The organism is Pirellulales bacterium, assembly GCA_019636335.1.
Classification (GTDB): domain Bacteria; phylum Planctomycetota; class Planctomycetia; order Pirellulales; family JAEUIK01; genus JAHBXR01.
Genome location: JAHBXR010000002.1, coordinates 403,701 through 457,051, shown reverse-complemented (window position 1 = coordinate 457,051; position 53,351 = coordinate 403,701). Strand labels below are relative to the sequence as shown.

The 53,351-nt window shown below is 62.4% G+C and carries 46 protein-coding genes, 1 tRNA gene and 3 riboswitches (1 of these 50 only partly in view); of the genes, 18 read left to right on the top strand and 29 right to left on the bottom strand.

Annotated features, from left to right (window positions below; translation table 11 throughout):
* Positions 1-833 (bottom strand): hypothetical protein (locus KF708_04060; protein ID MBX3411868.1); only part of this gene is annotated, 833 nt, incomplete at its 3' end.
* Between the two features lie 310 nt (positions 834-1,143).
* Between KF708_04060 and KF708_04055 the strand changes: the two genes are divergently transcribed.
* Entirely contained in the window at positions 1,144-1,893 is a 750-nt protein-coding gene (locus KF708_04055) for a hypothetical protein (GenBank protein ID MBX3411867.1), read from the top strand.
* 428 nt (positions 1,894-2,321) lie between these two features.
* Here KF708_04055 and KF708_04050 read toward each other — a convergent pair whose 3' ends face one another.
* The 5 genes from KF708_04050 to KF708_04030 all read right to left on the bottom strand — a co-directional run bounded on the left by KF708_04050 (position 2,322) and on the right by KF708_04030 (position 7,595).
* Positions 2,322-2,531, bottom strand: coding sequence for a hypothetical protein (locus KF708_04050; GenBank protein ID MBX3411866.1), 210 nt, complete (start codon positions 2,529-2,531; stop codon positions 2,322-2,324).
* Between the two features lie 161 nt (positions 2,532-2,692).
* A complete protein-coding gene (locus KF708_04045) occupies positions 2,693-3,427 on the bottom strand; it encodes a hypothetical protein (protein MBX3411865.1) in 735 nt (244 codons plus the stop codon).
* A 201-nt stretch (positions 3,428-3,628) separates the two neighbouring features.
* Complete coding sequence (locus KF708_04040) at positions 3,629-3,949, bottom strand: hypothetical protein (GenBank protein ID MBX3411864.1); 321 nt, start codon at positions 3,947-3,949, stop codon at positions 3,629-3,631.
* 243 nt (positions 3,950-4,192) lie between these two features.
* Positions 4,193-6,790 carry a hypothetical protein gene (locus KF708_04035; GenBank protein ID MBX3411863.1) on the bottom strand — a complete coding sequence of 866 codons (2,598 nt, stop codon included), beginning with the start codon at positions 6,788-6,790 and terminating at the stop codon, positions 4,193-4,195.
* A 91-nt stretch (positions 6,791-6,881) separates the two neighbouring features.
* Entirely contained in the window at positions 6,882-7,595 is a 714-nt protein-coding gene (locus KF708_04030; protein ID MBX3411862.1) for a hypothetical protein, read from the bottom strand.
* Positions 7,596-7,622: 27 nt separating this feature from the next.
* Here KF708_04030 and KF708_04025 point away from each other — a divergent pair, with 27 nt between their 5' ends.
* The gene (locus tag KF708_04025) at positions 7,623-8,015 is read left to right on the top strand and encodes a hypothetical protein (protein ID MBX3411861.1); all 393 of its coding nucleotides are present in this window, start codon (positions 7,623-7,625) and stop codon (positions 8,013-8,015) included.
* 389 nt (positions 8,016-8,404) lie between these two features.
* On the top strand, positions 8,405-9,031 hold the full coding sequence (locus tag KF708_04020; GenBank protein ID MBX3411860.1) for a site-specific integrase: 627 nt from the start codon (positions 8,405-8,407) through the stop codon (positions 9,029-9,031).
* Positions 9,032-9,271: 240 nt separating this feature from the next.
* On the opposite strand, the gene KF708_04015 is transcribed toward KF708_04020, so the two are convergent.
* Complete coding sequence (locus KF708_04015; protein ID MBX3411859.1) at positions 9,272-10,201, bottom strand: hypothetical protein; 930 nt, start codon at positions 10,199-10,201, stop codon at positions 9,272-9,274.
* Positions 10,202-10,296: 95 nt separating this feature from the next.
* Between KF708_04015 and KF708_04010 the strand changes: the two genes are divergently transcribed.
* Positions 10,297-10,746, top strand: a complete 450-nt coding sequence (locus KF708_04010) for a helix-turn-helix domain-containing protein (GenBank protein MBX3411858.1) — start codon at positions 10,297-10,299, stop codon at positions 10,744-10,746.
* Here KF708_04010 and KF708_04005 read toward each other — a convergent pair.
* The 6 genes from KF708_04005 to KF708_03980 form a co-directional block, all read right to left on the bottom strand.
* The gene (locus KF708_04005) at positions 10,715-11,749 is read right to left on the bottom strand and encodes a tyrosine-type recombinase/integrase (protein MBX3411857.1); all 1,035 of its coding nucleotides are present in this window, start codon (positions 11,747-11,749) and stop codon (positions 10,715-10,717) included. The two genes, KF708_04010 and KF708_04005, sit on opposite strands and share 32 nt — an antisense overlap.
* Before the next feature lie 140 nt (positions 11,750-11,889).
* Positions 11,890-11,962 (bottom strand) — tRNA-Ala (locus KF708_04000).
* A 129-nt stretch (positions 11,963-12,091) separates the two neighbouring features.
* Positions 12,092-12,232 (bottom strand): hypothetical protein, encoded by a 141-nt coding sequence (locus KF708_03995; GenBank protein MBX3411856.1) that lies wholly within the window; start codon positions 12,230-12,232, stop codon positions 12,092-12,094.
* Positions 12,233-12,302: 70 nt separating this feature from the next.
* Complete coding sequence (cls, locus tag KF708_03990) at positions 12,303-13,742, bottom strand: cardiolipin synthase (GenBank protein ID MBX3411855.1); 1,440 nt, start codon at positions 13,740-13,742, stop codon at positions 12,303-12,305.
* A gap of 48 nt (positions 13,743-13,790) precedes the next feature.
* Positions 13,791-14,657: an SDR family oxidoreductase gene (locus tag KF708_03985; GenBank protein MBX3411854.1), complete on the bottom strand. Its 867-nt coding sequence runs from the start codon at positions 14,655-14,657 to the stop codon at positions 13,791-13,793.
* Positions 14,654-17,350 (bottom strand): glucosidase, encoded by a 2,697-nt coding sequence (locus KF708_03980; protein ID MBX3411853.1) that lies wholly within the window; start codon positions 17,348-17,350, stop codon positions 14,654-14,656. Before KF708_03980 ends, KF708_03985 begins: the two co-directional genes overlap by 4 nt.
* 350 nt (positions 17,351-17,700) lie before the next feature.
* Here KF708_03980 and KF708_03975 point away from each other — a divergent pair, with 350 nt between their 5' ends.
* Complete coding sequence (locus KF708_03975; protein MBX3411852.1) at positions 17,701-18,246, top strand: inorganic diphosphatase; 546 nt, start codon at positions 17,701-17,703, stop codon at positions 18,244-18,246.
* A 187-nt stretch (positions 18,247-18,433) separates the two neighbouring features.
* Positions 18,434-19,399, top strand: coding sequence for a Kdo hydroxylase family protein (locus KF708_03970; protein MBX3411851.1), 966 nt, complete (start codon positions 18,434-18,436; stop codon positions 19,397-19,399).
* A 51-nt stretch (positions 19,400-19,450) separates the two neighbouring features.
* On the opposite strand, the gene KF708_03965 is transcribed toward KF708_03970, so the two are convergent.
* The 11 genes from KF708_03965 to KF708_03915 form a co-directional block, all read right to left on the bottom strand.
* Complete coding sequence (locus KF708_03965; protein MBX3411850.1) at positions 19,451-20,011, bottom strand: DJ-1/PfpI family protein; 561 nt, start codon at positions 20,009-20,011, stop codon at positions 19,451-19,453.
* A 54-nt stretch (positions 20,012-20,065) separates the two neighbouring features.
* The gene (locus tag KF708_03960; protein MBX3411849.1) at positions 20,066-21,481 is read right to left on the bottom strand and encodes a hypothetical protein; all 1,416 of its coding nucleotides are present in this window, start codon (positions 21,479-21,481) and stop codon (positions 20,066-20,068) included.
* 18 nt (positions 21,482-21,499) lie between these two features.
* Positions 21,500-22,300: a class I SAM-dependent methyltransferase gene (locus KF708_03955; GenBank protein ID MBX3411848.1), complete on the bottom strand. Its 801-nt coding sequence runs from the start codon at positions 22,298-22,300 to the stop codon at positions 21,500-21,502.
* Positions 22,301-22,501: 201 nt separating this feature from the next.
* Positions 22,502-24,352: a PEP-CTERM sorting domain-containing protein gene (locus KF708_03950; protein ID MBX3411847.1), complete on the bottom strand. Its 1,851-nt coding sequence runs from the start codon at positions 24,350-24,352 to the stop codon at positions 22,502-22,504.
* Between the two features lie 138 nt (positions 24,353-24,490).
* A riboswitch (cobalamin riboswitch) is annotated at positions 24,491-24,703 on the bottom strand.
* A gap of 54 nt (positions 24,704-24,757) precedes the next feature.
* Positions 24,758-25,579: a DUF1559 domain-containing protein gene (locus KF708_03945; protein MBX3411846.1), complete on the bottom strand. Its 822-nt coding sequence runs from the start codon at positions 25,577-25,579 to the stop codon at positions 24,758-24,760.
* Positions 25,580-25,926: 347 nt separating this feature from the next.
* Positions 25,927-26,135: riboswitch (cobalamin riboswitch) on the bottom strand.
* Positions 26,136-26,193: 58 nt separating this feature from the next.
* Positions 26,194-28,374: a hypothetical protein gene (locus KF708_03940; protein ID MBX3411845.1), complete on the bottom strand. Its 2,181-nt coding sequence runs from the start codon at positions 28,372-28,374 to the stop codon at positions 26,194-26,196.
* 56 nt (positions 28,375-28,430) lie between these two features.
* Positions 28,431-28,904, bottom strand: a complete 474-nt coding sequence (gene msrA / locus KF708_03935) for a peptide-methionine (S)-S-oxide reductase MsrA (protein ID MBX3411844.1) — start codon at positions 28,902-28,904, stop codon at positions 28,431-28,433.
* Between the two features lie 149 nt (positions 28,905-29,053).
* A complete protein-coding gene (locus KF708_03930) occupies positions 29,054-30,256 on the bottom strand; it encodes a glycosyltransferase (GenBank protein ID MBX3411843.1) in 1,203 nt (400 codons plus the stop codon).
* Positions 30,240-32,471 (bottom strand): YfhO family protein, encoded by a 2,232-nt coding sequence (locus tag KF708_03925; protein ID MBX3411842.1) that lies wholly within the window; start codon positions 32,469-32,471, stop codon positions 30,240-30,242. Before KF708_03925 ends, KF708_03930 begins: the two co-directional genes overlap by 17 nt.
* A 131-nt stretch (positions 32,472-32,602) precedes the next feature.
* The gene (locus KF708_03920) at positions 32,603-33,685 is read right to left on the bottom strand and encodes a DUF362 domain-containing protein (GenBank protein MBX3411841.1); all 1,083 of its coding nucleotides are present in this window, start codon (positions 33,683-33,685) and stop codon (positions 32,603-32,605) included.
* Positions 33,682-34,563, bottom strand: a complete 882-nt coding sequence (locus KF708_03915) for a hypothetical protein (GenBank protein ID MBX3411840.1) — start codon at positions 34,561-34,563, stop codon at positions 33,682-33,684. Before KF708_03915 ends, KF708_03920 begins: the two co-directional genes overlap by 4 nt.
* Before the next feature lie 300 nt (positions 34,564-34,863).
* Here KF708_03915 and KF708_03910 point away from each other — a divergent pair, with 300 nt between their 5' ends.
* From KF708_03910 to KF708_03875, 8 genes are all read left to right on the top strand, one after another.
* The gene (locus tag KF708_03910; GenBank protein ID MBX3411839.1) at positions 34,864-36,552 is read left to right on the top strand and encodes a glycosyltransferase family 39 protein; all 1,689 of its coding nucleotides are present in this window, start codon (positions 34,864-34,866) and stop codon (positions 36,550-36,552) included.
* Positions 36,553-36,959: 407 nt separating this feature from the next.
* Positions 36,960-37,045, top strand: a riboswitch (cyclic di-GMP riboswitch).
* 261 nt (positions 37,046-37,306) lie between these two features.
* Entirely contained in the window at positions 37,307-37,492 is a 186-nt protein-coding gene (locus tag KF708_03905) for a Flp family type IVb pilin (GenBank protein MBX3411838.1), read from the top strand.
* 540 nt (positions 37,493-38,032) lie between these two features.
* Positions 38,033-38,599 (top strand): prepilin peptidase, encoded by a 567-nt coding sequence (locus KF708_03900; GenBank protein ID MBX3411837.1) that lies wholly within the window; start codon positions 38,033-38,035, stop codon positions 38,597-38,599.
* Between the two features lie 23 nt (positions 38,600-38,622).
* Complete coding sequence (locus KF708_03895) at positions 38,623-39,111, top strand: pilus assembly protein (GenBank protein MBX3411836.1); 489 nt, start codon at positions 38,623-38,625, stop codon at positions 39,109-39,111.
* A gap of 95 nt (positions 39,112-39,206) precedes the next feature.
* Positions 39,207-40,304, top strand: a complete 1,098-nt coding sequence (gene cpaB / locus KF708_03890; protein MBX3411835.1) for a Flp pilus assembly protein CpaB — start codon at positions 39,207-39,209, stop codon at positions 40,302-40,304.
* Positions 40,305-40,440: 136 nt separating this feature from the next.
* A complete protein-coding gene (locus KF708_03885) occupies positions 40,441-42,282 on the top strand; it encodes a pilus assembly protein N-terminal domain-containing protein (GenBank protein MBX3411834.1) in 1,842 nt (613 codons plus the stop codon).
* 146 nt (positions 42,283-42,428) lie between these two features.
* On the top strand, positions 42,429-43,667 hold the full coding sequence (locus KF708_03880) for a MinD/ParA family protein (protein ID MBX3411833.1): 1,239 nt from the start codon (positions 42,429-42,431) through the stop codon (positions 43,665-43,667).
* Between the two features lie 105 nt (positions 43,668-43,772).
* Positions 43,773-44,456 carry an HAD-IA family hydrolase gene (locus tag KF708_03875; GenBank protein MBX3411832.1) on the top strand — a complete coding sequence of 228 codons (684 nt, stop codon included), beginning with the start codon at positions 43,773-43,775 and terminating at the stop codon, positions 44,454-44,456.
* Between the two features lie 25 nt (positions 44,457-44,481).
* On the opposite strand, the gene KF708_03870 is transcribed toward KF708_03875, so the two are convergent.
* Positions 44,482-45,423, bottom strand: coding sequence for a sugar nucleotide-binding protein (locus KF708_03870; GenBank protein ID MBX3411831.1), 942 nt, complete (start codon positions 45,421-45,423; stop codon positions 44,482-44,484).
* A 300-nt stretch (positions 45,424-45,723) separates the two neighbouring features.
* Between KF708_03870 and KF708_03865 the strand changes: the two genes are divergently transcribed.
* Positions 45,724-46,917 carry a hypothetical protein gene (locus KF708_03865; protein MBX3411830.1) on the top strand — a complete coding sequence of 398 codons (1,194 nt, stop codon included), beginning with the start codon at positions 45,724-45,726 and terminating at the stop codon, positions 46,915-46,917.
* A gap of 69 nt (positions 46,918-46,986) precedes the next feature.
* Here the strand turns inward: KF708_03865 and KF708_03860 are convergent, their stop codons facing one another.
* Positions 46,987-47,724, bottom strand: coding sequence for an endonuclease/exonuclease/phosphatase family protein (locus tag KF708_03860; GenBank protein MBX3411829.1), 738 nt, complete (start codon positions 47,722-47,724; stop codon positions 46,987-46,989).
* 134 nt (positions 47,725-47,858) lie between these two features.
* Here KF708_03860 and KF708_03855 point away from each other — a divergent pair, with 134 nt between their 5' ends.
* Together KF708_03855 and KF708_03850 are read left to right on the top strand one after the other, a co-directional pair.
* Positions 47,859-48,320, top strand: coding sequence for a hypothetical protein (locus tag KF708_03855; protein MBX3411828.1), 462 nt, complete (start codon positions 47,859-47,861; stop codon positions 48,318-48,320).
* A 146-nt stretch (positions 48,321-48,466) separates the two neighbouring features.
* Entirely contained in the window at positions 48,467-49,831 is a 1,365-nt protein-coding gene (locus KF708_03850; GenBank protein MBX3411827.1) for a PQQ-binding-like beta-propeller repeat protein, read from the top strand.
* Between the two features lie 151 nt (positions 49,832-49,982).
* On the opposite strand, the gene fhcD is transcribed toward KF708_03850, so the two are convergent.
* The 3 genes from fhcD to KF708_03835 are packed head-to-tail and all read right to left on the bottom strand — an operon-like array spanning position 49,983 to position 52,893.
* Positions 49,983-50,873: a formylmethanofuran--tetrahydromethanopterin N-formyltransferase gene (fhcD, locus tag KF708_03845; protein MBX3411826.1), complete on the bottom strand. Its 891-nt coding sequence runs from the start codon at positions 50,871-50,873 to the stop codon at positions 49,983-49,985.
* 41 nt (positions 50,874-50,914) lie between these two features.
* Positions 50,915-52,072: a hypothetical protein gene (locus KF708_03840; GenBank protein MBX3411825.1), complete on the bottom strand. Its 1,158-nt coding sequence runs from the start codon at positions 52,070-52,072 to the stop codon at positions 50,915-50,917.
* The gene (locus tag KF708_03835; protein MBX3411824.1) at positions 52,069-52,893 is read right to left on the bottom strand and encodes an ABC transporter ATP-binding protein; all 825 of its coding nucleotides are present in this window, start codon (positions 52,891-52,893) and stop codon (positions 52,069-52,071) included. Before KF708_03835 ends, KF708_03840 begins: the two co-directional genes overlap by 4 nt.
* Positions 52,894-53,099: 206 nt before the next feature.
* On the opposite strand from KF708_03835, the gene KF708_03830 reads away from it, so the two are divergent.
* On the top strand, positions 53,100-53,351 hold the beginning of the coding sequence (locus tag KF708_03830; protein ID MBX3411823.1) for a formylmethanofuran dehydrogenase subunit B. 1,494 nt of this gene lie beyond the right edge of the window; the window shows 252 of its 1,746 coding nt (coding positions 1-252); it begins with the start codon at positions 53,100-53,102; its stop codon lies beyond the right edge, outside the window.

The window sequence follows — 53,351 nt, the reverse complement described above, 5'->3', positions numbered from 1 at the left end:
CAATCAGTGGCGGTAACTGGCTCTTTTGGATCGCGGTGCGTTACTTGAAGGTAAAGGACCAGCTTCTCTCCCATTGAAGGCCGTTCTACCTCGATATCAAGCGAATAACCACCATTGAGAATACAGGCAGGTATCTGCCTGTAAGTAGGTCGGTACGTTTGATCGTGCTTATAGTGTTTGTCCACTGATTGCAGGAACGCTATAGCGTTTTGGATGCGGTAGGTGGTTCCAATCGAATAGGTAGCGGTTAAATCCCTGTAGGAGTCCGTGAATTCAGGAGTGTCAATCTCATAGAGCGGACCCACCGGCTCTGCGCCGCCGCCCATCCACCGCTTCCATATGTTCAAGCGAGCCTCTTGCGATGGATCATTGCTTAAGGCCGGATACTTGTCTTGCACAAGTGCGGCTTCGTGCGCGTCTATTGTTGCAAAACTGTCTAGATAATTCTTGCGACCGATCGTCGTGTGAACCCAACCCGCAAGTACAGAAGACCATCCGACCGTCAATACAAGCAAGGGTAGCAGAAACATATACCATCGCCGAAAACGATAAAGCGGTAGGCAGATGATGAGTGTGAATGCTGCGCTGAAGAATTGGCTGATGTTTGAAATAGCGCCCGAAGTAAAGAACTTCCAGATGCGCCGCACATCAGCACGTGCCGCTGCGGAATGAGGTGACCAGAGCCAAAATGCCTCGAACAACAAGAACCCACCGGTAATTGCCCATATGCCAAGCGGATCAAAGAGCGCGAGTACCGCAAACACAGTCGAGATTGCGCTAAGTATCTCGAATGCGGGATGGCTATATGACGCAACCTGCCGCTGCTCACCCATCGCAACTGCCCTTGGCGTGACAACCGACGCAAGGCCGACCAGAGGCTGCTAAGATAGGGGCCAGCTAAACAGATTGCAAGTGAATCAGCGTGATAACCCGTCGATTACGTCATGTCAGGAAGACACTCCAGGATCAATCGGGAGTCGAGAAGGTCAAAAAGTGGCCACAATCGCTCATAACGGAAGGCAAGAACGAAAAAGCCCCACGTCGCAACTGCACTTTGCAGCTTTGTGCGAGTGGGGCTTTGATCGTTGTGTGCTATGTTTTCAGGGATGGTTTCCAGGGTCGCAAGCAGAAAGGGGTTACGCCTTGTCCGATTTCAAACAATGGATCGACGAATCCAAGGCCGCGTGCGAAGCATCGGGGGTATTTGACCAGAGGCGTGGGATTGCAAGCGTGGCCTGCCGTGTCTTAGGTGACTTCGATCCTATTCCCGCGACGCGCCTGCTTGGCGAACTTGAATACATCGCCGAACAATTGGACAATGACGTGGTGCGAGTAAAAGGACACGATCCGCACATTTCCGAAGATTTGCGAGCATTGGAATGCCGGATCAACAACCCATTCGTCGCAGCATACTGGCGAGCGAGCATCGACGGTAAGGTCTACCATGCGTGCGACAACCGAATTGACTTGCCACCGGATGAACTACCGGGCAAGTACATCGATCGACAAATACCGCTGCTTTGGGCTCGCGATTGTATGTTGCACACTCGCAAGGTGGCACGCTTATTTGCTGGCGACAGGGCGCAATGCGAGATTGTCACTCGCTGGGCTGGGCTGCATAAGCGGACATTGATTGACCGTCAGACGCATTCCAATAATCTCGGCATCTCAAATCAGCATGTCGCAGAGTCGGAAGTCATAATCGTTTCGACGGAAGAAATCGCGGACGACATTTCAAGAGTTATTTGCGAACTGACTGCGAGCCTCTATGCGGCTTTCGGATGTCGGCTAAGCTACGACAACATCGCCTATTGGATTGGCGAGCGACCGACTGCTTCACCTATTCAATTGCCACGGCAAGCCCCGTCGAGCCAGGTAGACTTGCCCGGCTGAGCATGTTGATAGAGCCTACAGTAGCCCACGAGCCAACAAGTTAAGCGTGCCTTCGCACCGTGCGTCGTGCGGAATCCACGCTCAGCCAAGCTGTCTATGCTTATCGACCAAATGCCGGACCATCCGATGCGTCCAGCATCTTCCTAATATCGACCGATAGCCTGCCTTATTCGTCACATGTGCGCACTCAGCATACGTCATCCCCTCCGCGCGCATCTCAAGGACCGCCGGCAGTACAACAGTCTGTGCCAGATGCTCGCGCTCTCGTCGTTGCAGGGCTCGGCGCAGTCTCAGTATCGCGCGTGTGTCGTGCCAGACATTAGCGGGCTGCCCGAACCTATCCGTGCGAAACTTGCTGTATCGGTTGTAGTCGCTCGGCCGCAGGAATCTTGCGAGTTCTCGCGCTCGCTGCATATACACGTCATCCATCATGCTTTGTTCCTCGCGGCCTGCGCCCATCGGGCTTCGGCGGCCTCCGCGACATCCACAAGGCCATTGTCGGCCGGGTCGATGATGGCCAGCGCGGCCGAGAAGGGATTCCCGGCCGCGCTGAACTCGGTTATCGAATCAATGACTTCGCGAAGGCGTCCAGCATGACCGGACGCATCACCGATGAAATCAAGTACGTTTCTCTTCATTCGTGGTGCTCGCTGCGGTCAGCATGATACTTCCAGTGACAGCCGGCGGCGGGCCGCCGATGATTGCGATGGTCTGCGATTCCTCGCGGCCAGCGGCCTTGAGACTTTTCCATAGTTGATCGGCGCGTTTGTTTGCCGCGCGACGTGCGCGGTCGTATCTGTCACTGGGCATCGGTCGCGCCTCCGTGCTCGGCCTCTTTAGCGACGATGCTCTCGTGCTGGCGCATCTCGGCGAAGTGCGCTTCCAGCCGGGCGGCAGCCGCATCGACCTCGCGCTGACGCTCTTCGCGTTCGACACGCTTTGCCTCATTGGCCTTGGCGCGGACGGCACTGGCTTCGCGCCAGTAAAGGTCTACTTGCGCGGGATCGTCGATCCGATCCAGGATCGCAAGCGCGACTCGACCTTCAGTGTGGAACGCTTCTGGCAGCGAGCGTAAGAATTCGGCCGCATGTTGCCGCGCCTCCACGAAGCGAGGATCGGACTCACGCTCGCGCTGCTCGGCTTCGGCCGCCAATTGAGCATCGATTTGTTTGTCGATTTCCTTGGCCTTGGCTTCAAGCTCTTTTCGTCGCCGAGGACTCAGGCCGGAGCAACCCTCGTAAGCTTCCAGAGTTTTTTGTGCCCAGTTGAGCGGACCTTTCGGCTGCGCGGCTAGACGCTGCTCAACTTCATAATCAACAACCTGCTGCGCTTTCGCTTCAGCGGCTTCTAGGGCTTCGCGCTCGGCGCGCGGTCGAAGCGATCCATTCTTGTCAAAGTATCGATCATGGATTCGTTGGTCGGGCTGCGGCGGCGGATTCTGTTCGCGCCATTTTTGCTGGGCGCGCTCGACGCGATCCCGCCAGTTGTCGCCGAGCGCCAAGTATTCGCCGTGATTTCTAAAAAGTCTACTCATTGGTATCCTCGTCTTTCGCCGCTTCAAGCGCGGCCAGAAAAGAAGCTTTGTTTTTTTGATCGAATGCGAACATGGCCGTTGACCCGACGACGTAGTGCATGTTCCACTGATCGACAACGATTGTTGCACCCCTGCGAGTGCTGAAGTATCGGAAGTGTTTTTGAGTTGGCGGCAAGGTGCTCGCGAGTTTGGATCGGTCGATCATTGATCGCGCTCGCGCAGCACTCCATCAGCACCGAGCGTGCAGTGGACAACTTTTTGCTCACCCGGCGGCGCGTGCTCAGTCTCCCACAGTTCGCTGAGAGAACGGCAGAGCGTGAGCATCTCCCGATCCGAAACCGTGACGCCAGGAATGAATCGTTCAGCAAACTCGAAAGGATTCCCGCCGCACTTTTCGCTGCACTCTTTGCTGGATTCTTCGCCGCGCGATTCAAGATCGGCGAGCAGGTTTCGGAGTCTCGCCTTGGGGCGAGCGTGAAAAGGTAACTTGTCAGTACGGAGGATCGCTTCTGCAAAACTCATAGTAACTATCCATTACGCACAAAAAATGCGAGCGCGCGACAACATGTCGCGCGGCCGGTAGAAAAGATTGGCAGCCGGCCGGTTCATCGGGCGACCGGCTGCCCTTGGCGGCGGTGTGAGGCGCCGCTGTACGCAGGCCACCACGCGGATTACTACGCGATCGCGTGGTGGCGGCGGAGCGCCTCATTAGGCGCTCACTCGGATATCAAGCGCGGCGGCCCTTGCTGTCCGCCGCGCGGGATGCTAGGCGGCCGTGTCTAGGCCGTCCCAAGCAAGACGTTGCTTGCGAGTAAGAAAACTAAGGCTGATGCCGAACTCGGCTAGCGCCGCCTGAATGCGCTTTAGCTTCGTGCGGACCTTCGGGCCAGGATCATGGCCAGCGGCAATAAAGACCGACTGCAATTCTTCGGCCGACCCCTCGATTACGCCATCGGCATCGAGATCAAAATACGATGAAGTCATTACCTTGACCACTGCGTCTAGGAACTTGGTATCGTCGGCCGTGAGCTTGAGCGGTTCGACGGCATCAAGCTCCATCGCCTGTCTTTTGATCGCTGTTTCCAAAATCGGAAGGCACAATCTACCGACTGGCGGAGGAATCTCTATCTGGTTAATCGTGGCCAGAAAGCTCGGTGCCTCTGCCCGCAACTCGCGTTCTAGTCGTGGCCATTCGATTTCGCTTTCGAGCTTGCCGACTTCCAGCATTACAACTCGCGTGTTACCGGCGCTAAGCGGAACTGCGTCAATGTGGTTACTGCTGCAAATCCAATGGCTAGTGTTCACCAGTTCGTAATGATCGGTTCGCATAGCGCGAATCGGAATCGTCGGACTCTCAATATATCGCTTGACTTTGCCGGCAGCTTCGCGGGGAATTCGATCCTCCTCGACGTGCGCTAAAACGCAGCCAGCCAATGGCCGATTGAATGCGCCAGTCAAACAGTCGATTGCCGCTACACAGCCGCGATGGAAGAGAATAGACAAGGCGCGATGGAGTGATGACTTGCCGGTTCCCTCTTTCTCGCTGTACAGAAAGAGCAAAGGCAAGTGCAAGTGTGGAGCGCGGAGCATCAGCGTTACCCACAGTCGCAGATAGTCTGCGCCGCAGTCGATGCCATGCTCGGCGCACCAATCGTCAGCGTCAACGGCATCGTCTAGGCCAAAGCCTAGATGATCGAAGATCAAATTCCAGTGCAGATGCTTACCGGGTTCACCCGGCGTGTAGGCCAATCGCGCGGCGTGACGATTCCATTTGCGGCCGGGGAGGAACTCGCCTTGGAAGGGCTCATTGACCAGCGTCCACGGCGAAGTCAGCGCACACCCGAGAATGGCGTCAACCTCGCTGCCGGTCAGTCCCTCTTTCTTCAGTCGCTTGGCCGCGTGGGAATCCGCATGGGTGAAAGTCCAGGCAAGGTCAGATTTTTGCAGCATCCACCCTGCGGCGTCACCCTCTGTTGTAACCACAGCGCGAACTACGTCGATGTTCGATTCGGCGTTATCGCCGAAATCAACGCCAACGCAAAGTTTGAGCTTTCGGCCGACTGGCCCCCATCCTACCGGCGATTCTTTGCCTAGTCGCTCAGCCTCGAATACCAATTCGTCGCCCTGCCGCTTGATCGTGATGGCGCGCTCGCCGGTCAACACTGGCAGCGTCACGCCAAAGTATTTTGCAGCCTTGGTTGCGGCGTCGATGCTGGCGGAGAATGAATCATTCCCTAGCCACACGCCGCCGACTGCATCGCAGACGAGCTTGATATTCGTCGGGACGTTATAGTAGCAGCTTGCGTGTCCGCCGTCCGTCTTGCCCCAGGTTGGCGCTTCGGACTGGCACTGAAAGCGGACGACGTAGAACACACCCCCACGGCGAAGGCTCACGTAGCAATTCGGTTGTGCTACATCGGTGCCAGGGCTGAGCGTTTGGAAGATGCCCAGAAGATCAAGCGCCTTGTGTGCTGCTGCTAGGCCGGCGGTATGGCACCAAAACAAGTCGAGATCGGCCACATACTCGACTGGATAGCCGTTCTTCTGCATCCAGCCAAAGATACGGTCATGCGTGGCGTCACGTTTGACGGACGGATAGCCGCCGACTAATGCGGCGAACTCATCCTCTTTGTCGGCCGCTACACCGCGAACTCGGGCGCGTGATCGCTTCCGCTGCGCGACCTCGATATGGGCACGCCAGCCATCAACGTCTGATTCGCCGAGCTTGCGGCGGAATGGCTGAATGATCTTGTACGATTGTTTCTCGGCGGAGGCGCGCCGCGCCCAAATCCATTGATTTCCCCCGCACACGTCAACGTCGGCGGCGAAGTCTAGGCCAGCATCACCGCAGAGTTTGCCAAGTACGAAGCGGGCTAGTGCGGCGTGTTCCGTGTGGTTGACGGTGGGGATGTTGTCGAGATAGACAACCACCGTGCGGCCTTCGCCGCCGGTGGATCGGCGGACCTCGACGGATTCGAGCTTGGCCAACGACTTGACGATTTCGTCACGCCGGGCGGGAGTGATCGTCTTACTGCCCTTGGCGTGGCCAAGCGAGGTATCAAGATCAAAAAAGACTGCAAAGCTGCCATGCTGGCCAAAGCCAGTTGTGCCGATGGCATCGCAGTATATGGAGGGATCGTAGGGTAGGTAGAGAGGGGACCAGTCGGGTTGGTCCTTGGCGTCACGAGGATAGCGGTACGGCCCGAACGATGTACCATCATCCGCAACTCGCCATTGCTTTTCGCCGGGCTCGCCGAGATCGCTTCTCGTGTTGAATTGCAACTCGCAGGGGGAGTTTGCGATCGCGAGGGCGATTAGATCATCATTGGTGCCGATGCAGAACGCATCCAAGAAGTGCTTCATGGTGTCTCACTCAGTTCTATACCTCACCAGCGGACAATATAAGAGGCGGTCGGCCGTGGCTGGTGAGCCCCACGGCCGACCTAGCGGTGTCTTACGCCGCTTGTGCCATTTGATTTTCTGCTTGTTTCTCGTCGGCGCGAATCCGGTCAATCTGGTGAATTGACAAGCCCGTCATTTCGGCGATTTCGTTGCGCGAGTATCCGCAGCCCGTCAGTATGCTGACCGCACGCATACGTCCTGCTGGTGTGCTTGTGCCACAGAGTTGGGTGAGCCATTCATTCTTGATTGCGGCGTCGGCTGGGTTTAGTTCGCGGTAGTCAGCGGCAAGTCTGCCGATGTTGTGTTTCTCTGTCGATTTGGTGGTGTGAAAGAAGCCAGCTTTTCGGTCTCGCCACTCCGCTGAGCGCGAAGCAAGATGAGTGAATTTCTCGTCGCGATTAGCTTCGTAGACGCCATCGCGGATCGCGCGATAGAGATAGGCCGTATAGCTGTGCTTGGGCTTGCTGCCCGCTGCCAAGCGTTGCAACGCCTCGCCTACTCGCGTCCAGGCGGTGCCGATCCTTGTCCGCTGGGCCGGCGTTGTGTGGGCATAAAAATCTTCGATAGGCTGGCCTGGCTGTAGTCCAAGCTCTGCTGGCGGGTCTACGTGGTTGCGTCGGTTGGGGTCAGCCCACGCAATAAAGAGGTGCCCGAACGCTCGATAGATGTCGTCGCGTGCGGCAATGAACTCGGGTGGCAGATTAGACGGATCGGAGATATGTGGTAGGACGCGGCACAACTCTTCCAGGCGTTCGACGGGCTTCAAGGTTCACCAAGTTGCAGGGCGACGATAGTGCCACCGCAGACACTCGGCGGCATAGTATTACGTTTCATCGCAGGGCGATTTCTTCGCGCACTTTTGCAGATTTGCAGTTCGCGTTGTGTTGTACGCGCCTTAATCGTCGCCGGTTCGGTATCGCCGCGTCCTTTTTCCATTTTTCCATCCTTTCGCTTCTACTATTATCGAATCCGTAAAAACGCACTTTGCGAGCGCAAAAATAAAAAGCAACAAGCAACCGAACCGCAAAATGGAAAGCGGACGCGGCGAAAACAAGCTTCTGGACGCGGCAAGAACCACGTCGGACTGCGAGACCAGCAGTCGGACGCGGCAGCCCCCAAAACGCTGAACTGCAAGATGGAAAGCAGACGCGGCACTACAACCAGCAAAACTCTTTCGCGCGGTTAGACCGACCTCCCGCGCCGGCCCAGGCGCAGGACTTAACGGTCCTATCGATCGTAGCGGCTATGCCTGCCGCGTCGTTGATAGGACCGGCAAAACCGCGTCAATCGGCATAGCCGCGTCGCTGGTAGCCAAGCGACCAGCGAAGCCCTGCCCATCAGCCGGCTGCCCGTCGTTGGGCTGACGACGCGGAGCCAGGTGAAAGTCAGCCGCAGTGCGAGAGTGTGCGAGCCGAATTGTATATCTCTTGAGTAGATAATAGGCAGAACCCCCCCCCCCCTCCGAATGCAGATTCTTTCAGCTAATTGGGATTTCCTGCGGGAATTCGCATGGACTTGGCGCGAATTCAAGCAAGAGTTGAGTATCACGCCTGAATTCGCAACCGGGAGTCAGACATGCCGACCATGAAAATCGACCGAGTGAAGATTCTGACCAAGGCTGAAATCGGAGCCGTCCTTGCTGACCTACGCCGAAAGCGTCGATCGACCAGTACCCGTCTGAATCATGTCGTCTTTCGTTTGAGTTGCTGCCTCGGTTGTCGCGTGTCTGAGATTCGCGGCTTGTCGATGGCCAATGTGAAGCTGGAAGGCAACCGGCCTCACGTCTATATCCCCGGTAGCATCGCCAAGAGGGGCAAGGCACGTCGCATTCCGTGTTGGTGGGACCAAGGCACACTCGCCACGTTGCGAGCCTGGAAGGCCGAGCGTGCCGCACAAGGGGCAACCTCATCCGATCCATTCATCGCGAGCCCGAGTAAGCACAGACGTGGCCAGCGCCTCAGTGTTCGCACACTGCAAGCTAGGTGGCGGACTGCGATCAAGTGCCTTGGTCCCGAGCGTGTCAGCGTCTTGTCGATTCACTCGGGCCGTCACAGCTTCGTCTCGCACAGCTTAAATGGTGGTCGCTCGCTCGCCGAAGCACGCGATGCCGCCGGCCATGCCAGTGCCAGCGTGACGAGTCTCTATCTGCACAGCGTCCCAGACGATGACAACACGGTGGGCAACCTCTTTGACTTCGGTTGATCGGCACGACCACCCCGGAGGGGTCAATTCACACCTGACGACCACGCCTCACAGACCGTACCTACCGCAGCCCTTCTCTGTCTGGCCAGCCACCGCGCCCGGAACCTCTGCCGCGTCGCGCCACGGCTTGAATGAGACCGAGTAACACGAATGCCGGCTCAGGATGACATCGGCATACCACGCATCGCGTGTACGGCCGTGGTGGGATGCGTGGCGGGCATCTGGTGGCTTCGTGCTGAGCTAGGGATTCTCTGGCGGCGGCGGTGTGGTTGTTCCGCACATTACAAAGAGTGCCGGAACTGTCCTTACACCGGAGTACGCGCCGACGTGTTGTCCGATCAAGCCAGTTGATTGACCTGTCGCTTGTGGACGTGCGTGCGCAGTGAGTGGTACGTTGCCGCGTAGTCCGTCGTAGTTCGGATTAGAAAGCAGCGGGTCGAGCGTCGCATTGATTCGCTCGTATGCCTTGTTCAGCCAAGCAGTCGTTTCGTCAACTGTATTGACGGCTGCATAGATGAGCGTCGTAAAGTCACCTCTGTTGAATTGAAAGTCGCTGATCGACAGATTCCAAGTGACGCCGGCCCGTAGCGCCCGGTCAGCGAGCTTTTCTCGCTTCAACACGTAAGGCATGTCATTCTCGACGAAGATTTGAAATTCACCTTGATGTGTCTCGTAGTGCCGGTAGCCGCCCAGTGCATCGCAGTCGTCCTTCCAGTTCTTGCTCCAATCGGGAAAAGGGTCCGTCGGCGACCCGACTAGGGCAGAGAGTTGAGCTATCGTACCTCGCAAATCGTGGAATCGCTGTATGGCATCGCCAGCTTCGCCAATTGTGTTGCTCCAATTCTCAAACATTTCGCCATAGTCCTGCGCGCCAACTCGCTCTAGCAGCGAATGCGCCTTTAAGAGCTTGGCAAAGACTGAGTAGCTGCGTTGGGTGATATACACAATTGCATCATCGACGTTCGGATTGAACGCTAGCGCGTCGTGCGGCCGTTGCGTCGCAGGGGCAATGTGGTACTTCCAAAATCGCTCGTATTCAGGGAATCGCCGATCTAGGTCAAACACCAGAGCGCCACGTTGTTCAGCAGCATCGCCGTTCGCGCGCAGCGTCAAGCCGTCGTAGAACGGTTTTCGATTAGTCCAAGGCCCAATTGGCACGTTCTCGCTCATCTTGCTACCCCCTACCGAAGTCCAGTCGCGACAAATTGAGCCTAGGGGATCGCGGACGAAACGGTCAAGGCCCACCCGGTAAGCTACACTTTGGCATGGCCAAAACCTTCAAATCCTGGCTGAAAAAGCAACTCGCCAAGCTCGATGAAATCGAGCAATGGGACGAAATTCCACTCAACGTCTTTGATGATCTCCGTAACGTCATCCACGAAGCCGAGCGGAAAGCGGCAGCCGCAGGCGTGCCGAACGCCGTGGCCGCTTGCCGTAAGCTGCGGCCGGGTGGAATCTCCATCGGCATTGCTCGCGAAGTGCTAGCCGAGTGCCTCCAGGCCATCAGCGTATCGCCAGACCCGGAAACGCCAGACGGGCCGCTCACTGTGCAGCAAGCGGCCCGTCTGTTGAATATCAGCACGCGCAAGGTCTACTCACTGTGCGAATCTGGTGAGCTATCGCACACCACGAATCCGATTCGGATTCAACGGCGCGACTTGGACGCCTACCAGAAAGCGAACGTCAAGGCTTCCCGCTTGCGGCTTGTCCGTTAGCTGGCTTTGCCAAAGGATTGCCTGTCGCGGCCTTCTCAAGCAAGTATTCTTCGGCTTCCTCAAGATGGCCATACCGCGTGGCAATCATCCGCGTATCGACGTGGCCGAGTAACTTCGCCACCGTCAGCGAATCGACGCCGCTGGTTAGCTTCTGGTGCGTGAAACTGTGACGTAGCACCGTCGCACACAGCCCCGGCCATTTGGTTTGGAGTCGCCGGAAACGATCCTTGATCGAATGTCGATTCCAGGGCTCGCCCTCGCGATTGCGGAATAGCGGGCCGGTCGGATACTGCTTGGCCAGCCGTTGCACAATCCCCAATGAAATGGGGTCCAGGTAGACGACCCGCTGTCTAGTTTTCCCTTTGGACTTCAAGCGCGGGAAGATGACACGCGAGCCATTCAAATAGCCTGCCTGCATGGTCCTTAGCTCATTCGGCCGGGCACCCGATGACAGAGCGACGGTCAAGTAATCGCGAAAGCAATCATCAGACGCCGCCGCGATAAGCTCCGCCCATTTCTCGGATGGAACGTAGTTCTCCCGGACGTTGCGGCGCGGTTTCTTCATGCGGGCAATGGGATTTCGAGTGACCAACCCCATCGACTCGCCCCAATTGAGGGCCGCAACAATCGACGTAATCACGTCGGCTTGGTAGGTCGTGCTGCGGTCGCTGTAGTGCTTGTCGATGCACTGTTGGACGTGGTACGGCCGCAAGGCATGCGGTCGCAGAGTTGCCGCAGTGCTGGCCGAGAAGGTCGTCAGGATGTGCTTGTACTTCTTATGTGTGTTGGCAGCCCGATTTGCCTTCACGTAGTCCAGGTATGCCGTGACGATCTCGCGAACCGTCAAGCGCGTCGTGCGCACGACGCCGGTTCGCTCGGTCATCAGCCGATGGAATTCGTCGTGGGCTTCGGCCTTGTCCTTGCCGAGTGAGTGCTGCTCGCCGTCAATGCAGACGTACCATGTACCAGTCTGCTTTCGGAGCCAGGGGCGGGGCTGTCGCATGTCCCATCCTTTCATTCAAGGATAGGCCAGCAGCAGGCCGGCAAGCGAACCGTGCATTTTTACCGTGCATCCATGCACGGTATCCAAAGTGGGTAGTTGAGTGCCCGTCCTAAGTAATTGCACAGTGACGAGTTACGTAGTGGAGCGGAAGGGAGTCGAACCCTCGACCTCTGCATTGCGAACGCAGCGCTCTCCCAACTGAGCTACCGCCCCAGCCGGGCCCGGTGCGAGCATCGGGCGGCTGTGTCAGACCCGCGATTCTACGGCTGCCCTTGCCTGTTGTCAAAAGCGTCCACCCCCGGTCGGCGTCGATTTCGGGGGACGCTTCCTGACTGGCGCCGGTTACTGTGCGTAGCTCGTCATCGCCGTCAAAACGATCCCGACGACGATGCAGAGGGCGAAGCCCACGCCGATCCCCGCGATGAACGCGGCCGTCGTCCAGGCCCAGAATCGCCAGTTGGAATAGAGACCCTGCGTAGGCATAGCCTGATTCTAGCGGATTAACTTTGTAATACAAAGTTAATTTAACAGCAGCGTTTACTCGCTTGTTCCGCTAGAGATTCGGACCCGCCAGGCGGCAGGCGTTCTCGAGCATGCGGCGGGGAATGCTGCGTTGGGCGACGGCCACCGGGTCGACGCGAGTGGCCTGTTCGAGATCGCGGCGAAAGGCGTGCTCCAGATCGGCCACGGGCCCGGGCGAGTGGAGCACGCAGCCCAGTTCAAAATTCAAGCGCAGGCTGCGTTCGTCGATGTTGGCCGATCCGACCATGGCCCAGCGACCGTCGACCATCATCAGCTTCGAGTGCATCATTCCCTGGTGGTAGAGATAGACCTCGACGCCCAACTGAGTCATCTCGGCCCAGTAGTAGCTGCTGGCGTAGTAGGCGATGTAATGGTCGGGCTTGGCGATGCCCAGGATCTTCACGTCCACGCCGCGGTAGCGTGCCACGCGCAGCGCATCGAGCAGGCCGACGTCGGGCACGAAATAGGGCGTGGCGATCCACAATCGCTCGCGCGCGGCGAGCATGGCCAGCAGGTACGTTTCGCGAATGCAGTTCGTATCTTGATCGGGCCCAGCCGCCGCTACCTGCACGAGCGACGTGCCGGCGTCGGGCATGTTGGGAAAGTATCGCTCGCCGTTAAAGGGGCGTCCGCCGGCAAAGTCCCAGTCTTCTTGAAAGACATATTGCAGCGAACCGGCCGCCGGACCGGCGACGCGCATGAACGTGTCGCGCCAGTAGCCGAAATAGGCATTGCGCCCCAGGTACTCGTCGCCGATGTTCATGCCCCCGGTGAAGGCGGTATGTCCATCGATGACGACCAGCTTGCGATGATTCCGCAGATTGACGTGCAGACGCGAGCGTTGCAGCCGCAACGGTAAAAAGATCTTTGTCTTGCCGCCGGCCTCGACGAGCGGGGCAAGCGTGGCTCGCTTGAGCCGGAGGCAGCCCATGGCATCGTAGAGCAAGCGCACCTCGACGCCGGCGCGGGCCTTGCGCGTGAGGTGCTCGATGAGCGCCTGGCCCGCTTCGTCCGAGTGAATGATGAAGAACTCGAGATGAATGTGATGCTGGGCCGCATCGATCGCCGCGAGCAACGCCTGCATGGCGTCGTTCGTATCGTGGTAGAGCTCGACGGCATTGCCCGACTCGACCGGAAACGCGCCGGTGATGGCAGCCAGCGTGCCGAGATCCGCGTAGGTGTTGGGGGCCAGTTCGGCCGCCACCACGCTGCCGCGGCCCGAGGTCGAACGATGCTGTTTGGCGAACCGCTCGCGGTGCCGGCGTTTGCGCTGCTGGCGCCGGTAGACGTAGTTGTAGCCGAAGATCCAATAGAGCAGCGAACCGAAGAACGGCATCATCACGATGGCCAGAATCCAGGCGATCGCGGCGGTCGGCTCGCGCTTCGTGAGCAGGATCCACGGCAGCAGCACGCAGATCAGCACCAGGTGCAGAACGGCGACGACTGAAAAGTTCTGCCAGAAATCAAGCACGTGGCGTGATTCTTTCTCGTGCGATCTGTCGCGTGCGGACGCTGCGCGTTAGCCGTTGTCGGCAAAGCCAGGATACAACGCCATGCCACCATCGACAAAGATGCTGGCGCCGGTGATGTACTCGGCCTGATCCGAAGCGAGCCAGACGGCGGTGCGACCGATATCGGCCGGATCGCCCACGCGCCCGTAGGGAATCAGCGTCAGCAACTTGTCGAGCGCTGCGGGAGTGGCCCAGGCATCGTGATTGATCGGCGTGCGAATGGCGCCGGGACAGATGCTGTTCACGCGAATGCGATCGGGGGCGACCTCCTGGGCGATCGTCTTCATCATCATGTCGATGCCCCCCTTGCTGGCCGCGTAGTTGACGTGTCCGGCCCAGGGAATGACCTGATGCACGCTGCTCATGCAGATGATCTTGCCGGCCGAGCGAGAAACGGACGGCACCACGCCGCGTCGGCGGAACTCGCGCACCGCCTCGCGCGCGCAGAGAAACTGCCCCGTCAGGTTCACGCCGATCACGGTGTTCCACTGCTGCAGCGTCATCTCGGTCAAGCTGGCATCGCGCTGCAGTCCCGCGTTGTTGACCAGGATGTCGACCGTGCCGAACTGATCGCGTATGTGCGCGAACATGGCGCGGACCTGATCTTCCTGGGAAACGTCGGCCTTGACGGCCAGGCCACGCACGCCGAAGTCGGCGATCTGCCGGACGACCTGCTCGGCGACGTCATCACCGGCGACGTAGTTCACGATTACATCAGCGCCGGCTTCGGCCAGGGCCAGGGCCACGGATAGTCCGATGCCCGAGTTCGCTCCCGTCACAAGCGCCTTCTGGCCGGCGAGCAACCGGGGCGCCGTCGCCTGGGGTAGCGGTACCGAAAGCGTGGGATCAACGAGGGTCGCGTCGGCCGTGATCATGTCGAGATCTCCGAAAGGGCAATGTGTTCTTCGGGCATGTTGGTATTCGAAGCGCCGTTCGGCGCTGGGGCGCGTCGCGGCTGCAAGAGTTTGCCCACGAGTCCGGTCCAACCTGTCTGGTGCGAGGCCCCCAATCCCCGGCCGCTATCGCCGTGGAAATGCTCGAAGAAGAGCAGGTAGTCGCGAAAGTGGGGATCGGTCTGCATTTTTTCGTAGGGACCGAACGAAGGGCGCCGACCGTTTGCATCGCGCAGAAAAAGCCGCTCGAGACGGCGCGTCAGCTCCTCGGCCACCTCGTTGATGGTGATGTATTTGCCCGAACCGGTGGGGCATTCGACTTTGAAGTCGTCGCCGTAGTAGTGGTGGAACTTCTGCAGCGACTCGACGATCAGGAAGTTGACCGGGAACCAGATCGGGCCGCGCCAGTTCGAATTTCCGCCGAACAGCCCACACTCCGATTCTCCCGGCTCGTACCCCACTTCGAAATGTCGGGCATAGCCGTCGACGACGTAGGGATCCTGCAGGTGCTTGCGCGAGAGGGATCGCACGCCATAGTCCGACAAGAAGGCCGACTCGTCGAGCATGCGTCGCAGCAGGCACTTCATGCGATGGCCGCGCAACAGCGAAAGGAGGCGACGGCGCCCGCGACCGGGAACTTCCCAGTGCGAGACGAGGTTCGCCAGATCGGGACGGTGCGTCAGATACCACTCGAGATGCTTGCGAAACTGGGGCAGCTTTTCGAGCATGTCGGGCTCGAGCGTCTCGACGGCAAAGAGCGGAATCAGCCCCACCATCGAATGAATTTTGAGGGGCATGGATTTGCCGTTGGGCATCGTGAGCACGTCGAAGTAGAACTCGTCCTGCTCGTCCCACAGCCCGATGCCCTTGTTGCCCATGTTCGTCATGGCTTCGGCGATGCTGAGGAAATGCTCGAAGAACTTGGTGGCGATGTCCTGGTAGACCGGGTTGTGCAGCGCGAGCTCGAGCGCGATGCGCATCAGGTTCAGGCAGTACATGCCCATCCAGCTCGTGCCGTCGGCCTGATCGAGCTGCATGCCGGGAGGGAGCGGCGCGCTGCGATCGAACGCGCCGACGTTATCCATGCCGAGGAAGCCCCCCTGGAAGACATTGCGCGAGTTGGCGTCTTTGCGATTGACCCACCAGGTGAAGTTCAACAGCAGCTTGTGCAAGATGCGTTCGAGGAAGGCGATGTCGCCCGGTCCGCCCCGCTGCCGGCGATCGATCTGGAACACGCGCCAGGCCGCCCAGGCATGCACCGGGGGATTCGTATCGCTGAAAGCCCACTCGTAGGCGGGCAATTGCCCGTTCGGGTGCATGTACCAGGTGCGCGTGAGCTGCAAGAGTTGCGACTTGGCAAACTCGGCGTCGACCAGCGCCAGCGCGATCGTGTGGAACGCCAGATCCCAGGCGGCGTACCAGGGGTACTCCCACTTGTCGGGCATCGAGAGGACTTCGGCGTTGTGCATGTGCTGCCATTCCGAGTTGCGCGCGTGGAGGCGTTCGGGGGGGGGCGCTGGCTGGCCGGCATCGCCGTGGAGCCACTGCGCCACGTCGAAATAGAAGAACTGCTTGCTCCACAACATGCCGGCCAGTGCCTGTCGCTGCACGCGGCAGTTCTCCGGATCGTGCAAGTCGCGTTCGAGCTCGTTGTAGAACTGATCGGCCTCGCCGCGGCGATCGTGCATGATCGATTCGAAGTCGGCCAGCGGCGATTCCCCCAGATTCTCGGCCAGCCGCAAGCGCAGCTTCGTCTCGCCGTGCGGAGGCAGGTTCAAGCGATAATAGGCGGCCGATTTCGTGCCGCACTGCATCGGGTTCACCGCCGAGTGATTGCCCTGCACCACGTATTCGTGGAACGCGTCTTTAAAATACCCGTGGGCGTCGTGCATGCCGAACAGCCGACGGACGTTCGTCTCGTTGTCGCAAAACAGCAGGCGATCCGCCGCGGGCGCGAACAACTGGTACGTGCCGAGCAACTCGTGCCGCGCGGTGATCGTCTGCTCGCGATCGACCTCGAGCACGGGCCGCTGCGGATTACTCCCCCAGCTCCAGACGTTGCGATACCACAGTTGCGGCAGCACGTGCAGCTCGGCGGCGTCTGGTCCGCGATTGGCGATCGTGATTTCGATCAGCATGTCGCGAGGCGAGGCCTTCGCGTACTCGACGAAGACGTCGAAGTAGCGATCGTCGTCGAAGACCCCCGTATCGAGCAGCTCGAACTCCATCTGCTGCTTGGTGCGGCGGCGGTTCTCCTCGACCAGCCACGCGTAGGGGAACTCGCGCTGCGGATACTTGTAGAGCATCTTCTGATACGAGTGCGATGGCGTGGCGTCGAGATAGTAGTAGATCTCCTTGACGTCTTCGCCGTGGTTCCCTTCGCTGTTGGTCAGCCCGAACAACCGTTCTTTCAGAATCGGATCGCGGCCATTCCACAGCGCTAGCGCCAGGCACAAGCGTTGCTTGTCGTCGGAGAATCCGGCGATGCCATCCTCGCCCCAGCGGTAGGCGCGGCTGCGGGCCATGTCGTGAGGGAAATAGTCCCAGGCGGTGCCGTGAGGACTGTAGTCCTCGCGCACGGTGCCCCACTGTCGTTCGCTGAGATAGGGGCCCCATTGGCGCCAGTTCTGGCGTCGCAACCGATGCTCTTCGAGACGTAGTTTTTCAGCGTTCAAGGTGAGTCGCACCCCCAAGGCGGATGGCTGGCAGGCGGGAGCAAGGCGGGCGTCGCACGTCGGGCGACGATTTCACCGGCGCGCATGCTAACACCTGGCGCCGAAAGACTCCCGCTCAAACTTAGATTGCCCACGTGCGCGGGGATCAAGGCAATACGATCCGCGGATCGAACCAGCGGCCATGGAATCGGTTGTGACGTCCCTGTCGGTGGTAACGACAAACGGCCGGGGCATCGTTACGATGACGGCAGTCCGACCAGGCGGAACTGTCCGGGCCGATCTAACCTTGCGAAAACCGACGAGGACGGCCCCCCACCAAGCGCTTGCGAACGAAGGAACGAGAACGACCCATGACCCATGCCTGGCACGACGTGACCCCCGGCGAGCATCTGCCCCTCGAGTTCGCCACCGTGATCGAGATCCCCCGTGGTTCGAGCGTGAAGTACGAGCTCGACAAGCGGACCGGTCTCTTGCGGCTCGACCGTGTGTTGTACTCGTCGGTGCATTACCCGGCCAATTACGGCTTTATCCCGCAAACGCTGGCCGAAGACGACGATCCGCTCGACGTGCTGGTGTTGTGCCAGGAACCGGTCGATCCGCTGACCCTCGTCGACGCTCGGGCCATCGGCCTGATGACGATGATCGATAGCGGCAAGCGCGACCACAAGATCCTGGCCGTGGCCCTGCAAGACCCCGAGTATCAGGAGTTCCAGGAAGCCTCGGAACTGCCAGGACACCGGCTGGCGATGCTGCGGCGGTTCTTCCAGGACTACAAGCTGCTCGAAGGCAAGACGGTCGAAGTCGACGATTTCCAGCCGGCGGCTGCGGCCCTGCCGGTAATCGAAGACGCCCTGGCTCGGTACAGCCAGCATCGCCGTCGCGGCTTCCATAAATAGAGCGCTGCGCGACTCGGAAGGGCTGAATCCGCTTGCCTGCCCCTATTCGGGTGCCGCCGAGCGAAAACTGCGCAAACTAGGAAAACTTTTCCGGCTACTTAAAAATTCCCGCTTCAAGCGGTTTTCGCGACTGTGCCGATAAGGCTAAGGAGCGGAACCAAACAGGCGACTTGGAGCAGGAAGTAACATGAAGCCGACGCCCTCTTTACGGATTTTCAACGGCAGCGACGACGCGATGCCCGAGTCGAGCCATCGGCCGACCACCGTGGTGGACGCGTCCAGCGCATGGTGCCGGCAGTTGGAAGAAGGCAAGATCGTCTACTTTGCCCAGGCTCCGTTCGAGTTGCCCACCGGCGACCGCGAGTTCCTGCTGGGCGTGAAGCAGACCGCCGCCAAAATTCACAAGAACATCGCCTACCGGCCGCACGAAGACCGGTTGACCGGACTGACGGACGTCGAGCCGGCCGACGCCGAACGTGCCCGGGCCGTCATGGCGTCGTTTTCGCGTCGGGTGACCGGTTTCCTGGCCGAATTCCTGACGCCGTACTCAAAGACGTGGCGGCTCGACTTCGCCAGTTTCCGGCCGGTCGAGGAGCGCGGCCGCGACCTGCGCAAACGAGCCCGGAACGATCTGCTGCACGTCGATTCGTTCGCCACGCGCCCCACGGGAGGCGACCGCATCCTGCGTGTGTTCTTGAACATCAATCCGACGGAAGCGCGTCGCTGGGTAACCACCGACACGTTCGACGTATTGCTGCGTCGCTTCGGGGCCGCGCCGCAGTTGCGCGGCATTTACGCCGCTGGCGGCGTGGCACAACTCCGCCGCGCCGTGGGACGACTGGCCAAATCGGCCGGCCTGCCCGTCGTCGTACGTCCTCCGTACGACGAGTTCATGCTCAGCTTTCACAACTTCTTGAAAGAGCACGACGAGTTCCAGGCCAACTGCCCGAAGCAGGTCTTCGACTTTCCGCCCGGCTCGGTGTGGATCGCCTACACGGATATGGTCTCGCACGCGGTGCTGTCGGGCCGCTTTGCCCTGGAGCAAACGTTTCTCATCTCGCGTGAGTCGCTCGTGGCGAAGGAGTTGGCGCCGATCAGCCTGCTCGAGCGCTATTACAAGCAGCAGCCGACCGAGACGCGGCGCGCGGCCTAGCTGGCCATGCCACGTCGGCCTTGCGCAACAGAGCCAAGGTCCTGCCGTGCGCTAGCGCGCGGTGTATTCCTTGAGCATGCGCACGAACTCCTTCAAGAAGGGAGTGTTATCGTGCCACGTGCGGGCGGAAACGAGATTGCCGTCGACGACGACCGGTTGATCGACGTACCTGGCCCCACCCTGCGCGGCATCGAGGGCACACTTGGCCACGGTGGTCACCGTGCGGCCACGAAGACAGTCGGCCGCGGTGAGGATCTCGACGCCGTGGCACACGGACGCCACCGGTTTGCCGGCTGCGAAGAAATGGCGAGTGGCGCGGAGCAGATCCTGATCGTAGCGGAGATACTCTGGCGCGCGTCCGCCACTGATGAACAGGCCGCAATAATCCTCGGGCCGCACGTCGCGAAAGGCGATCGTGGCAGCCAGGTGATAGCCGGCCGTCTCGCGGGTAATGTCCCAGCCGGGCGGCTTCTCGTGCAGCACCATCGGATAGACGCGAGCCTCGGGGCCGGCCACCACCACCTCGAAGCCATCCTCCGGCAGGCGAAAGTACGGATACATCGTATCGAGCACTTCCGTGGCATCACCGATGGGCATCAACACCTTGGGCATACCGTGGCTCTCCTTCCAAAATTCCTGCCAGACGCCGCGACGGGTGTCGTCATGTTATTCGATGCCGAGTAGCTGCGAAATCGCACGGCGCATCTCTTTCTCCGACTCGGGCACCACGAGCGAGGCCGTCGGCTCGTACCCTCCCTCGGCATAGGAACGCTCGAGGCACAGGTATCCCGGCCCACCGTCGCCGTAACCCGCGACGCAGACGAAATCATCCGGACGAAGCTTTTGCGCGTCGAGTTGATACTCGACAAAGGGCTCGCCCGGCAGATGCACGAGCCAGACGTTGCCGATCTCGAGCGAGCTGACCTCGATGGGCTGCTCGGCCCGCTGCCGATAGGCCAGGCTCAGCGCGGCGCCCAAGCGGGCCCGAGCGTCGGCTTCGCCATTCTCGACCGTGGCGCGATTCTGCTCGGGATAGTTGCCGCCGTCGTTGCGCGGCTTCATCCTCAGTTCGGCGGTACGCCATTGCCACCGCGGCGCCAAGGGTTGTGGCCGGCTGGCTGCAATCGAGGCCTGCATGGCCTGGTACATGCGGTCGGCCAACTGCACGCGAGCCAAGGGCGTGCCATCGTTGTACTTGCCCGCCGCGACATTGCCACCGCAGCCCGTGAAGTACACCTGGAAGGCACGATCCTCGCGTTCGAGGCGTTCGCGGGCCATGCCCGGAAAATCGGTACAGGCGCGGCCATCTCCGTAATACGTCTGCGGGTGTGAGGCATAATAGTGCAACCGCACCAGTGGTTTCTCGCCACGCGAGAAGGTCACGGTGCGCAACAGGGGGTCGATCAGCCCTTCGGGCCACTCTTGCAGGCTCTTGTCGGTGGTGGAACTGAAACGCACGCGCATCGCCTCGCCAGGCTTCGCCAGGCGGCGCGAGGAGGCGATGCGTTCGACCTTGGCCGTGCCGGTGCTAATCGCATCGAATGGCTCGAGCCTGACGGTCGCCTCTCGGACGCGGGCCGCGAGCCGGTCGAGCATGCTGTCGAACCAGGGGACATCGCACAGCGCAGGAGGGTTCGGGTGCGCATCGAGCAGATGTTGCGCCGCGCTGTCGACGATGGGCGCGTTGTGCTGGTGCAGGCACTGCACGGCGACGTAGCGCGGTTCGGTGCCTGCCGCCGCGGCGAGCTTCGTGCGCATCTGGTCGTGCGAGAGGTTTCGCACCTCGCACCAATCGAGCGCGCAGAGCACGTAGCGATGCTGGCCATCGTCGAGCACGATACCCTTGGCCCAGAGTGGATCGTCGACCCCCACGAGCGGCTTGACCGAGCCCGCGCAGAGAGGGCTGCCCAGCGGAGGCGTAATATCTTCGCGGAAGGTCCCGAGGCGTGGCAGGCTATCGGGGGACGTTGACTTGACCACTGCGGGCTCGGCCGCCGCGGCGCGATCCAGGCTCATCGGGGCCAGGCAAGCCAGGATCAATAGCGCGCCGTGCATCACATACCGGACGATTCGGTGGGGCATCGCGAGTCTCACTAGGCGTTATCGGGTCCAGAGTCGTGGCGGTGTCGTGGGCGCTGCATCGCCGCGGTCGACGCGTCGTGCCTTCAAGCGTACATACGGCGGCACGTACTGCGAACGATGAGCGAAACTTCCCGGCGTGCTGTCCTGGCCGTGAAAGGGTTCGATGAGATCTTCCAGAACGAAGCCGGCGCGGCAGAGGCCACCCACGAGATCTTCCCAACGGTGCAGGTACTCGAGCGTCCCACGTTCGCGGTGGAGCGTGTTTCCGGCGGGGGGCAAGGGCCCGCTGCGGTAATAGGGTTCGGCGAGGCGGACCCCCTCGAGCGACGAGTGGGTCTCGGCCTGCAGCGAGGCCGGCTGCTTGTGCTGGCTCACGTAGAGACCGCCTCTCGTCACGACGCACGCCACTTGCCGATATACGGCCAGCACGTCGGGCACATAGCACGTGCTCACCGGCTGCCAGACGAGGTCGAACGACGCCTCGGCGAGCATCGACAGATCGTCCATCGAGGTCTCGACCGTGCGTAGCGCGAGGCCGCGTCGAGTGGCCACCTCGCGATCGAGTGCGAGCATGGCGGCGCTGATATCGACGACGGTCACGTCCGCTCCGGCAGCGGCAAACAGAGCGCTTTGTCGACCACCCCCCGCCCCGAGACAGAGCACGCGGCGTCCGGCGACCCCCTCGCTCAGCCAGCCGCATGAATCGAGCGAAGCCAGGGGATTCGCCAAGTCGGCATCGCTGACCGGCAACGTGTGACGTCCACCGCGGCGCACCAGCTCGTCCCAAGCGCGGGCATTATGTTCGGCAGCAGAAGACACGGCGGTGCGATCCTGGAGGCGGAGAGTCCTTGCTCACGAAGGGTGAACCAGAATGATTCTCGCAGATATGGCACCGGCTGTCAGCCACGCCAAACTTTGTAGGTACTCGCGTACCTGACCGCTTTCGACGTGGCCAACTCGATTGATTGTCAGGTACGGCGTACCTGACCTACGAGAGATTGTGCAGCACAAAGCCCAGAATCAGCCGTGCCATTGCTGTCGGCGTCGCAGGCCGACGGCTATTCCTAGCACGCCACCGAGAGACGCAATGGCCCAAGTGCTAGGCTCGGGAACACTGGCATCGACGACGTGAATGCCCTCGAAGACCACATCGGCGTCGATTAGCCCGAAGCCGAAGGTCTCTTGCCACTGCGCGATCGAGAATTGGTCGACGGAGAACAGAACGCTTGGCGGAAGGATGTTTTGAATCGTGGTGACGTCGCCGTCGAAGCCCCCCGGCAAGAGCGAGACGCCGAGCAAGTTGATTTCGAGGGGGGAGCCCGCCTCGCCGACGGTGAGGGTCAGCGTGCGCGTGGCGGCCTGGTATCCGACAAAGGCGCGTAGCAGGCTGTCGAAGGGCAGCATGGGTTCGCCTTCGATCGTATCGATCGACGTCTCTGGACCGAAGGGAAAGACGATGCGCGAGAAGAAGCTGCCGCCGTTGTCGCTCTGCACGACGCTAGGCCCGAGCGACGGGCCGCCGAATTGGGGGGAGACATTCGCGTAGTAATCGAACGTGACGACGTCGAAGGCATCGTGTGTCGTGCCACCGGCACGGTCGTTGCCGGTGGTGAGCGCATTGGTGAGTCCAAAGGCGATCTGCGCGCCGACATTCTGGTTCGCCACGTAGCCGGCACTCAGAAGACGAAAGTCGACGGTAAAGCTGAAATCGTCCGCCTGAGTGAGTGTCTTGCCCAGGGGAAACGAAAGTTTGGCGGTCGGGGCGAAGGAGTCGTAATGCGCCGTCGCGCTGCCGGGTGCAAAGCTGAAACGGCTCGCACTACCGCTCAGGGTGGCACGTCCGCCCAAGACGGGATCATCGGCGAAGTTTTCGAGCAGCAGCGTAGCCGCGCTCGCAGAGTTGGCACTCGAGGCGAAGAGCAATACCACCACGAGCGCCGCCGCAGCGACGGCTCCCTTGGTCGTGCCCTTCCTCTGCTGCTGGTTGTGACGCTTCCGCCGCAGCCAGCCCCCCACGCCCAAACCGATGCCCCCCGTCACGGCCAGAGCGACCGAGGAGGGTTCGGGCACGGCTGCTCCCACCGCCACGTCAGCCAGCGAGAGGGCGTCGAGCTCGAACTTGAGGGAGGTGAATGGATCGCCATCGTCCGCCACGCTGAACCGCACGAAGCCCACTTGCGATAGGCCCGAGCCCGAGATGTCGATCCACGTGCCTCCCCCCGATCCGTCGAGCAGATCGAGGATGTCGAAGTCCGAGAGGCTCGAGTAGGGCAGTCCGGCGAAGCTCGAGAGCGTGCCCGTGAACGGCTTGCCGAAGTCGGAGAAGACCGATCCCGGCGTGCCGTCGAAGGGGCCCGCGTCGAGATAGCCGTTCGTCGGCACGTTGAACGTGTGGAGGCCGAGCGGTACCCAGGCGATGCCGTCCTCGCTCACTTCGACGTGCGCTACGCCTCCGCCGAAGATGAAGGGGGGGGTGCCGGCCTGGCCGTTCGGATAGTTGTCGTCGGCAATGCCGACATTGGAGAAGACGCCAATCTCCGGGCCGCCTGCCTGCGGCAAGGCAAAGTTCTGCAAACGCAGCGTGAGATGCCCCCCTTCGCCGATCGACACCAGTTCGTTGGTAAGGAACGGCGGGCTGAACGGGCTGACCACCGAGGGGAAGGGCCCGCCTTCGCCCGAGAAGCGTTCTGGCGACCCGAGCGCGGAGGTGGGATCGTTGTAACTGGGATTCGATGTCGTGCCAGGAGAGTAGGACAACACCTGCGAAGCAAAACTGGCGGCCCAGGCGTGCTGGACGCCGCAGCTCGCCGCCACGGCGAAGATCAGCACCGGGGCCCACGACAGAGCACGAAGACTTTGACAGCGAAACATCTTGAAGACCTTTCTTCCCGATTCGCGCGGGATGCGTACGAGCTACTGGAATAAACGATGGCACCGCCGGAGCAGCACCATCAACGAGTGGGGGGAACGAAGCGCGAGGGCGTCGGGCAGACGCGATCGACTTCGTTCGCAAGGAGCCTCGCGCGAGGCAGGTCTTCCGGCTGAGGGCACAATTCTCGCGTCGCCTTCCCACCACACCGATCGAGGGCTGGCAGTGGCACCCAACGGAGAACGATCGAAATCGGGCGACGATTCCGAAGGCCCATCACGGCGGCGCGTCCGCGGCGGCTTTTCACCGCCTTCCCTAGCGCCTGCGCGAGGAACACGACACGTGCAGCGTGCTACGCGTCGTGTGAGAGATACATTAGCGGCAACCTGAATGCGGCGAGGAGAGAATTAGGGAATTACTTGCGTGAGCACGTCGCGACCGTTGCGCGTGCAAATGGCTTCGAGGGTCTTAAGATCCATCTCATCGCGGAGAAAATGCACGCTACCGTCGCAGAACAGCGTCTGCACGCCGCCGGGGTGATCGCTCCACATCTCGTTCAAATCGCGATTGTCGGGGTCGTTGATGCGGCCGTACTGGTCGAAGATGTTCTCGCCGTTGGCCCATTCGCCGTCGTGCGCCCAACCGCGCCCCGTGTTTTCGGCCACGACGACCGTCTGGCTCGTGCCGTCGCAGATATCGACGATTTTGATGGCCTTGTCGTAGAGCATGACGCCATTGCCCAGGGTGGTGATACCCGGCATGGCCGCGCCGTAGATGCCGCCATAGTCGGTCACGCCCATGAACTCGCCCGGGTCCTGGCGGCCATTGTTGTTCCGATCGCCGGTCGTATAGCCCACGCGGTCGTATTCGAGCCGGGCCGTGCTGGGACAAAGGTACGTGGGGATGATGCGTGTCGTGGCTTCACGATTGGCGGCGCTCGTGTAGGGACGATTCACGTCGATGAGTCGCCACACGTTCTCCTGCTCGATATAGGGGAGGATGAATACCGACCAGGCGAGTTGCTTGCGCCCGCGTTCCGTGCAGCCGGTGGGAAAGTAGCCGAAGCTATCGTGGTAGCTGTGCAGGGCGATGCCGAGCTGGCGCAGGTTCGAACGGCACTTTGCTTGTCGACCTGCCTCGCGCGCCGCTTGTACCGCCGGCAGCAAGAGCCCGATCATGATGCCGATCATCGCCACCGACACGAGGAGTTCGACGAGCGTGAACGCCACTCTTTGTCGACGGAGCCTGCATAGCATGACCGCCGGCATGCCGGCACGGCCGGAGGCCGCCGGGACAGGCCGGAACGATCGGGAAAGCAGGGTGTCTTGAGGTCGTGGCATCGAGCGGGTTCGTTCCGCGAGCAGGCGACCATTCACCCTGTGCTGCGTCCTGCACGACTCGTGCGGCTGTCAGAATATTGGTGACAGCGCGCAATACAAACCAGCAGACGCGCACACGGCACAATGGCCCAAGGCTCGCTGGATTAGCGGACTCCTACCGAACGCGAACCGGGATGCCAACCTATGATGAGGCGGGCAAACCGTCACACTCCGGGGCGTCTGTCCCTCGCAGACGACACAATCGGTTTCGCGTTGGTAGGTCTTCTGACTGCGAGCCAGAGCGGATCAGGCCTTCTCGCCGCAAAACGCGACAATGGCGTGAAGAAGGATCCGCTCCCGTTGCTCGATTACAGCGGCGGGGCCGTCCCGGAATTGCACCGGAGTTCCCTGTTCGTCGGCCTTCCCCAAACGGAAGCAACCGACCACCAACGCACGGCACCTGGGAGACTAGCAGACCACTGGTGGGGTGTCAATTCGCGAATCGCCGGGCGAATGGGGCGAACTTATCCGCCGTGATAGGGCTGCCCCCGCTCGTAGAGTTGCCGGCGGGCGTGGATGGCGCGGGCCAGGTTGACGTCGCCCCGTTGGTTGGCCAATCGAATGGCCAGCCCCGCCTGGGTGATTGCGCCGGCGTAGTCCCCCGTCTCGGCCAGCGCGGCGGCGAGTGCATCCAACAGGCGCGGATCGGACTGCTGTGTGGCGGCACAGAGGGCCTGGGCCACCTCGAGCGCCTCGGCCCCCTCGCGCACCTCCGCGTCGGGATGCGTGGCCAAAAGCCATGCCAGGCGTTGGCCGATATCGACACGGCGCGGATCGAGCTCGTAGGCGGCGCGATAGCTTTCGACCGCCTCCAGCGGACGCTGTTGTGCTTCGAGCACAATCGCCAGCGCGAAACGTGGATTCGGAAACTGCGGCACGAGCGCGATTCCCGCGCGGTAATGCTCCTCGGCCACCTGAAAGTCGCCGGCGCTGCGGGCGTGCTCTCCCAGCCGCACGTGGGCCTCGAGCGCGTTGCGGCGATGCTCTTCCTCGCCCTGGTACAGCTCTAGCAAACGCGTGTAATCTCGTTGCGCCTCCTCCGGTGCGCCGTTCATCTGAAAGGTCACCGCGCGCACAGTGTACTTCATGATCGACTCCTCCGTCGGCCAGAGGCTCAGCAGCGCGAAACCGGCGATCGCGGCGAGTGCGACGCCGACCCCCTGCCACGACATCGCCACGTGCGTCGGCGCTGCGGTTTCGCGCGCACGAGCGAGCAGAAGGATCGCCAGACCGATCCAGGCGACGAGCGGCAGCAGCGACCAGGCGCTCGCGAGACCAAGCCATGTGCCGAAGCTGGGGGTTGTCACGCCGGCCTGCGCAAGCGGCCACCAGAATTCCGTGACGGGATTCTCAATCGCCTCGGGCAGATGGGGCGTGACGCTCGTGGCCCAGAGGAACCGGGCAACCGACACAAACACCAAACCAGCAAACAGGGGGCGCCACCACCAGCCGCGTGTTGGCAACAAGGGGACGTAACAGGCAAAGGCGAGAAAGGGCAGCCCGGGAATCAAGTACCGCGGTCCGCACGACCAGCCTCCCCAGGGCGAATCGATCGACGCGTTGAACACGATCATCACCGCGCCGATCGTGCCCGCCAGTAGCACCGGCCGCAGCCGCGGGGCGCAGCGAGCCGCCAGGTAGACACCGGCCACCGCGAAGAGCAGGAAGGGGGAATACACAAAGATGCCGCGCGAGAGCGAGAACGTCAGATCCCACAGCGCCGTGATCTTGGGATGCGTGACACTGTAGAGACCGGCGGCCATTTCGGCCCGATACGCCTCGGTCGCTTCGAACTTGTAGGGGAAGGTGAGGGGATCGCCCGTGATGGCCCCGTTGTACGCCAGCGTGATGAGCACGCCCGGCACGATGGCGGCGCCAAACAAGATCGTCCGCGAGAAGGGTCGGACCGCGAACAAGACATACAGCCCCAGCGGCGCCACCAGCACGACGATGGGGTGCTCGATCAGGATGGCCAGCCCTGCGAGCAAACCTGCCAGCCAAGCCTGTGATGTTGTCGGTGACGCGACCGGTTCGTCGATTCTCCCCCGTGGCATCGCTATCAGATAGAACGCGGCAAACACGCACAGCGCTGCCGGCGAATGTCCGTAGTAGAGCGTCGAGTAGGGGAACGCCGGGGTGCCCAGCGCATAGGCCAGCGCCAGCACGCCCGCCCAGAAGGTCGGGCACCCCGCGACGCGAACGGCGTGAAACAAAAGCCAGGCCAAGCCTGCGGCGGGCAAGGAAACCACGAAATAGCGCACGATCTCGCGCTCCGCGGCGTCCGACAACGTCATCCCCGTGATCCGCCCCGCGTAGTACAGCACCGCATAGAACGGCACCCCCAGCAACGACGAGCCGGGGGCCTTATCGGTGTAGTAGTGACCGTCGATGAGGGCCTTGTCGCCGATGGGGGCGTGATAGGCATCGATCGAAAGGGAATGCTGCTCGACGATTGCTCGGACGAGCGCCCAACGGGTCTCGGCATTCGTAAAGGGGAGCGCGTGCAGAAAGTACGCATACGCACCGGCGGCGCAGAGGAAGACCACCCAGCCGGGCGCGAGCCAACGACGCGCCGAGACGACATGCGCAGCGGTCGACACCGTCTGCGGTGGTCGCTTCGACTTGGCACCAGGCTTCGGGGGCATGCGAGCACCGCGACGCGCTCGCGCGGTCCGGGGTTCAACGGGCGAATCGGAGACGGCTACCGCACGTGGCAGCTACCCAGCCCACGTTTTTGCAGGTACTGCTGATGGTATTCCTCGGCGCGATAGAACGCCCCGGCGGGGGTGATCTCCGTCACGATCCGGCGGGGAAAACGGCCGCTGGCATCGAGCTTTTCCTTCGAGCGTTGGGCCGCCTCGCGCTGCGCCTCGTGGTGATAAAAAATTGCCGAGCGGTACTGTGAGCCGAAGTCGGGACCCTGGCGATTGCGCGTCGTGGGATCGTGATTCTGCCAGAAGACGTCGAGCAATTGCTCGTAGGAGATATGCGCGGGATCGAACTCGATCTCCACCACCTCGGCATGCCCCGTCGTGTCGGAGCAAACCTCCTGGTAAGTCGGGTTCTGCGTGCGTCCGCCAGAGTATCCCACGGCGGTGGCCGTGACGCCGGGCAACTGGCGAAACGTCTCTTCGACGCCCCAGAAGCAGCCCGCACCAAACATTGCTTTTTCCATGAAATCCCCTCGCGCTAGTGGAACACGCCACGTCGGCCTCGATCGATTATAGCGTGACGAGGCAAGAGGCCAGCGGGGGCAACCATCCCGTGCCGTCGCGAGAGGAACGCGCCGGGCCTGGAACACTGCTGGGGAACATGGCCCCGATTTCAGCGTGCGAGAGGTATTTCGTCCACCGGCTGCAAACCGGCGTGCGAGGTCGTCTGCTGCCGGTCGAGCGTGGCCAACAGGTTCACTGCCTGGACAAGCAGCTCTCGATGCTGGACATCGTCTTCGAAATCCGCCTCGCTCGCGTATGGTTCGTCCCAGACGAGCGTATCGCGTTCCGCGGCGGCAATCACCGCGGCGGCTTCGAGGAAGCGGCTCTCGACGGCCAGCTCTTCCTCGCGCGTGGTGAAGTTGACGGTACGATCGACGAGGTAGATCGGCCGGCCGCGCACTTGATCGTAGATTCGCAAGACATACTCGCCCAGCATGGCGATCCCCAGCGCGTTGAGCGCGGCGAAGAAGCTGGCGCCGAGTATCGGCAAGACCCACGGGGCGGCACCGTCGGCGAGGCCCCACTGCCCTGCTCCGACGATGCCCGAGACGAGGAAGATCACCGTCGCCACGAGGCCAATGATCTGGAACAGCGCCAATGGCGCGGCCGAGAAGGAGAAGATCGCCGTTTTGGCCAGTCGCACCAGCCCCCAGAACGAAACTCGGGGCTGATCGTCGTACCGGGCGCCCCGTTCGACCTCGATACCCTTCTGCCGAAAGCCGACCCACGCCCGCAGACCGGCATAGTAGCGGTCGCGCTCGCTCAGGCCGACGATTTCGCGCGCGACGCGGCGATCGATCAGTCCGAAGTTGCCGGCATCGAGCGGCATGCGAGTCGTCGAGATGGCGGCCAGCAGGCGATAGAAGGCCGTGAAGAGCACGCGTTTCGGCAAGCTCTCTTTGCGATCGGTGCGAATGGCGTAGACGACGTCGTAACCGGCAAGCCAGGCATCGACGAAGCGCACGATCGCCTCGGGGGCATCCTGCAGGTCGGCATCCATCAAGATAATGGCATCGCCCTGCGCGTGCGCCAATCCCGCTTGGACGGCCGCCTGATGTCCGAAGTTGCGTGAGAGATGCAGAACGCGCACGTGGGGGTTCTCGGCCGCCAGGCAATCGAGAATCCGCGGACTGTCGTCGCGCGAGCCATCGTTGACGAAGAGGATCTCGTAGCGCATGCCACACGGGGTGACGGCGCGAATCAATGAGTCGAGCAGGCCGCCAAGCACGTTTTGCTCGTTGTAGACGGGCAGCACCAGGCTGACGAGCGTCTCGTCGCGCGGCTTGCGCGGCAGTTCAGCGTGCGATTTCATCTCGCGAGATCCTTCGATCGGTTTCCCCAGAGCGCCGCACCCACATCATGCGGCCCGCATACAACCCACCCGCCAACATCAGTCCCAACAACGACAACGCGACACCACCACGCAGACTGGGAGGACGAAAACGCAAGGCCACTTCGTGCCGGCCGGCGGGCACGACGACCCCCATGAAATCGCCATTCGTGCGCAGCACCGGCGCCGGTCGCTCGTCGATCGTCGCCTGCCAACCACGATGAAAGCTCTCGGCAATGACGAGCAACTGCCGCCCCGGCGCCTCGACACTGAGGTCGAGCTGGCCCGGTCGTTCGGCGACGAGTGCGGCACGGCCGGGCGTTCCGGATTCGAGCTCGAGCGGTTCTTCAACGACCGCCGTTCGATCGAGCGCCACGCCGTTCACCGCCGAACGCGGGTGGCGGTCGACGATGGCCTGCGACACGCAACGCACGCGCGGCAAGGGGTTGGCAAGCTCGAACCACTGCGCGTCGTGCCGCGTCAGTCCGGTGATTTGCTCGGCCGCGTCGCTACGCGCGACCCAGCGCACGTTGGCCAGACGCAGTGCTGGCAACTGGCGATAATCGAGCTCACGCGCCGGCTCGAGCCCCAAATAGCCATCGATGCGCTGCCAGCCGGCGAGCAGCGCCTGATCGCCCAGGCGCAGGGTGACCTCGTGGTAGCGTGCGAGGTCGCCGGCAAAGCGATCACCCGCTTTACCCGGCGGCGTGGCCTGCGCCGCGACATAGTCGGACAGAGTCGCCGCGTGCGGCCAGACAGAATAACTGAGTCCGTACACACCCACATCCAACGCGGCGAGCCACACCAGCAAATGCGCCCCAAGACGGCCCCGGCGCAAGAGCAGCGAAATCGCCACGCCGGCGAAGAAAAAAAGCGTAGGACCGGCCAGCATCAAGGGGAGGGACGCCAGGTAAACGTGATCCCAAGCGAGCCAGGCATACAAGATGGCCAACAGCGACAACGCCGTGCCACTCCAGATAGCCACCTGTTCGCGGCGGGGAATCTCTTCGCGCCGGTCGGCAAGTCGCCACAATTCGGCAAACGCCACGGCGGCCGCCACGGCCAGCGCGAAGTGAACGAGCACAATGGCCCGGCAGGGGAAACGGAAGCTGCCCACGAGGGGCAGCATCGTCTGCAATTCATAAACGAGGCCGTATTGCCCCATGGCCAAAATCAATGCCACGCACGCCAGGCCGAGGGCGGCCCGTCCGAACAAGCGAGCCACGGGGCGGCAGCGCGAGGAAACGGCCAGCCACAGCGCCAGTAGGAATGTTACCGCGCCCGCGTAAAGCCCCAGCTCGTGCGTGTTTTGCCCGACGACACGCGTCCGCGTGAGGTACGGCGCCACGAGTTGCACCACATTCACCGGCGCGAGCGATCCCCAGTGGGCATATTCGGGCGAGGCTTCGCGGCGCGCGGCGTGCTCCAGGGCATCGAAGCTCGGCAGAAGTTGCACGCCTCCGGCAAGCACGCCCAGGCCGAGAGCGATTGCCCACCAGCGCCACGCGCCGCGGCGCACCTCGCCCAGATAGGCCAGGTAGCCGGCAAAGGCCACGAGCGCGAGCGTGTTGAACCAGACGTATTGCGGATAACCGAGCAGCAATTGCGAGGCGAACAAGAGGACTGTTGCCGATTCGGCCGCGACGACGCGCCAGCCTTTTTGCGCCGTGAGAAGCCAATCGGTCGTCCACAGCAGCCACGGCAGATGCGCCACCACCGCCACGCCATTCATGTGCGCGAGGTGCAGCAGATTGAATCCCGAGAACGTAAACAGCAGCGCACCGAAGAGCGCGGCGGCACGCTGCCGCAGACGGCGGGCCAGGAACAAGTAGCTTCCGACGAGCATCCACACATAGCTCGAGATCAGTTCGAGATCGAACGCCGCGGCAAAGGGGAGCCACCGGTAAAGCAGCAGATGAAAGGGATGGTAAGAACCGGTCTGCCCTTCACCGGTGAGGTACACCCCACCGTAGAGATGTGGCAGCCAATCGAACGCATCTCCCTGGGCCAGACAGGTGGCATAGAACGCGCGCAGGGGGAGGTGCATCGCCCCGAGATCGTCGTGCGTGTAGACCTCGCCACGCACAAACGGCAAGGCCAGCGCCACCAGCAGCAGGGCGCAGGCCACCAGCACCACGTCGAACAGGCGTCGTTCGGCGTTCGTTTCGCGTGTGGTTTGTTGTTCGGACGTTTGCATCGTGCCGCGGTTTGGGAAAGGCGCGCGGAATCTCCGCCACCTACAACCATAGGTCGCCCGGCGATGGCGCCAGGGGCGACGCCGCTGCGAAAATCGAGCCTTTCGCGAAACCCGAAGTCGTAACGCCCCCGTCAGGTCACCCGGACGCCGGTCACGTCGGACCGCATTCCGCGCAAGTGGGGCCAGTCGAGGATCTGGAAGGGAGAGACGAGTTGCTGCCAACGTTCGCCGCGTTGCACGATCCGACGATCGGCAATGTCGCCCAACCGGCCACTGGCCAACTGCAGATAGGTAAGCTTCACCGGCTCGATCCCCATAATCCGTGCGAGCGTCGCGTCGAGCGCCACGCGATCGAGCCCGACGGCGACGAGCCCCATCGGCTTGGGCGTGCCCATGATGGGCCCGTCTCCTTCCATGCAGAGTATGCCATCGACGATGCCGATCGTGGGAGGCAGCGAGGCGTTGATATCGACCACGGTTTGTGGAATGCCCGCGTGATGGAGCACGTTCTTCGGCCAGCCATACTTGATGCCTGGCAAGACGCCATACATGTTCTTCAGCGAGGCGGTGATGCCGACCCAGTGATGGGTTTTAAGCTTGGGGAGCGAGACGACCAGGTGGGCCTCGAGCAGGGTGCGTGGCAGGTGCAGCTCGGTCAGCTTGCTGACTTTGCCCCGATTCGGCACGGCCCCCATCGCATCGTAGTTGAGGTCGACGAACTCGAGCCCCGCGTCGCGCAGGGCCTCGCCGACTCCCGACTCGCCGAGAATCGCCTCGGTATCGCGGACGTGCCCCGAACCTTCGCCCACGACGACCGACGCCCCCCAGCCGCGAAAGGCGTCGGCCGCGGCGACGATCATGGCCGGATGCGTCGTCATCTGCGGCACGTGGCGATTCGGCTCGACGAGATTGGGCTTCAGCAACACGCGCTTGCCACGAATGGACGCGGGATCGAAACCGACGGCGAGCAAGCCCTCGCGAATCGTCTGCGCCAGTGGGCCGTCGTAACGCTGATGGCGTGCCAAGAACACGGGGGACTTCTCGCCCCCGTTGCCGCGCAGCAGGGTGTAGCCGAGCAATCCCGCCACGGCCGTGCCCCCCGAAATCAACAGCGCGCGGCGATCCAGCGGGGGCGTGCCGATCGGCGTGCCACAGGGATACGTGGCCGGTTGCGACGCTGACGGGCTCGGCGGCGGGAGCAGATCGTGCGTCATGTGGCGGCCTCCGTGCGCTCGAGCAGACGAATCAAGGGGGACTCTTGCAGTGGCGCCGCCAGGGCCAGCGCCGCCAGTCGAATCGGCTCGCGTCCACCGCTCAACGTGCGAACGGCGCTCATGCGAAGCCACGTTCCGGCGGCCTCCGGCACTCGCCGGAAAGCGGCCAGTCCGAGTAGCCCCCAGGCCAACGAAATCGCGGCCTCGTGGGGACCGAGCGTATGCGTTAGATAGTCGAGCGAGGCGTTCACGCGCGCGTCCGCCGCCGGAAGCTGCGCCAGCGCCATCATCGTCACGCCGGTCGGCGCGACCTGGGGTCGCAATTCCTGATGGAGAACGTACGTGTTGCCGTAGTTCGCGCCGCCGGATGGCAGCAATCGATCGACGAGCAGTCGCGTTCCCTCGCGGACGCGCGGATGATCGGCAGAGCCAGCGGCGCGCAGGGCGAGCACCGTCCAGGCGGTCGGCTCCATCCAGGAATGCGTCGTCTCGACCCAAGGCCAGCCGACGAGCGTGACGTCGTGACCGATGGCGTCCGACTCTGGCACCGGTTGACCTTCGATCGTCAACAACCAGGCGGCGGCTCGACGAATCGACTGGCCGTAGCGGACATCGTCTCCCGCGGCAAGCCAAGCCAACAGGGCGAGGCTCGTCGGCCAATGCGGCCACGGCTCGTCGTGGTTCAACCCGAGCATACCCTCGCTGGTCTGCAACTCGGCGAGCCAGTCGAGGGCGGGACGCGCGGACGCGATTCGTTCCTGGGCAACGAGCGCCAGCGCCGCGAGCGCCGTCGGTTCGCTGAAGGGCTCTCCTCCCACGACATAACCGCAGACCGGCCGCCGGGCGAGGGTATCGAGAATCGTATCAAGCCACGCCACGTCCCAACACTCCGAGATAGCGAATGATTCTCACGGCGAAGCGGGTCTTGCCTTCGCGCCAAACCGCACGGCCCCTACGACCGACTATTTGTCGCGTCGGCGCAACATGCCGCTGCAAAAAAGATAGCTTAGTGAGCGGCTTTATTGATGCCTGCGCCACGGGTGACCCGAGGGGGACCAACGGGAGCCCGTCCCCCCGTTCGTCGAACGCTGCGCCAGGTTCATTTGCCGCGCAGGCATGAATAACTCCCACCGCGATTTGCCCGCCGCGCCCACCTTCCCTTTTCCCTCCGGCATTCCATGTCGCTTGCCACCGCTCCGGTCGAATCGTGCCCTCGAGCGGTAGACGAATACCGCTCGGCCACGTCGCAGCGCAACGTACAAAGCCCGCGCGCTTGGCGCCTGTTCGTGCTGCTGAACGTCGTGGCGCTGCTGGGCACTGCACTGTGGTTTCGAGTTTGGGAATTGGGACACCTGCCGGGCATCAACGGCGATGAAGCCGAGTACGCGGTGAGGGCTGTGCGGCTTCTGCAGGGTGAGCCGATCGTGTGGCATACGCCCACGGGCAACGTCGTGAACCCATTTTTCTTCTTTCCACAAGTCGCGATTCACGCCATCTGGCCTCCTTCGTTCGTGACCTTGCGCCTGATCGCCGTGGTCAGTGGACTGACGGCGCTGGTGCTGAACTACCTGCTGTGCCGTCGTCTACTCGGCGATACCGCTGCCTGGATTTCGACCTCGATCCTGGCCGTACTACCGATCGATATCGCCTATAGCCGATTCGCCTGGGACACCTGCCAGACCCTGGCCGCGAGCACGCTGGTTGTGTATCCCGCCCTGCTGATGCTGGCCGAGCCCGCACGTCGCTGGCGTTGGTTCGCCCTTGCCTGCGTGGGCTATGGCGCCGCCTACCTGGTCCATCCCACGAACGTCTTCCTGGGGGGCTTCTTGGTGGCGGTGCCGCTCGTCGAGCGCCGGCACGAGTGGCAGGCGCGCGTGCGGTCATTCGGCCCGTGGAAAACCGGCTTCGCCGCGATCGGCGTCGTATTGCTGGCGGCGTTTGCCTCCTGGTTCGGTCGTACGGTGCTGAGCATCGGCCGCATCGACGCCACGAGTCCCGCGGGTCTAGGCGAATTCGCCCGGAACTACGGACGTCTGTTTCAAGGGACCACGATCTATCGCTACATCGCCGGGTCGCACGGTGCGGAGACCATCACCAGTCCCGCGTGGCCGTACGATTTTGGCTGGCTGGACGGGCTGACGCTCGCCTTGTTCGCGGGGTCCGCCGTGCTGGTAGGGCTCGAATTGCGTCGCAAGAACGACGCCGCCGACTGGGGTTTGCTCGCGGGCTGGCTCGCGACGACGGGCGGGTTTCTGCTGGTGGCGGGGCCCGAGGCGATTCGCCCTCACTGGGAACGCTACGGCCTGTGCCTGCTCTTGCCGGGGGTGTTGCTCGTTACGCGGGCCAGCGCTTTGCTGCTGCGACCGGGCCGCTCGGGAAGACTTGCCACGGTCGCTCTCCTCGCGCTCGCCTGGCTGATGCTGGCCGATTTCCACGCCAGCTATTTCCATTTCATGCACCAGACCGGTGGAGAATCGCAGCAGACGTTCCGCACGGCGGCCGTGGAGCCGAAGCAGGCCGTGCTCGATCGGATCCTGACGCGGCACCAGAGCGGCGCGCCGGCGCAGATCGTCGCCGGCGAGTGGTGGAACTACTGGCCGCTCGCCTATCTCGCGTCGGACGATCGCGAGATCTCGGTCGTCTGGGAAGCCGATGACAACCGGCCATCCGACGAACGCTGGTACGTCGATTTCGCCGACAGCGAGGCGCACCTGCAGCACCGGCGCGAGCTCGCCGATCGCTGGGAGGACGTGGTCGAATCGTCGGTGCTCGATTACGCGGGACGGCCGATTCTGGTGCTGCTCGAGCGCGGCCGCATGGCAACGGGCGCGGCGCGGGACACTTCGTCGCCGGGGGCATCGCCCTAACAGCCTGTTGAAAAATGCCCTCGTGGGCATTTTTCAACCTCGCCAAGTGCGGAGCAAAGCTCCGCACGGCTCGCAAAATAACGACTTACGTCGCTATTTTGTCACCGCATCCCTGCGATGTCGCAGTCCGTTGAGTTTTTCAACGGACTGCTAAGTCGTTGATCGTCGTGGCGCCAGAGGCGTCAAGCCTGTCATATCCCTTACGAGTAGATAATTCTCAGATTTCTTGAACTCGTCGATTTGACAGCAGATGAAGTTGACCTAGTGTTCACTCCAGAGGCAGAACGCATCGACGAACTGTCTCAGCGGACGCAGACGCAAATCTGCTCCGCAGGTCCTTTCTTGAAGTTTCGTGTTTCACATCGTGACTGTGAGAGAGGCCTGAGCAAGGCCTGCCGCCTCATCGTCCTCGACAAAGGCAAACCGGTCGTCAGGCCGGGACGCAAAGCCAAGGGCCGTACGGCATCGTTCGTGCGGAAGCCTGGCTGCCGAAGGGAAGGGAATCGTGGCGTCGCGCGTTCGCGTGGCGGTACGAGACCCGTGACCGCGCGAGTGGTCGTTTCCGCAGGCACGCCGAATGGCGAGAGGCGCGTTTGTAACATTGGGTTCCGGAGGTACATCGGCAGGCCGACGTCAAAGACCCATTTGGCGCCGTACCACCCGGGACCCACATTTGTTTCAACATGGCGCATCGAGTAGTGAAGCTTGTCTTCCAGAGTACTGGGTCGCCACAAAGAAAGATCCGAGGAACACCATGAGTCTGCTCGCCAAGAAAGTCCAACGTTTCCTGGTTTCGGAAGATGGCCCGACCGCGGTCGAGTACGCCGTGATGCTGGCGTTGATCGTGATCGTCTGCTTGGCCGCCATTAACCAGATCGGTCAGAACGCGAACACCACGTTCCAGAACGTGGCCGGCTCGATCGGCGGCTCCGGCACCTAGTTGTCCGCCCTGTCACGAGCCGTGCGTCGCAAATTACGCCACGGATCGTTCCCTTGGGGGCCCGGCGTTCGGGCCCCCAAGGGTTTTTTATTGCGCGGCGCGAAGCTCGTCGCGATTCGCCACCGCGTGGAGATTGTTCGCCGGCGCGTCTTCGTTCCGCGACCTATGTTTGCGATAGAGCCGGCTTGCGCAGCGTGCGCGAATTCGTTGTGTCACGCGATCACGCCGGCCCACCCGACCAGCCGTAGAGAGAAACCTCGATGTATCCCATTCTGCCGATCGACATGATCAGCGGCGCTTACGAGACGATCTTCCTGCTCGTCACGTCGGTGCTGTCGCTGGTGGGCTTCCTGGTGACGACTCGTTCGTAGTCGCTCGCGCGCCAGCGCACGATGACACGAGGGAGCGACTGCCAGTCGTCGAGCGACCTCTTTCCGCGACTTGCCGGTTCACGATTCAACCTCAGCCATGTTCGCGACGCACGCCGAGCGCGTGTTGTGGGCGAAGATGGCCCATTCCTCACCGCATACGGATGGAAGCATGACCGACACACACACCCTGGCGGCGACGCTTGCCGAAACCTGGCCCGTCTGGTTCGTCACCGTGACCCTTATCGTCGCCGCGGTGATCGATGGTTACGCACTCAAGGTCCCCAACTGGATCACCTACCCCATGGTGTTCAGCGGCTGGGCCTACAGCGGCATCGCCTTTGGCTGGGAAGGCCTGGGCTGGAGCCTCGTCGGCACGATCGTCGGCCTGGCCCTGTTGCTGCCCTTGTACTCGATCGGGGGCATGGGCGCGGGGGACGTCAAGCTGCTCGCCGGGGTCGGCGCGTGGGTCTGGGCGTCGGTCACGTTCTATGCCTTCTGCCTCTCGGCAATCATCGGCGCGATGATTGCCATCGGCATGGTGCTCTATCGCCGCGCGTGGCGCAAGCACCGCGATCAAACCATGATGATCCTGGGCGAGATCATGACGATCCGCGATCCCAATCAGCTCGCGGCCATCGCCGCCGAGCGAAAAAGTTCGATGCTCTTGCTGCCCTATGGCATCCCGATCGCGATCGGGACCATCGCCTACTTTGCCTGGACGGGGATGCTCCTATGAATTCACACGCTTTCACCCCCACAATGGCCGTCGTCAGCGCTGCTGTCAGCGAAGTGCCAGCAACAAACGGCGGCACGCCGCGACCAGCCAAACTGGAGAAACTCTGCCGGATTTGCCGAAAGTATCGACGAGGAGCCGCCGCCGTCGAGTTTGCGCTCGTCGCGCCGATCCTGTTCCTCGTGATTCTGGGAATGCTCGAGTTTGGCCGCATGCTCATGGTTCAACAGGTCATTACGAACGCCTCGCGTGAGGGAGCGCGACGAGGAGTGCTCGACGGGGCAACGACCAGTGAAATCACTACAGCGGTTAAGAGTTACCTGACCGGAGCGTCGGTGAAGGATGCGACGGTAACGGTAACTCCGAATCCGCCTAGTTCCGCCGGTTTTGGCGAACCAGTGACGGTTACCGTGTCGGTTCCTTTCAATAAAGTGACTTGGCTTCCAAAGCCAATGTTCTTATCCGGAAAGACATTGTCGGCGCAGTCGGTCATGCGCCGCGAAAGCGCCCAGTAAAGCACGAGTCGAACCACGAAGATTGCCGCCTCGGCAAGGCGTCGGGCACGAAGCCCCCACAGGCCAAGTCGCGCGACACCGCGAGGGAGTACTGCATGCGTCCTAAATCGATCATCTTGTTGGTGCTCGCGCTAGGCTGTGGCCTGGTCGCCTCGATCGGCATCAATCAGGTGTTGGCGAATCGCGGCAAGATCGAGGTTGCGCCGGTCGGCGAGACCGAGCCGATCTTCGTCGTTTCGTCCGACGTGGGGATGGGAGAAGAGCTCACGCCCGAGAACATCAAGCTCGAGGCCTGGCCCAAGGACAAGGTGCCCACCGGCGCGATGACCAAGCTCGAAGAGATTGAAGGCCGCCGCACCCGCACCCGCCTCTACGCGGGCGAGCCCGTGCTCGAAGCCAAGCTCTTCTCGCAAGGCGCCAGCGCCCAGGGGGGCTCGGTCCTCATTCCCAAGGGCATGCGCGTCGTCTCGGTCAAGGTCGACAACGTGAGCAGTTCGAGCGGCATGATCCTGCCGGGGGACCGCGTGGACGTGCTCGTCCACATGGTGGCCAACGAGGGGCGGGGTATCCCGCAGACCGCCACGCGCACCGTGCTGCAAGACGTCAAGGTCTTTGCGGTGAACGACCTGTACACACGCGATCCGCGCGACAAGGACGAGACCTCGATCTCGGCTAAGACGATCTCGCTGCTCGTCACGCCGCAGCAGGCCGAATTGATCACGCTGGCCAGCGAGATCGGCACGATTCGCCTCACGATGCGGAGCCTGGAAGACGACGGTGCGACCGAAGCCGGTGGAGCCGCGATCGACGAGTTGCTCGGCACGTCGAAGTCGAACCGCGCGGATGAGAGCCTCGTCGCCGATGACAAGCAAAAAGACGACTCTCTGCTGTCGCTGCTCGACGGCAAGCCCGAGCCGAAGGAAGAGCCCGCGGCCGCGCCGGCTCCTGGCTGGAAGATGTTGCTCCTGCGAGGCGAGAACGCCGAGCAGGTGGAGTTTGACGCGGGGGGCGGACTGCCACTGAAGGTGACCCAGGATCCGGCCAATCCGCCGGCGGCCCCGGTCTCCTCGGACCATGACGACGCCGATTCCGGGGATTCGGATTCGGCCGACGACGGCGATGACTACTCGGACGACGGCGATATGGATGGACCAGACTCGACGTCGAACGACAATCACGGCGAGAGTGAATAACGCTCGCCACGAGCCGCCGCGGTTCTCAGGATGAGGACAACTCAGCGGCTCACTTGGCGTGAAGCTTGCTTCGCGCCGCCACGGATGGTTGACACGGACGGTCTACTGCGAAACGGATGCCGCAAGGAATACACGGATGGTAGCCCTCTTTCTTAGCCGGGCCACGGCCCGCCGCGTCTTTGGCGCCATGGCTGGCTTGCTCGCCTTGTGCGCCGCCCATAGCGCCCTGGCGCAGCAGACCGTCGCGACGCAACCCCTGCAGAATCAGGCGATTCTCTTCAACGTGGGGCATGCGCCCGAGCGATTGGAGATGATCGTCAACACGAGCCGCATCCTCACGCTGGACTCGAAGATTCCTCAAGCGCAGGTGAACAACCCCGAGGTGCTCGAGGTCACGCCCCTCTCGCCCACCCAGATCCAGGTGTTTGCCAAGAAGGCGGGCGTCACCCAGGTCAACCTGTGGGACGAACAGCAGCAGATTCACACGATCGACGTGATCGTCTTTGGCGATGCCCGCGAGTTGGCCATGCTGCTCGAGACGCAGTTTCCCAACGCCGCGCTGAAAGTCGTCCCCACGGCGAACAGCGTCGTCATCTCGGGCTATGTGGACAACCCGGAAGACGTCGGCCGCATCATCCAGGTTTCGGAAGACTTTTATCCCAAGGTGATTAACAACATTCGCGTGGGGGGCGTCGACCAGATTCTACTGCACGTGAAGGTGATGGAAGTCTCGCGCACGAAGCTCCGCACGCTCGGCTTCGACTTCGTCTGGACCGACGGCTCGTCGTTCGCGGCCTCGAGCATCGGTGGTCTGCTGCAGTCGGTCTCGAGCGGTAGCAGCGCGATCACTGGCCTGGGTCAAACGGCCTCGTTCGGCATCGTCGATTCGAATAGCGCGTTTTTCGGGTTTCTCGACGCCCTGCGAGAGAACCAGTTGATGAAGTTGCTCGCCGAGCCGGACCTGGTCACGGTCAGCGGCCGCCCGGCCTTCTTCAACGTGGGTGGTGAATTCCCGATCCTCGTGCCGCAGAGCCTGGGCACGATCTCGATCGAATACAAGAAATACGGCACGCAGCTCGACTTCGTGCCGATCGTGCTGGGCAACGGCAATATCCGCCTCGAGATCCGCCCGCGCGTGAGCGAAATCGACAACACGCGCAGCGTGCGTCTGCAAGACATCAACGTGCCGGCGTTGCGTGTGCGCGAAGTCGATACCGGCGCCGAGATGCGGGCCGGGCAGACGATGGCCATCGCCGGTTTGTTGTACAGCCGCGAAGAGGCGAATGTCCGCCAGGTGCCGTTCCTGGGGGAGATCCCCTACCTCGGCGTGCTTTTCAGCCACAAACGAGACGAGATCAACGAGATCGAACTGCTCGTGCTGGTGACGCCCGAGATCGTGTCGGCGATGGACGCCGAGCAGGTGCCGTGCGGCGGTCCGGGCATGAATTCGTGCCCGCCGAGCGACTGCCAGTTCTATCTGCAAAACAAGATCGAAGTGCAGTGCTGTCCGGACAATCCCTGCGGCCACTGCCAGCAATGCTGCCCGAAGAGCAATCCGCCGTCGGCGGGGGCTGGCATTGGTTATCCCTTCATGATGGGTGAGACGGAGGGAGCCTTCATTGAAGACGGAGGCGCCCCGATGCTCGAGCGTTTGCCTGCGGCGGGCGAGATGGTACCCCTCCCCGAGACGCGCCCCCTGCCCCGGGAACCCATGGGGCAGCCGGTTCCCGCCACCGATCGAGCGGCGGCGAACCACCGGCGAGCGGGCTCGACCTCGGCCGTGCCTATTTCGCAACGCCGCGAGTTGCCTTCCCCGATCGACGCGCCGCGGATCAACACGGCCCCCTCTTCGAGGCGGGGAGCGCAGGATCCGCACAACCGCGTTCAACGGCCTCAGCCGGCCTCGGCGACACCCCATGTTGCCGCAAAGCCGCAATCGGGGGTCATCGGGCCGCTTGGTTATGACCTACAAAACTAAGGAGCCTTGTGCGCGGCCGGATTTTGACCGAGTTGCGCACGTTGGTCGGATGGCGCTTGGCGCGCAAACGACCCACTGGAAGAGGCTCGCCCCCAGGTCATCGGAAACCAAGCGCCGCGGCGCTGCGACCGTAGAATCAGCCTCTCATGAAAAATGTGCTTCGTCTGGCCATCGTGGACCCCACCGATAGCTCGCGCAATACGCTGAAACAGACGTTGTTGGGGATGGACCTGATCTGGCTCGAAGCGGAGTGCTCGCGCTACGAGTTCTTCGCCGACGTCGTGGCGCAAACCCAGCCTGATATCGGGCTGGTGGTGATCGACGCCGATCCCGACAAAGCGCTCGCGCTGGTGTCGAAGATCTCGGCCACGGCGCCCGAGTGCAATCTGCTCGTCGTGAGCTCGTCGGTCGATGGCACCTTGATCCTGCGCGCGATGCGGGCCGGGGCGAAGGAGTTCCTCACGCAGCCGGTCGGCCTGGAAGAGATGGTCGCCGCGATCGAACGTATTTCGTCGCAGCGTTTCGGCCAGGAGTCGCGCTCGCGCGGCAGCCACGTCATCGCGGTGGCCGGCGCCACGGGGGGCGTCGGCGCCACGAGCATCGGGGTGAATATCGGCTGCGCGCTGGCCAACGACGAATCGAACTTCGTCGCCCTGGTCGATCTGGATCTCTGCCTGGGCGATGCCGACGTCTTTCTCGACGCCATTCCCGACTACACGCTCGTCGACGTGGCGCAGAACGTCACCCGTCTCGACTTCTCGCTGCTCAAGCGATCGTTGACCAAGCATTCGTCGGGACTGTATCTGCTGCCTCGACCGGTGCAGATCGAAGATGCCAACCTGATCACGCCCGACGACGTCCGCCGCGTGGTGGGCCTGATGAAGGCCACCTTCACGCACTTGATTCTCGACCTGTCGAAGAGCTACACGCCCATCGATCGCGTGGCGCTCGAAATGGCCGATCACGTGCTGCTGGTCACGCAACTCGACCTGCCCTGCCTGCGCAACGTGGTGCGATTGATGATGTCGCTCGCCGAGATACCGGGTGTGCTCGACAAGGTAAAGATCGTCGTCAATCGCCTGGGGCTCGATGCCGGCCAGATCAGTCTCAAGAAGGCGCAAGACACGATCGGCCGCGAGATTTTCTGGAAGCTGCCGAACGACTATCGCACGATGGTCGAGGTGCGCAACAACGGCGTGCCCCTCATCGAGCAGGCCCCCAAGGCGAAGATCACCCAGAGCATGATGGGACTGGCCGACGCCTTGGTTGGCGTGCAACGTCCGCACGTGGCCGAGTCCGCCAGCAAGTCGTCTTTCTCGAAGCTGCTGAGCAAATGGGCCCACCGCGGCGCCAGTGGCGCGGAACAACCCGCCCAGGGCAAGTAGGCTCGTAGACCCCCGGCAGGTCGAGCGATAAGATCGGTGGCTGTGAGGCGGCCCTTCCGTGCGCGGTCTCTCCCCTGCCCACTGGTTCGATATCCCGCCCGATCCATGAGTGCTGCTGCTCGTCCCGCTTCGGCTCCGGCCGCCGTCACGTTCGATCTCGATGGCCTGCTCTTCAACACCGAAGAGCTCTACCAGGAGGTGGGAAACGAATTGCTGCGCCGCCGCGGCAAGGAGTTCACCGCCGAGCTGTTGAATCAGATGATGGGGCGTCCGGGGCGTGTCTCGCTGCAGATGATGATCGACTACCACGAGCTCGACGATACGGTCGAGGGGTTGTCGAACGAAACGGACGAGATCTTCCCGGCGATTCTCGACCGCGCCTTGTCCCCCATGCCTGGCGTGCTCGAGCTGCTGGCCGCGCTCGAGGCGGCGATGATTCCCAAGGCCATCGCCACCAGCAGTGGCCGGGCTTTCACGCGCGACATCCTCTCGCGGTTTCAGTTGGAACCGCGGTTCGCCTTTCTCTTGACGTCCGAAGACGTCGTCGAAGGCAAACCGAGTCCAGAGATTTACCACACCGCCGCACACCGCCACGGCGTGCCGCCGCAGAGCATGGTGGTGTTCGAAGACAGCCACAACGGCTGCCGCGCCGCGGTCACGTCGGGCGCCATCGCCGTGGCCGTGCCGGGGGGGCACAGCCACACGCACGACTTTACCGGCGCACGGTTCATCGCCGATAGTCTGGCCGATCCACGAATCTACGAGTTGCTGCACCTCGCACGGCGTTAGCCTATCGGCACGTGGCCAGTCTGCCTTAAGCCGCCCGACCGCCGGCGACGAGCAGCTCGCGCTCGAGGCCCAGCTCTTCGCCCCGTTTCTGGGCGACAAAACGCTCCAAGCCCTCGCGCAGCAATGGCATGGGCTTCTTCAACAGGCGACGCGCGCGGCGCGTGTTGAGCGAAGTTTCCGCTCGCACCGTGGACGAATCGTGCGGAGCGAGCGCCGTCGCGGCACCACTCGGGGCGTCGAAACCGGCCAGGGCCGCCAGCTCGGTCGCAAAACGCAACATGCTCGTGCGCTCCGCGCCCGTGATGTGATAGAGCCCTTCCAAACCACGCTGCTGGGCGTGCCACAACAGCTCGGCCAGATCCGCGGCCAGGATCGGCGTGGCATGCGGTTGCGGGTCGATCGCCGTGGCCGTCCCTTCGGCCAGTTGATTCCACAGTTGCTCGGCAAAGCCCACCGATCCGCCGTGCAGATTCCAACCGTAGGCAGTCGTCCGCACGATCAAGGTCGGCGTGGCCGCCAGCACGTCTTCCATCGCCCGGGCAGCGTCCGCCAAGGAACCGGGCGCGGCCGCCGTCTCATTCTCTTCGTGAAACAGCCGCGGACCCGTGAAGACGCTATCGGTCGCGATGACGGTCAATTTGCTCCGCAAGCGAATCGTGGCATCGGCCATTGCCCGGGCAATCGCGGCCTCGCGATCCGCATGGACGTGGGCCTTCTGGTTGAGCAGCACATCCCAACTTGCCTGGGAGCAACGACCGCAGTGGATGACGAAATGGGGCGCCAGTTCGACGACGGCCGCCTCGACCGCCGCCGGGTCGTCGAGATCGCACGTCTGGGTCGTCACCGCCGGAATCTGCACCGGGCGCTTCGAGGAATGCAGTCCGACCACCTCCGCGCGATCGGCCAAGACCGCGGCGAGATTGGCGCCGAGCATTCCGTCGACACCGGTAATGAGTAGCTTCTGCATGGTTCGGCCTCCTTGCCGCCCGACCTGGCAACCTACGGGTCGTTGCCATTGTCCTGGGGTGGGGTTCGTCCGAGCGAGTTACTCGCCGGCCGAATTTGCTGCCGCGACTTCCTTGCCGCATGCTAGCAGTGGTGGGGCGGGCGGCGGATTGTAACCGCACCCGGCCAGGCGCTCCAAGGCGAGTTCCACTCCGCCGAGTTCCCTTTTTCCCGTCCTGCCCCCCGCTGGCCAATTTCACGGGCAATTCGCCCGCCAGGCGATATAATCCCGAACCCCCGTTCCCATTCGTTCGATTACCGCATGGCCACCGAAGAACCGCTCGACATTATCGCCGGCGCACCGATTCGCCGCGTCACGGTCGGGCGCAACGAGTTGCGGGTCTTCGTCGAGACACCCGAGCTGGCGGCCGCCATGATGGCCGACATCCGTGCGGCCCGGCACCGGGTCTGGCTCGAATGTTACATCTTCACGTCCGACGACGTGGGCCGGGCCGTGGCGGCGGCGCTCGAGGACCGAGCCCGCGCCGGGCTCGACGTCCGCGTGCTCTACGATGCGGTCGGCTCGCAATTCACGCCGGCCTGGTTCTTCGCCTCGATGGCGGCCGCGGGGGTCCAGGTGCATGGTTTTCACTCGCTGTGGGAAGGGCTGCGGCGTTTCCGCTTTCTGTGGACGCTCAATCGGCGGAATCACCGCAAGCTGCTCGTCATCGACGACCGAGTCGGCTACTTTGGCGGGATGAATGTCTCGGCCACGGGCGATCCCCCCACGCCGCGCAGCAGGGCCGCCAGCAGCGGAGGCGGCAGTTGGCGCGACGTCCACCTGCGACTCGAAGGTTCCGATCAGGCGGCCATCGCCGATAGTTTTTCGCGCTCGTGGCGCCGGGCTCACGGTGAGCCTATCCGGCAACGGCGCCGCTCGTATCGTCGCGGCGCCATCTCCGCACGTCCCGAGGCGATCCTGTTCTACGACAGTGGTCCCGGCAAACGCTTCACGCGCGCCGGACGCGTCTTCGCGCGCGTGCTGCGCAATGGCCGCACCTCGATCGATATCTCGATGGCATACTTCGTGCCCGTCGGTCGGGTGCTGCGCGCCCTTCTCGCGGCACGGCGGCATGGAGCGCAGATTCGCATTGTCGTCCCCAGCCGGAGCGATGTGCCGCTCGTGGAATGGGCTACCCGGCATCTTTATCGCGGGCTGTTGCGGCGTGGCTTCCTCCTCTTCGAGCGCCAGATTCGTATGCTGCATAGCAAGGTGATCGTCGTCGATCAGGAGTGGACGGTGATCGGCTCGGCCAATCTCGACGCGCGCAGCCTGTATTTCAACCTCGAGTTCGTGGCGATCATTCGCTCGCCCGAGTTCGCCCGGCTGATGGTCGAGATCATCGATGAGGAAATCGGCCAGAGCGAACGAGTGACGAAGGAGAAGCTCGACGCCTTGCCCTGGTGGAAGCGTACCCTGGCGGCGGGGGCCTACCTGCTGCGTTGGTGGCTGTAAGCGCCGATCCCGGCGGGGTGCGAGAGAGCTGCACGCCCCCCTGCCCCCCTTGCTCGAAGGGCGTTTCGTCTACGAATGCCCGTTCGTCTCGGGAGGGGCGAGATGAAAATCGACGACCAGCGGCAGGTGGTCGGAGGCCGTGCGGGCCATGGGCGTACGAACGATGTGCGCGCTGCGCACCTCGAGCGCGCCGCGGTAGAAGACCTTGTCGAGCGATCCCATCGCCAGATAGGCCGGGAACGAACGGAACCTCGAGGGAGGGGAGGTGACCTGCTGAAAGCCGTGCGTATTGAGCGCGCCCGAGATCAACGTATTCCGCCAATCGTTCGTATCACCCGCGATCACGGTGGGCAGATCCTGCCCATCGCGAAACGAGCGATGCTCGAGCAGATGCCCAACCTGCCAGTGACGCTCGTAATCGGAGAGCCCCAGGTGATGGTTCACCACGCGGACGGGTCCCTCGGGGGTGTCGATGATGGCGATCTGTGCCCCACGCGGCTTCTTGCTGTTCAGTCGCAACGAGAGCTGATGGTGCCGCTGGATGGGCCAGCGCGACAGGAGGAGATTACCGTAGCCCCCCTCTTTCAACTCGACATTGAGCTGGTAGAGCTTGCCCACGGCATTGAAATAGCTCGCCAGGAACTCGGGCTGGTCCTCGTAGCGCGAGCGGCGGACGTTGCGGTCGACTTCCTGCAGACAGATGAAGTCGGGATTCTCGTGCTCGATGACCGCCAGGATGCGTTCGATGCGGTAGAGCCGATCGCGTCCGCCGATGCCCTTGTGGATGTTGTACGTCAGCAATCGCACGCCAGACTTCCCTCGGGGGAGCAATTCTCGTCAGCACTTCCTACGCGGCGCGCGGTGAGTCTGTTTCTATTATGGGATCTGGGCCGAAATCGGGCAATTTCGCTATCTCCTGTCGGCGACGTATGATGAGGAGCATGAACAAGGCCTTTGTCCGCGAACCCGACGAAACCGCCGCGTGCCGCTGCCCGCAGTGCGATTCGCCCGGCCTGGCGGTGGGGCCGGAGACGCTGGCCGCCCAATTGGGCGCAGAGGGGCGCACGGCGGTCGCGGAGAGCGCCTTTTACTGTCCTTATCCCCGCTGCGAGGTGGCCTACTTCGACGCCTTCGAGCGCGTGGTACCCGTCGATCGGCTGCGATTCCCCGCTTATCCCAAAGACCCGACCGCGCCGGTCTGCCCCTGCTTTGGTCTTACCACCGACGACATCGAGCAGGACGTTCGCGAGGGGGTGGTGACCCGGGTGCGTGGGGTGGTCGACAAGTCGAAAACGGCCGAGGCCTGTTGCCGGCAAAAATCGCCGACCGGCCAGAGTTGCGTGGCGGAGGTTCAGCGCTACTACATGCGTTTCCGCGAAACCTGGAACGCGCAGAATCGGTAACTACTCAACGAATCGAACGATCGTACTCCAAATCTTCTGTCCCTTCGCGCCCTTGGCGTCTTCGCGGTAAAAGAATGATTACCGCGAAGACGCCAAGGGCGCGAAGGAATTGAGAAGCCAACCATATCTTTTGCGGTTAGCCATCCATGACATTCGCCATGCCACGAGCGATACGAGTTGCCCTGCTGTTGAGTATCCTGGCGGTTGGTGTTTCGGCGCGCGCCGTGTTGGCCGCCGCGCCGAGCTCGAGCGATTGGCCGCAGTTTCGGGGGCCGCATGCGACCGGCGCGGTGGAAGCAGGCACGCTGCCGCTGAAATGGAGCGCCACGGAGAATGTGCGTTGGAAGCAGGCCATTCCCGGCCGGGGCTGGGCGTCGCCCATCGTGTGGGGCGATCGCGTCTTCCTTACCACGGTCGAGAGTGACGGCGACGGCGAGAAGCAGCGGCGCGGACTTTATCTGGGTGGTGAACGACCGGAGATCTCCCCGGCTGTGCATCGCTGGAAGGTGATGTGCCTCGACCTGGCCGATGGCACGCTGTTGTGGGAAAAGACCGCGCACGAAGGCCCTCCCCCCAGTTCCATTCACTTGAAGAACACTTATGCCTCGGAGACGCCCGTCACCGACGGCGAATTGCTCTACGTTTATTTCGGCAACGTCGGCGTCTTCGCCTACGACTTCGAGGGCAACCGGGTCTGGTCGAAGAATCTTGGCAACTATCCGTCCGCCAACGGCTGGGGCACGGGGGCTTCGCCCACCTTGACCGACGACGCCTTGATCGTGCTCAACGACAACGAGGAATCGTCCTTCATTACGGCGCTCGACAAGCAGACGGGCGCCGAGAAATGGCGCGTCGCGCGCGACAGGGGGAGCAACTGGGCCACCCCCTTCGTGTGGCGCACGCCGGAGCGGACGGAGTTGATCGCGTCGGGCGCCGGCCAGGTGCTGTCGTACGATCTCGACGGCAACGTGCTGTGGCAGCTCAACGAGATGTCGCGCAATGCGATTCCCACGCCGTTTGCGCATCACGGACTGCTCTATGTCACGTCAGGGCACGTGATGGGAAACAAGAAGCCACTGGTCGCCGTGAAGCCGGGAGCCAAGGGGGACATTACGCCCGTGGCCGGCGCGGACACGAGCGAGTTCGTCGCCTGGCGTCAAAAGGCCGCCGCACCTTACAACCCTTCGCCGTTGGCCTATGGCGACTATATCTACGTTGTGCTCGATGCGGGCATCATCGCCTGCTACGACGCGAACACGGGGGAAATCGCCTACGGCAAGCGTCGCATTCCCGACGGCAAGGCCTACACCGCTTCGCCCTGGGCCTACCGCGACGCGATCTTCTGCCTGAACGAATTCGGCGTGACGACGGTCGTCAAGGCGGGCCCCGAGTTCGAGGTGCTGCACACGAACCCGCTCGACGAAGAGGCGATGTGCCTTGCGACGCCCGCCATCGCGGGCAACAAACTACTCATCCGCACCGACTCGCAGCTTTACTGCATCGAGGAATGAAGAATAACGCAACCGACTCCTCGTCGTGTCGTAGTGCCGTTGTGGTAAGAAATCGACGATTGGTAACACGACGAAGGAGACAGCACGCGAGAGAGTAACCACGACGGCACTACGGCACGACGAAGGAGCAACAAACCCACAGCGGCGTCTGCTACTCACCCAGCAGTTTGTGCAGGTGGAAGTGAAACTTGCCGAGTTTGCCGCCGAAGTGGGCGGCGCCGATGCGCGGCACGCCCGGCCCGGCCGCGGCGCGGATCGCCTCGGCCATCGCTCGTGCGACCGCTGTCTCGTTGACGCCGTCGATGACGATCTCGTAGGCGCAGTTCACGCCGTCGAGCAACGCGGAATCGACACGGCCCCGCAAGGTGGGGCAGAAGGCCTCGTTCGTCGAGGCGCGCAGGGCCTTGTAGCGCGAGCCGACCTTGCTGCCGCTACGAACAACGCCTCCCGGGAAAGGAGCAACCGCACCCGGTACCTTGGCGATGGCAGTCACGGCGCGTCGCGCCGCCGCGGTGCCCGTCGCGCGATCGACCGCTTGTAGAATCAGATTGCCGCCTCCAACGCCATCGACCGCGCCGAGCGACTCCTCGACGAGAAACTCGCCATCCATCACCGGCACGCGCCAGTAGCGCCGGCCCGCGATCACCTTGCTCTTCTGAAATCCGTCGCCGAAATAACGCAAATGCTTGCCGAGCGGGATGCGGCGTTCGGCGTCGGGCATCCCGTCGAAGACCGACGTCGTCGCGCAGGTCATCAGGCATTGGCCGACGCGCTGGGGCACGGCCTTGGTCAGTGCCTCGGTCGAGAAGCCCCAGAAGAGCAGGGAGACACCGGGCCGCCCGTCGGGCGTTTCCTTGGCTGGCAGAAACCGCTCGACGCCAGCTTCCGCATCGCAGCCGATCACCGACGAGGCATACCCGGTCGAGGCGCGAACCGCAGCCTCAAGCCACTCGTCGTCATCGGCCGTGACAAGAACGCGCGTACACTTCATGCCGAAGGCCTCGGCAAAAGTGTCTTCAATCTCCGTGGGACCGATGTGCATGAGGCGTAGGCGAGAGAACGAGGGGGCAAGGCCGTGAGATTCTACTGTATCTGCCTTGTGTCTCCTCCATCCGGTTGCATGGGAGATAATCTGCCAGGGGCTGTAAGCATCCATTCCCGATAGCCGGGCCCCATTCCCAACCCCACCAGCAGCAGCGCGAAAACGAGACCTGATAACGTCATGAGATCGCGAACGGTCGTTCCAGGGGCGAGATAGATCCCCACGAAAAGCATTCCCAAGACGAGAAGTGGTGCGGCGAACACACGATCGTAGCCCGGCACAAGCCACTGTCGCGTCGCCAGTCGACCACGATAACTGATAGGGGGCCAAAGCCCCGTCACGACATATCGCCACAGCCGGACGACGATCACACCCACTGCCAATATGACGACGAAAGTGCGAAAGAAGCCATCTTCTACGACATTGCCATTTCGCGCGGCTGCCAGAGAAATGGCGAAATAAGCCCAGGCAACTGCCACACTAATGAGCCACGCGTCGCGCGTCTTGACACGGTGCTCGGACAAATGCGGCCCAAGGGGCAGAAGGGCACCGTCGAGAGACACTTCGCGGTTCCGACGATTCGCCCGATAGAATGGCAATTGCTCGCAAGTGAGTGCTGTCTGAGCGCGCAGCTCACGCAATGAAGCAGCCAGGGCACCGCGACCGATGGCCTGCATGACGACGGTGACGAGCAATACGAACCAGGGGGAAGTCCAGACGACAGGGAGCGCAAACCCCGTAAACCAGGTGGCATAGCCCCACGCATACCGTCCTCGCGCCGTTGCGGTCAGCGCCTGAGTACCTACATAGACCACCGTCACGGCGCACCAGATAGACAGAAACAAGCTCCATTCGACGAGACCTGCCAAGAACAAGATGACGAGCAAGGCCGCCAGCTCTGGCCAGGTAGGCTGCGCCGGTCCGAACGGCAGTGGTTGCTCGCTGGTCCAGGGTGTGTTGCGCAGCCAGTCGCGATAGTCCTGCGACCATGCCGGATGGTAGGCAACAACGCGCCAGAACGCATAAATCGGCAAGATGACAACCAGCAATGGCACTGCTCCATGCGCTAGCTCATTGCCCCATACTTGCCACGGGCTCCCCTGTAGCAGATGGATGGCGAGCAACCCTACCACATAGAACGCGAGCACCAAGCAGGCGATGGGGCCGAGATGGAAAAACCAGGGTGAGCTTCTCATCATCGCTTCGTTTCCTGGAAATATCGTTCGATCGCTCCGAACGACTTCGGCGCGATCATCGTCGCCACCACTTCCTCCAAAGGTCCCTCGCGACCTGACTCTGTTCGCAGTTGTTCGGCCGATCCATCGGCCACGATGCGTCCATCCCCGAGGAGAACAATCCGCGCGCCTAGTTCATCGACCAGTTCCGGCACCGGGGTAGCCAACACGATCGTGCGGCCCCTTTCCGTCGCAAGTTGCCGCAACAAGCGCTTCATGACGAGCAGGCCCGCCGGATCGAGACCGCCAGAAAACGGTTCGTCGAGCAGCATGAGGGGCGCCTCGGTCACCAGTGCGGAACAAAGCGCGATCTTCTTTTGTTGTCCGGCCGAGCAATCGCGTAGGGGCGAGTCGCCACACTCGTGCAGTTCGAACAGTTCGAGCAACAATTGCACGTGGTCAATCAACCACGTGGCATCGACGTTGTACAACCGCCCCACGGCCAGCAGGATCTCGCGTCCGGTAGCGCGCATCGGCAGCCACGGTCGGTCAGCCAGGTAGACGACCTTTTTTCGAATCGCCAGCTCGACTTCGGCCGTGCTGCGGCGGCGTTGGCCGTCGATCTCGACGTAGCCTCGCTGCGGCGATAAGCCGCCGCCGATGACATTCATCAAGGTGGTCTTGCCCATGCCGTTGGGTCCCATCAACACCACCAACTCGCCCGGCTGCACGTCGAGACTGAGATCGCGCAACACGGGCCGCACGCCGTAGTGTTGCGTCACGTCGACGACTCGGATCATCGGCCTCGCTGCCAGACGGTCGACCGATCCCTTGGCAAGTTCCATGCAATTGCCCACACGTGTTTGCGCGATGCGACGTGAAGTCCAGGCAGACCTCGGCCCGCCGAGCGTGCATTCTAAATGACAAGGACACGTGCAGCGACTAGCCGGTGATTGGGCGGCCCGGCGACTGGCCTAAACACCTGCCAGCGTACAGAATAGAGTAGCGCCCATTCACCCCTGCCGGCTTGCCTCGACTGCGTAGATCTTCCATGCCTGTTGGTTTCCTCTTGATCGTCGGCTATTCACAGCGCTACGGCGTGGGCGTGGCGGGTAGTGTCTTGGCGCTCGGCAATCCTGCCGAGGGGGAGACCGTGCGCCTCGCGCCCCAGGACGCCGCGCGACTCGAGCTCGCCACGGGTGATCGCGTGCGGCTCGTCTCCTCGCACGGCGTCTGTGAAGTCTCTGTCGCCGTCGTTGCCCACGACGAATTGCCGCCGGGCCTGCTTTTCCTCCCCATCGGC

What these genes read in the sequence shown, in the direction of transcription:
- KF708_04050 (MBX3411866.1), bottom strand. Translation starts at nt 2,531, where the DNA reads ATGAAGAGAAACGTACTTGATTTCATCGGTGATGCGTCCGGTCATGCT.
- KF708_04045 (MBX3411865.1), bottom strand. Translation starts at nt 3,427, where the DNA reads ATGAGTAGACTTTTTAGAAATCACGGCGAATACTTGGCGCTCGGCGAC.
- KF708_04040 (MBX3411864.1), bottom strand. Translation starts at nt 3,949, where the DNA reads ATGAGTTTTGCAGAAGCGATCCTCCGTACTGACAAGTTACCTTTTCAC.
- KF708_04035 (MBX3411863.1), bottom strand. Translation starts at nt 6,790, where the DNA reads ATGAAGCACTTCTTGGATGCGTTCTGCATCGGCACCAATGATGATCTA.
- KF708_04020 (MBX3411860.1), top strand. Translation starts at nt 8,405, where the DNA reads ATGCCGACCATGAAAATCGACCGAGTGAAGATTCTGACCAAGGCTGAA.
- KF708_04015 (MBX3411859.1), bottom strand. Translation starts at nt 10,201, where the DNA reads ATGAGCGAGAACGTGCCAATTGGGCCTTGGACTAATCGAAAACCGTTC.
- KF708_04010 (MBX3411858.1), top strand. Translation starts at nt 10,297, where the DNA reads ATGGCCAAAACCTTCAAATCCTGGCTGAAAAAGCAACTCGCCAAGCTC.
- KF708_04005 (MBX3411857.1), bottom strand. Translation starts at nt 11,749, where the DNA reads ATGCGACAGCCCCGCCCCTGGCTCCGAAAGCAGACTGGTACATGGTAC.
- KF708_03995 (MBX3411856.1), bottom strand. Translation starts at nt 12,232, where the DNA reads ATGCCTACGCAGGGTCTCTATTCCAACTGGCGATTCTGGGCCTGGACG.
- KF708_03985 (MBX3411854.1), bottom strand. Translation starts at nt 14,657, where the DNA reads ATGATCACGGCCGACGCGACCCTCGTTGATCCCACGCTTTCGGTACCG.
- KF708_03975 (MBX3411852.1), top strand. Translation starts at nt 17,701, where the DNA reads ATGACCCATGCCTGGCACGACGTGACCCCCGGCGAGCATCTGCCCCTC.
- KF708_03970 (MBX3411851.1), top strand. Translation starts at nt 18,434, where the DNA reads ATGAAGCCGACGCCCTCTTTACGGATTTTCAACGGCAGCGACGACGCG.
- KF708_03965 (MBX3411850.1), bottom strand. Translation starts at nt 20,011, where the DNA reads ATGCCCAAGGTGTTGATGCCCATCGGTGATGCCACGGAAGTGCTCGAT.
- KF708_03960 (MBX3411849.1), bottom strand. Translation starts at nt 21,481, where the DNA reads ATGCCCCACCGAATCGTCCGGTATGTGATGCACGGCGCGCTATTGATC.
- KF708_03950 (MBX3411847.1), bottom strand. Translation starts at nt 24,352, where the DNA reads ATGTTTCGCTGTCAAAGTCTTCGTGCTCTGTCGTGGGCCCCGGTGCTG.
- KF708_03940 (MBX3411845.1), bottom strand. Translation starts at nt 28,374, where the DNA reads ATGCCCCCGAAGCCTGGTGCCAAGTCGAAGCGACCACCGCAGACGGTG.
- msrA (MBX3411844.1), bottom strand. Translation starts at nt 28,904, where the DNA reads ATGGAAAAAGCAATGTTTGGTGCGGGCTGCTTCTGGGGCGTCGAAGAG.
- KF708_03930 (MBX3411843.1), bottom strand. Translation starts at nt 30,256, where the DNA reads ATGAAATCGCACGCTGAACTGCCGCGCAAGCCGCGCGACGAGACGCTC.
- KF708_03925 (MBX3411842.1), bottom strand. Translation starts at nt 32,471, where the DNA reads ATGCAAACGTCCGAACAACAAACCACACGCGAAACGAACGCCGAACGA.
- KF708_03920 (MBX3411841.1), bottom strand. Translation starts at nt 33,685, where the DNA reads ATGACGCACGATCTGCTCCCGCCGCCGAGCCCGTCAGCGTCGCAACCG.
- KF708_03910 (MBX3411839.1), top strand. Translation starts at nt 34,864, where the DNA reads ATGTCGCTTGCCACCGCTCCGGTCGAATCGTGCCCTCGAGCGGTAGAC.
- KF708_03905 (MBX3411838.1), top strand. Translation starts at nt 37,307, where the DNA reads ATGAGTCTGCTCGCCAAGAAAGTCCAACGTTTCCTGGTTTCGGAAGAT.
- KF708_03900 (MBX3411837.1), top strand. Translation starts at nt 38,033, where the DNA reads ATGACCGACACACACACCCTGGCGGCGACGCTTGCCGAAACCTGGCCC.
- KF708_03895 (MBX3411836.1), top strand. Translation starts at nt 38,623, where the DNA reads ATGGCCGTCGTCAGCGCTGCTGTCAGCGAAGTGCCAGCAACAAACGGC.
- cpaB (MBX3411835.1), top strand. Translation starts at nt 39,207, where the DNA reads ATGCGTCCTAAATCGATCATCTTGTTGGTGCTCGCGCTAGGCTGTGGC.
- KF708_03885 (MBX3411834.1), top strand. Translation starts at nt 40,441, where the DNA reads ATGGTAGCCCTCTTTCTTAGCCGGGCCACGGCCCGCCGCGTCTTTGGC.
- KF708_03880 (MBX3411833.1), top strand. Translation starts at nt 42,429, where the DNA reads ATGAAAAATGTGCTTCGTCTGGCCATCGTGGACCCCACCGATAGCTCG.
- KF708_03875 (MBX3411832.1), top strand. Translation starts at nt 43,773, where the DNA reads ATGAGTGCTGCTGCTCGTCCCGCTTCGGCTCCGGCCGCCGTCACGTTC.
- KF708_03870 (MBX3411831.1), bottom strand. Translation starts at nt 45,423, where the DNA reads ATGCAGAAGCTACTCATTACCGGTGTCGACGGAATGCTCGGCGCCAAT.
- KF708_03865 (MBX3411830.1), top strand. Translation starts at nt 45,724, where the DNA reads ATGGCCACCGAAGAACCGCTCGACATTATCGCCGGCGCACCGATTCGC.
- KF708_03855 (MBX3411828.1), top strand. Translation starts at nt 47,859, where the DNA reads ATGAACAAGGCCTTTGTCCGCGAACCCGACGAAACCGCCGCGTGCCGC.
- KF708_03850 (MBX3411827.1), top strand. Translation starts at nt 48,467, where the DNA reads ATGACATTCGCCATGCCACGAGCGATACGAGTTGCCCTGCTGTTGAGT.
- fhcD (MBX3411826.1), bottom strand. Translation starts at nt 50,873, where the DNA reads ATGCACATCGGTCCCACGGAGATTGAAGACACTTTTGCCGAGGCCTTC.
- KF708_03840 (MBX3411825.1), bottom strand. Translation starts at nt 52,072, where the DNA reads ATGATGAGAAGCTCACCCTGGTTTTTCCATCTCGGCCCCATCGCCTGC.
- KF708_03835 (MBX3411824.1), bottom strand. Translation starts at nt 52,893, where the DNA reads ATGGAACTTGCCAAGGGATCGGTCGACCGTCTGGCAGCGAGGCCGATG.